Annotated in this window: 36 protein-coding genes and 1 other RNA gene; 28 read left to right on the plus strand and 9 right to left on the minus strand. The window is 45.5% G+C overall.

All coding sequences use genetic code 11. The features are described 5' to 3' along the window. The first annotated feature begins 233 nt into the window (after positions 1-233). From QUB10_RS25505 to QUB10_RS25515, 3 genes are all read left to right on the plus strand, one after another. Positions 234-452 carry a hypothetical protein gene (locus tag QUB10_RS25505; RefSeq protein ID WP_333206003.1) on the plus strand — a complete coding sequence of 73 codons (219 nt, stop codon included), beginning with the start codon at positions 234-236 and terminating at the stop codon, positions 450-452. A 971-nt stretch (positions 453-1423) separates the two neighbouring features. After that, on the plus strand, positions 1424-1711 hold the full coding sequence (locus QUB10_RS25510; RefSeq protein ID WP_333206004.1) for an RNA-binding protein: 288 nt from the start codon (positions 1424-1426) through the stop codon (positions 1709-1711). Positions 1712-1858: 147 nt separating this feature from the next. Further along, positions 1859-2665, plus strand: a complete 807-nt coding sequence (locus QUB10_RS25515; protein WP_333206005.1) for a DUF1838 domain-containing protein — start codon at positions 1859-1861, stop codon at positions 2663-2665. A gap of 389 nt (positions 2666-3054) precedes the next feature. Here the strand turns inward: QUB10_RS25515 and QUB10_RS25520 are convergent, their stop codons facing one another. From QUB10_RS25520 to QUB10_RS25530, 3 genes are all read right to left on the minus strand, one after another. Further along, complete coding sequence (locus tag QUB10_RS25520; RefSeq protein WP_333206006.1) at positions 3055-4089, minus strand: VOC family protein; 1035 nt, start codon at positions 4087-4089, stop codon at positions 3055-3057. Between the two features lie 325 nt (positions 4090-4414). Beyond that, on the minus strand, positions 4415-4861 hold the full coding sequence (locus tag QUB10_RS25525; protein ID WP_333206007.1) for a hypothetical protein: 447 nt from the start codon (positions 4859-4861) through the stop codon (positions 4415-4417). A 199-nt stretch (positions 4862-5060) separates the two neighbouring features. Then, a complete protein-coding gene (locus QUB10_RS25530; RefSeq protein WP_333206008.1) occupies positions 5061-7547 on the minus strand; it encodes a putative PEP-binding protein in 2487 nt (828 codons plus the stop codon). 72 nt (positions 7548-7619) lie between these two features. Here QUB10_RS25530 and QUB10_RS25535 point away from each other — a divergent pair, with 72 nt between their 5' ends. Beyond that, a complete protein-coding gene (locus QUB10_RS25535) occupies positions 7620-8324 on the plus strand; it encodes a ComF family protein (RefSeq protein ID WP_333206009.1) in 705 nt (234 codons plus the stop codon). A 264-nt stretch (positions 8325-8588) separates the two neighbouring features. On the opposite strand, the gene QUB10_RS25540 is transcribed toward QUB10_RS25535, so the two are convergent. Continuing rightward, entirely contained in the window at positions 8589-9143 is a 555-nt protein-coding gene (locus QUB10_RS25540; RefSeq protein WP_333206010.1) for a 2'-5' RNA ligase family protein, read from the minus strand. A 120-nt stretch (positions 9144-9263) separates the two neighbouring features. On the opposite strand from QUB10_RS25540, the gene QUB10_RS25545 reads away from it, so the two are divergent. The 15 genes from QUB10_RS25545 to QUB10_RS25615 all read left to right on the plus strand — a co-directional run bounded on the left by QUB10_RS25545 (position 9264) and on the right by QUB10_RS25615 (position 19140). Further along, complete coding sequence (locus QUB10_RS25545) at positions 9264-9530, plus strand: YciI family protein (protein ID WP_006632991.1); 267 nt, start codon at positions 9264-9266, stop codon at positions 9528-9530. 23 nt (positions 9531-9553) lie between these two features. Next, an RNA gene (gene ffs, locus QUB10_RS25550) (signal recognition particle sRNA small type) lies at positions 9554-9650 on the plus strand. 23 nt (positions 9651-9673) lie between these two features. Beyond that, positions 9674-10054, plus strand: coding sequence for a phasin-related domain-containing protein (locus QUB10_RS25555; protein WP_333040711.1), 381 nt, complete (start codon positions 9674-9676; stop codon positions 10052-10054). Positions 10055-10389: 335 nt separating this feature from the next. After that, entirely contained in the window at positions 10390-10833 is a 444-nt protein-coding gene (locus QUB10_RS25560; RefSeq protein WP_333206011.1) for a hypothetical protein, read from the plus strand. Between the two features lie 24 nt (positions 10834-10857). Continuing rightward, positions 10858-11427 (plus strand): Uma2 family endonuclease, encoded by a 570-nt coding sequence (locus QUB10_RS25565; protein ID WP_333152212.1) that lies wholly within the window; start codon positions 10858-10860, stop codon positions 11425-11427. 96 nt (positions 11428-11523) lie between these two features. After that, positions 11524-12870, plus strand: coding sequence for a DNA phosphorothioation system restriction enzyme (locus QUB10_RS25570; protein WP_333206031.1), 1347 nt, complete (start codon positions 11524-11526; stop codon positions 12868-12870). An 87-nt stretch (positions 12871-12957) separates the two neighbouring features. Next, positions 12958-13233, plus strand: coding sequence for a hypothetical protein (locus QUB10_RS25575; RefSeq protein ID WP_333206012.1), 276 nt, complete (start codon positions 12958-12960; stop codon positions 13231-13233). Beyond that, a complete protein-coding gene (locus tag QUB10_RS25580; protein WP_333206013.1) occupies positions 13230-15296 on the plus strand; it encodes an AAA family ATPase in 2067 nt (688 codons plus the stop codon). The genes QUB10_RS25575 and QUB10_RS25580 overlap by 4 nt, the downstream gene beginning before the upstream one ends. Next, positions 15286-15942, plus strand: a complete 657-nt coding sequence (locus QUB10_RS25585; RefSeq protein ID WP_333206014.1) for a Uma2 family endonuclease — start codon at positions 15286-15288, stop codon at positions 15940-15942. Before QUB10_RS25580 ends, QUB10_RS25585 begins: the two co-directional genes overlap by 11 nt. Positions 15943-15991: 49 nt before the next feature. Continuing rightward, positions 15992-16645, plus strand: coding sequence for a Uma2 family endonuclease (locus QUB10_RS25590; RefSeq protein WP_333206015.1), 654 nt, complete (start codon positions 15992-15994; stop codon positions 16643-16645). A gap of 12 nt (positions 16646-16657) precedes the next feature. Then, the gene (locus tag QUB10_RS25595) at positions 16658-16978 is read left to right on the plus strand and encodes a nucleoside triphosphate pyrophosphohydrolase (protein WP_333206016.1); all 321 of its coding nucleotides are present in this window, start codon (positions 16658-16660) and stop codon (positions 16976-16978) included. An 88-nt stretch (positions 16979-17066) separates the two neighbouring features. Next, positions 17067-17537: a DNA phosphorothioation-associated protein 4 gene (locus QUB10_RS25600; protein WP_333206017.1), complete on the plus strand. Its 471-nt coding sequence runs from the start codon at positions 17067-17069 to the stop codon at positions 17535-17537. 10 nt (positions 17538-17547) lie between these two features. Then, a complete protein-coding gene (locus tag QUB10_RS25605) occupies positions 17548-18594 on the plus strand; it encodes an endonuclease/exonuclease/phosphatase family protein (RefSeq protein ID WP_333206018.1) in 1047 nt (348 codons plus the stop codon). A 155-nt stretch (positions 18595-18749) separates the two neighbouring features. After that, entirely contained in the window at positions 18750-18938 is a 189-nt protein-coding gene (locus QUB10_RS25610; RefSeq protein WP_333206019.1) for a DUF6888 family protein, read from the plus strand. A 10-nt stretch (positions 18939-18948) separates the two neighbouring features. Beyond that, a complete protein-coding gene (locus QUB10_RS25615) occupies positions 18949-19140 on the plus strand; it encodes a DUF6887 family protein (RefSeq protein ID WP_333206020.1) in 192 nt (63 codons plus the stop codon). A 62-nt stretch (positions 19141-19202) separates the two neighbouring features. Here the strand turns inward: QUB10_RS25615 and QUB10_RS25620 are convergent, their stop codons facing one another. After that, complete coding sequence (locus QUB10_RS25620; RefSeq protein WP_333206021.1) at positions 19203-20795, minus strand: DGQHR domain-containing protein; 1593 nt, start codon at positions 20793-20795, stop codon at positions 19203-19205. A gap of 251 nt (positions 20796-21046) precedes the next feature. Between QUB10_RS25620 and dndB the strand changes: the two genes are divergently transcribed. The 4 genes from dndB to QUB10_RS25640 all read left to right on the plus strand — a co-directional run bounded on the left by dndB (position 21047) and on the right by QUB10_RS25640 (position 25728). Continuing rightward, entirely contained in the window at positions 21047-22159 is a 1113-nt protein-coding gene (dndB, locus tag QUB10_RS25625) for a DNA sulfur modification protein DndB (RefSeq protein WP_333206022.1), read from the plus strand. A 165-nt stretch (positions 22160-22324) separates the two neighbouring features. Continuing rightward, positions 22325-23293 carry an HNH endonuclease gene (locus QUB10_RS25630; protein WP_333152232.1) on the plus strand — a complete coding sequence of 323 codons (969 nt, stop codon included), beginning with the start codon at positions 22325-22327 and terminating at the stop codon, positions 23291-23293. A 22-nt stretch (positions 23294-23315) separates the two neighbouring features. Then, the gene (dndC, locus tag QUB10_RS25635) at positions 23316-25034 is read left to right on the plus strand and encodes a DNA phosphorothioation system sulfurtransferase DndC (protein WP_333152234.1); all 1719 of its coding nucleotides are present in this window, start codon (positions 23316-23318) and stop codon (positions 25032-25034) included. Between the two features lie 130 nt (positions 25035-25164). Beyond that, entirely contained in the window at positions 25165-25728 is a 564-nt protein-coding gene (locus tag QUB10_RS25640) for a GxxExxY protein (RefSeq protein WP_333152237.1), read from the plus strand. 86 nt (positions 25729-25814) lie between these two features. Here QUB10_RS25640 and QUB10_RS25645 read toward each other — a convergent pair whose 3' ends face one another. After that, positions 25815-26021: a hypothetical protein gene (locus tag QUB10_RS25645; protein ID WP_333206023.1), complete on the minus strand. Its 207-nt coding sequence runs from the start codon at positions 26019-26021 to the stop codon at positions 25815-25817. Here QUB10_RS25645 and dndD point away from each other — a divergent pair. Both dndD and dndE read left to right on the plus strand, forming a co-directional pair. Continuing rightward, positions 26016-28013, plus strand: coding sequence for a DNA sulfur modification protein DndD (dndD, locus tag QUB10_RS25650; protein WP_333206024.1), 1998 nt, complete (start codon positions 26016-26018; stop codon positions 28011-28013). The genes QUB10_RS25645 and dndD overlap by 6 nt on opposite strands. 266 nt (positions 28014-28279) lie before the next feature. Beyond that, positions 28280-28681, plus strand: coding sequence for a DNA sulfur modification protein DndE (gene dndE / locus QUB10_RS25655; protein ID WP_333206025.1), 402 nt, complete (start codon positions 28280-28282; stop codon positions 28679-28681). A gap of 180 nt (positions 28682-28861) precedes the next feature. Here the strand turns inward: dndE and thiD are convergent, their stop codons facing one another. Then, entirely contained in the window at positions 28862-29671 is an 810-nt protein-coding gene (thiD, locus tag QUB10_RS25660; RefSeq protein WP_333206026.1) for a bifunctional hydroxymethylpyrimidine kinase/phosphomethylpyrimidine kinase, read from the minus strand. Between the two features lie 214 nt (positions 29672-29885). Between thiD and QUB10_RS25665 the strand changes: the two genes are divergently transcribed. Next, on the plus strand, positions 29886-30665 hold the full coding sequence (locus tag QUB10_RS25665; RefSeq protein WP_333206027.1) for an MBL fold metallo-hydrolase: 780 nt from the start codon (positions 29886-29888) through the stop codon (positions 30663-30665). A 163-nt stretch (positions 30666-30828) separates the two neighbouring features. On the opposite strand, the gene ftsZ is transcribed toward QUB10_RS25665, so the two are convergent. After that, positions 30829-32103, minus strand: a complete 1275-nt coding sequence (ftsZ, locus tag QUB10_RS25670) for a cell division protein FtsZ (RefSeq protein WP_333056121.1) — start codon at positions 32101-32103, stop codon at positions 30829-30831. A 336-nt stretch (positions 32104-32439) separates the two neighbouring features. Then, positions 32440-33342, minus strand: a complete 903-nt coding sequence (locus QUB10_RS25675) for an FtsQ-type POTRA domain-containing protein (RefSeq protein ID WP_333206028.1) — start codon at positions 33340-33342, stop codon at positions 32440-32442. A 336-nt stretch (positions 33343-33678) separates the two neighbouring features. On the opposite strand from QUB10_RS25675, the gene QUB10_RS25680 reads away from it, so the two are divergent. Together QUB10_RS25680 and QUB10_RS25685 are read left to right on the plus strand one after the other, a co-directional pair. After that, positions 33679-35010, plus strand: a complete 1332-nt coding sequence (locus QUB10_RS25680; RefSeq protein WP_333206029.1) for a P-loop NTPase fold protein — start codon at positions 33679-33681, stop codon at positions 35008-35010. A gap of 683 nt (positions 35011-35693) precedes the next feature. Further along, a complete protein-coding gene (locus QUB10_RS25685) occupies positions 35694-41171 on the plus strand; it encodes a WD40 domain-containing protein (RefSeq protein WP_333206030.1) in 5478 nt (1825 codons plus the stop codon). Positions 41172-41303 lie beyond the last annotated feature (132 nt).

A 41303-nucleotide genomic window follows, 5' to 3' on the forward strand; every position in this document is an offset into this window, starting at 1 on the left:
TCCCGCCCGTCCAAAAAGGACGGGCGGGACGCCCATCCCACAAACTTGTGGAAGTTATTTAATTCTCATTCCTTAGCATTGTAAGTCATTAGCCGAAAAATTGCCCGTTAGCGAAGCCCTCGAAGAGGATCGCCCATCTTCAGCGCTGGAAGGTTTTTTGTAGGCCGCTGCCAGCATCGCAGTACAAACGATACAGTTAAGGTAGAACCCCTGCAGCACAAGGAGACTCTTGAATGTTCCTCGACGAACTCATCCCAATGGCGAAAGAATTGATCGAACAGCCGATCGCCTTCGCGGGCGGATTTTTATCTGGCCTGCTTCGACTCAACCTTCACGAAGATCCCGTTAAAAGCTGGATCGACGAGCAAGCTGGTTCAACTTCCTACACTACTCCCCCAGCCGAACCCACCAACGGTAAAAGCAGCGGGCCTCAGTCAATCTCGATCGACTAAGGAAAAGCAGTAACATCCTCCCAACGCCAAACTGATTACAGTTATGGCGTGGGTTTCCAAACTTCACAGTTTGGCTTTTCGCGTTTTTCCCTTACGGGATTTCCACATTTGGCTAGACTGAATTTCTCAGTCCCCGCTAGAAAGTCTGCACAGACACTTTCGATTCCCGTATAGCCTTTCTCAGATAGATGAAGTACAATAACAGCAGTGTGTAAACCAGTTCCCAATATCTTGCTGAGAAAGTTGACGGAATACAAACTCTATCGCCTTTCCTAATTATTCATAATTTGTTGTGTTGATAAAACTGAAAATATATTTAAGTTTTGACCATAATTTTTCAGTCTTATGATAAATCAGGCGAAGGGGGCGACAAGTATATTAGTTTCGCCCTTTTTCTTGATTACTTTATTTACTGATTTTGCCTCTTTTTATGACCATTTTCCATCATTACTAAAGCATTTTTTCATTGTTTCGGTAGGTTGCCGGAGCATAAAAAGTATCAAATCTAATTGTATCATTTTCCTTCTTAAATTAACTTATATTAGAACTTTATGAACCATATAGCAATCCTAAATAAATCGTAATTTTTTTACCCCTCCCCAACCCTCCCCGAACCCGCTGGGAGTCCGTAAGAAATTCACAAATGATGCGAGGATTGCTATACATTGTTAGTCGCTTTGTTTCCGAAGATGCTTGGTGATTCGTCGCCCACCCATCAGTGATCTGATTAAAATCAAGTATTGTTCAGGGGTGGGGTGCCTCGCCGCCCCAAAACTCATATCCTCACTTATCCGCAGGGCGAGCGAGGATATGAGTTTTGATTAAGCTAACTATTGCAGCCAGTACCAAGGGTGGGTCAGTGCGCCAAACCCTTTTAGTCAGAGTCGATCGCCCAGTTGTATGGTAGATAGCACTTGACAGTTAAATTAACAGGTTATTATGTATAGCACAACAAGTTCAGTTCGATCGACATGACTATCTACATTGGAAATCTGTCTTACCGCGCCACCGAAGAAGACCTGAAAGCAGTATTTGCAGAATACGGCACAGTCAAGCGAGTTGTCTTGCCTACCGACAGGGAAACCGGTCGGATGCGCGGTTTTGCATTTGTTGAGATGATGGAGGATGCCCAAGAAGACGCTGCAATTGCCGAATTAGACGGTGCAGAGTGGATGGGACGCCCCTTGCGAGTGAACAAAGCTAAACCGAAAGAAGAGGGAAATCGAGGCGCAGGTATCAAGAAAAACGACGGATATTAGTCCGCAATGCGGCGGTTGACATCCTCTCGGAACCCACCTGATGCACCAGTGCGCCAGTAGCGCCGAATTGCAAGCAGCAGTTGATTTTGGGGATGCAATGTCAACTCCGCTGCACAAAAACATCGATTATTTACAGGAGCCTGCGGTATGGTTTTATTACAAGAATTTGATGCCAAAGAATGGGTGAAAACGCGCAGTTCCCTAGACGGTGAAGCAACATTTCTCACATGGAACGGTTATATTTACTCTTTTGTTCCCAACGAACCGAAAAAGCGCTTGTTCAAAATACTTGGCATGAGTGCAAGCAGGTGTATTGCTGACGGCGAGGGCGGCTGGAAATTCACCTCGCGAGAACTAACTTACTATCTAGACCCCAACAGCGGAAAAATTCTCCACAAATGGGAGAACCCTTGGACAGGAGAAACCCTAACGGTTGCTCACGTTGCTAACAACCCCGTCCAAGGGAATTTTAAAGGAATTTTCCCGGCTAAAGTAGAGCCTGAAATTACGAGTTTTGTCTTTGACTTATTTCCCAACTATCCTAATCCTTTAGCTGAGGATGCCAGATTTGTTGATTACAGTCCAAATCCCATCTATCAAGCAGCGGAATTATTTAAGCTGACAGTGCCCACAGCAGAATTATTAAATCCCGAACTTGTCTCAGTTTCTCAAGTAATTCTGAGTTGGGATAGAATCGGGCCGTGGCTGGCATGGATGAAAATGGGAAATCGACCCGGTAACATGATTTACAGTGCCACGGGTTCCAAAGTCAATAGTTGGACAGAATTACCTCAATTGCTGCAAGATGAAATCAAAACTCGCATTCCTTTGTATAAAGATGCGCCGAAATCGCAATTAGATGTGGAAGATATGACTTCTTGGATTTATTTTCAACAGAACTTTGATGCTTATCTCGCGGGAGAAAGATTCCCTCTGCCAGCACCGGAAGCATAAGCTCATAATAGATGAATGCCCTCAATCAGTTCGCTATCGCATGGCGGCCCATGCGAAACCGGGTTGTTTACTGAATCTGCAGGCCCTAACGCGTCTTTTCGTCCATCTTTCCCCGGTTTCGAGCAGTCGGAGTGCGATCGCGAACTGTCAATGTAGGGTGCGCGCACCAGGACATTACCGCATCATATCAAATCCGGTAGCATCGGAATTAATATTACTTACAGCCAGGACACGGCACTGCCGGGCCCCTACAATTAATCTGGCGTAGGGAAGCGGCACGTGCAGTCTCCTCTATATCATAAGGAGTGTAACCGGAACTGATATCAGTCAAATTAATTTGTAGTGAAGAATGCAAGTCTTGTGATTTTTATTAAGACTTGCATTCTTCACTACAAACCTGATTCTATCAATGTCCAAAAATATCCGTCAGGTGCAATGAAGGAAAAACTTTGTTCCCCAAATTCATTAGCGACTATTTCTGTAATTTTTTGTGCATTGCTGGCTTTGACTCGCTCAAAATATTCTGCAATACTAGACACTCGATATGTGTACAGCGACATTCCCAAACATCCGGGATTGGCGCGATCAAATCGATCGCCTAGTGCGATCGAACTCGGGAACCTCACAATATATAGTCTACCCGATCGCGCGGCCCGAAAATCTGTTTTCGACGATCGGGGGTCATCAAAAGCTGTCACCACATATCCTTCCCCAGACTGAAGCTCAAAAATCTCCCTTCCGGCGAGGGAAGACTCAAAGGTTGTTTCTCCATCGTCGCGCGCCCGAATCAATCCCAGAACTTCTTCATAAAATAGCAGCGTTTCTTTGCTGTCATCTTGAATTACCATTCCCATGTGGGTAATTTGACTGGTTTTTAAAAAAGCATTTGAATTGATTTTCCCGTAATTAGGCACAGCATAATTGAATCTTTGAAAAAAAACTTGCCGACTCAAAGGCTGCAAAAGCATCATCTCACGCACTCCGACAGCCGCCTCGACAAAAGGACGCGGTTTTCGCTCTTTGTGGTAAATAATCGCCCAGTGCGGGGATGTATATTTGACCGACAAATTGGCAGATGCAGCCTCTTCGGCATGGTTGAGGATATTCAACAAATCAGCAGTTAAAGTAGTTGCCCAACGGTTGCCTTTCACCTTCATTGACGACATTTGCAAACCATCGTTTGTAGGTTTTTCCCAAATCATCAAGCGAATTAATCCGTGATCGGCATCTTGGTGATAAAGTCGAATCGATCGCACTTTTGAACTAACTCCATATAATTCGCGAGCCTCGGATGCCGATAATTCTCCGATTTGACCGATCCGATATCCAAATTGCTCCCAATATTGCAGTTGTGGAATCGCATCGGCTACGCCAATACACACTTCGTAAATGCCTGCGATGGAAAGGGGCTGCACTTGATTCATACTTTTTGAAACATAATTTACGCACTTTTACATCGGAGTGTTCGCTGTGAGAGATCTAAGCGAGATATATAGCGGTTCTCAAGCGTGGTGAGGTATGCCCACGGAGGCCACGGAGGCCACGGAGGCCATGAGTACCTCATATGAGAGCTCGAAAGGCTATATATAGGCAAAGCTTTGCAGGGTGTTCCAAGCCAGATATATAGGCAAAGCTTTGCAGGATGATCGCACTCCTAAAAAAACGCTTTTTACCAAACCGGGATGCTTCCGATACATCGCCGATCAAACCAAAATTTATCACGAGAAACCGGGTTGATGAGCGTTAATCTTAAAAAGAGTAAACTCGCCCTTTTTCATCAATATAAACTGATCGGTCTTGCCGAGTGCTGCCGTCTGATCTGGTGATGCGAATCGTCACAATGTTTGTCTGCGAGTCAACGTTATAGTCGTATTTCAAAGTTGCGGTTCCTCCTGTGGTATTAATCGGAATATTGGCAATGTCGCCGGTGCGATTGCTGATACGAACACTGATGTTTCTGCTGGCTCCGACTGGCAAAGATGACAAGCTGGCACCTGATTCACCGTATTCTAGGTTCAATCCCGTTTCATTTAACAGTCTGAGGGTAATGTTGCGAGTATTGTCAACCTGCGCTTGAGGTTGCCAGAATCCGGGTTTTTTGCCACCGTCAGTTGCAGGTTGAGATAATGCTGGGTGAGGAGGCATAAAGGCCAGGGCGGCAAGTATTGCTGCGGTTGCAATAATTTTTGATTTCACGGTTTGTACCTCCGGGTAAAGGGTTGGCGATATTTCTATCCTAGCTTTAAAATCAAATCTTTTGATAGCGGAAGGAAAAAGAAGGAAGAAGCAATATAAGAGCTCATGTTTGAGCAATTAATAACGTCCTCACCGTCGGGCGCGGTTGCTATATCTACTCAGAAACCGGATTTCTGGGGTCAAGTGCGTCCGGGAGTTGTTAATTGTTAATTATCGATCGAGCGGCTTCTAGCAGCAGGCGCTGTTCGGCGCGGACGATCGCCCTAGAAGTTTGTTCTGCAGCATCGACATTGACCGAAATAGACGAAATTCCCCACCGCACGAAGGATTCAACTGTATCGGGATACAATGCGGGAGCGTCGCCGCAGATTGAGCAAGGAATGCCGGCGGCCCGGGCCTGTCTGATTAATTGTTCGATCGCCCTCATCACTGCTCGATCGCGCCCGTTGAAAGCACCTGCTACCTGGTCGGAGTGCCGGTGAATTCCTAACAGCAATTGGGTTAAATCGTTGGTGCCGATGGAAATTCCTTGAACTCCTGCTTTTACGTAATCTGGTAATAAAAATAACACCGAAGGAACTTCCGCCATAATCCACAGTTGAAATTCAGTTGAGCGGTTTTTCCAAACTGTTTCTAAGCGCTGGCGGCAGTATATAAACTCGTCAACCGATCGCACGAAAGGCAAAATTAAATTAACATTGGTATAGCCTGACTCGCAGACTTTTTGAAGTACGCCGAGTTCCCAATCAAATAATTCTGGTTCAAAGGTATAACTGAAACTGCCGTGGGCGCCTGACTCGCGTAAATCGAGAGAGCGATAAAATATTGGCCGCGGCGAAACGGCAGCAGCAAATAAGCTCAGGCAATCCGCCATGCGATCGACAAATTCCGATTGGCGGCCGTCTTGTAGCCAAACTTTGGGGTTTTGACAGTCCAAAGCTTCTAATGCCATTAATTCCGATCGCAGCAATCCGATGCCGTCTATTGGCAGATTTTTGAGGCGGTCAATCGAACTTGTTTGGCTGACATTAACTAGCAGTTGAGTTGCCGTTGGTGGGCCCCAAACATATTGAGTAGACTCAGATTGTCGAGATTTAGGCGCCCAATTGGACGATCGATCAGAGGTAGAAGATTGGTGCTTGGCTATTGACATTTTGGCTGCTGTACTGTATATATCTGCCTTTTTTGCTGTGTCCAGAAGTCGGCGGCTGTCTGCTGTCTCGATCGCATCATGTTGGGCGAGGGCAAAAACTTCTCCGGTATCGCCGTCTACCAACACGGAATCGCCCGAGGCGATCGCCCGCGTGGCCCCGGCCACTCCCACAACGGCGGGAATCCCCAATTCTCTCGCTAAAATGGCGCCGTGGCCTGTCATACCTCCTTGTTCGGCAACCACCCCAGCAGCAACCTTCAGCCAAGGCAGCCAATTCGGATCGATTGTCCGGGCTACTAAAATGCCTCCGGCTAAGAATTCCCCGTTTTCTGGGTGGGAATTAGTCATAACTTGGGCAATTGCTTCGGCTTTTCCTGATGCTGCTGCCACACCTCTGAGTATGGCAGGAGTTCGGGCTGGGGCGATCGAGTTTGGCTGTGGGAGGGATCTCGGATTTTCCTCTACGGGCGCAGCTTTTTCCCCTTTCACAAGACGAACTTGAGTGAAATAAAACTGCAGTTCGCCGCTGTTTGCTGTCTGGTTTAGCGTCCACTCTAAAATTAAATCTGAGTCAAATTCGGCGATCGCTTTTTTACTCAATTCAATAATTTCTTGCAGTTGCCATTCCTCTAAAACGTATTCTGTTTGTGCTTCCTCTCCCAGCGCTAAAACTTGCACGCAACAGTCAGCAAAATCACGAATTATAAATGGAGAATCGGGAATGGGGAAAGCAGCAAACTTGCCCAGCAGCAGTTTTTTTTTCGGTTCACCATCGCCGACTTTGAGATTGTAGGCTAATGTTTTGTAACCGATCCGCTGGAATTTAACCGCGCTTGTTTCTGGCTGCACTTGATAGTAATCGGGGATGGTTTCTCCCCTAGCGAGGGACAATCCCAAACCGCTGGTGGCTTGGATTTCCCACTGTGCGCCCGCCTTTGTTTTCACCTCGCCCGCGGCGATCGCTTCTTGAAGTGGCTGCACCAAAACTGCGGGATTGATTTGCTGTACCCGCAGGCCGCACCGCTGCCAGTAAAATAGACTTCGGGCTCTGAACATTTCGGCCCAAGCTCGTTTGAGTCCGGCCCCAATGGCTTCGGGTTCTGCCCGTACTGCCTGAGATTCCAGAATGCCGACTGTTTTCGGGTTCCAGGAAGTTAGGGAAGGGCGAAAAATTAAGGCTGTGGAGTTTAAGTTTGACTGTGAGTTGAGTTGAGAAACCGCAGACTCTAGGGTGGAGAGCAGTGAATCTGGCAGTTTGCCGGCGAGGATTTGGTGGCGGATGCTGCGGGCGATCGATTGCAGTTGTCTGGGTTCATCGACATTCAAGTGCAGGGAAGAGTGTGGCCAGTCAGCAAACAGCGGTTCTAGGCACTCGATCGACTCTAAAAACTGCCAGAATGTTGTAGCCGGCACGACAAAACCCGGTACAACAGGATGATTTTTCTGGAGCAAACAGCTCAAGTAAAATGCTTTTTCTCCCACTGCATCTCTGTCTGAAGGTTGAATTTTGTCTAACCAGTAGAGGTTTTTCACGCTGCGAGCCTGTCGGTGGAAACTGATTGAAGTTGAAAGTTTTTCCCATTAATCACTTACGATAATTTTAGGATGAACAAGCGAAAATGGACGGGATTAGTCAAATCTTTTCTCAATCTATTTCTTAAGTCTAACTGTCCTCTTTGTCAGCGACCGGCCGCCGGAGAGTTTTGTCCGTACTGTCACAAGCAACTTCAGCGATGTCAGTTAAGCGATCCCGGTCGATTTTGGCATTCAGAGCAGCGTGTTTTTGTGTGGGGTGAGTATGGCGGGGCTCTCAAACGGGCGATCGCAGCTTTGAAATATGACGGCAATCCGCAATTAGCGAAACCTCTAGGCGGCTGGCTGGCGGAAGCTTGGCTGAGTTTTCCCGAATTAGCTATAGACAATTTAACGGTTGTACCGATTCCCCTGCATCAAGAAAAGCTCAAGCAGCGCGGTTTTAACCAGGCGGAACTTTTGGCTGAAAGTTTTTGTGAGCTGACTGGTTTGCCTTTGCAGCGGCACGGTTTGGAGCGGGTGAAAAATACTCAGGCTTTATTCGCTCTGACGCCACAGCAGCGACAAGCGGAAATGAAAAATGCTTTAGGTTTGGGGAAAGATTTTCGTCGTCGCCTCCCGCGCGATCGAGTGCTGTTAGTTGATGATATTTACACTAGCGGTACTACGGTTAAGTCGGCAATTAAAATTTTGGAACAATCGGGAATTTCGGTTTATGGAACTGTGGCACTTGCAACTCCGAATAAGAGCGATCGGTCAATCGATTTTAGATTTTAGATTTTAGATTTTAGATTTTAGAATTGAAGCATTGACCCCACGGATAAATTGGGGGGCAAGTTTATCGGATACAGGTTTCTTATTTCTCCACCACGGATGAATCCGGGGCTTGTATCCTTGATGCTTTCGGTAAGTTGTGACTGGCTTTAATTTTCAACAGGTTTCTAGTGAGGAAATGATATTTATCAGGATTGGCTAATAAAAAAAACTGGGAAAACTAACCGCGAAGACGCTAAGGACGCGAAGAAAGAGAAGGGAGAGAGTTTAGGCGGAAAGTGGGAATTGGTTGCTGATGTTCCATCGGCTGCCGTCGTGAAGCAGTAAAGTTAATGCCGAAGCGGTAAACTCAAAGTGGAGCGATCGCCCGGAGAATTCCAACCAAGCCGTTTGAAAATTCTCTTTAGTTAAATCGCGAAACGCTACTGTCATGTGCGGTACAAATGGGCGACTTTGAGAAACTCGATCGACTATTCCCAAATTTGCCTCCATATAACTCATCAAATATGAGTGAATTTCCAGCAATTCGGGCGATTTGACAACATCAGCGTAAATGACGCGGGGGGCGAAAGCAGCAAAACCGGATAGAGTAACGGGAATGGGCAGTCGGTTTGCAGAAAACTGGTTCAAACTTTCCTCTAATTTGGGAACATCCTCCGCTAACGAGTGAAAAGGAGGTTGCAGCGTGATGTGCGGCGGCGAATTCAAAGCACCGCGGCTGTTGTAGTGTTCCGCAAAATACAGTTGAATATCAGTAATCTGGTGTTCAATATCGGGAGGCGGCACTAGGGCAATGAAAAATCGCTGTTTTGACTGGTTCATCGGATAACATCGCAGTTAAGAAAGGATGGTGCAAAATTGAATATAGAGCATTTGCCCTAGATCCCATTGGTGATCGCCCATTCCCAATCTAAAATATAAAATCTCAAATCCCAAATAAAAATGCCTTGGTTTGTCAAAATTGAGCAAGGAATTGTCGAAAAGCCTGTCTTTGACCAATACGTGCCAGCTCACAGAGCTTATGTCCGAGAGTTGATTTCTAAAGGACACCGAGCGAAAACTGGCTACTGGGGGCGACGGGGCGGCGGTATGTTGCTGTTTGAGGCTGGTTCGATGGATGAGGCGAAGGCGATCGTCGCTGAAGACCCGCTGGTGAAGAACGGTTGCGTTATTTATGAAATTTATCACTGGTGTGTGGTTGAAGAATAAATAACTGTGTTATACTCATTTATGAACTGGACCCACGCGATTCCAACGCCCAAATCTTGTCAGGACCGGAAGGTAGCAGCAACACGGGATGCTTGTAATAGGCGTGGTCTCCGGTTCACCCAGTTTTATGAGGTGTAGCTCCTATGCCTGGTTTCGGAGATATTTTACAAAAAGCAGTTTACCTTGGTGTTGGGCTAGCTTCCTACGCTGGTGAAAAAGCTGGCAGCAAGTTAACTGAATTACGCACTGAAGCCCAAAAGCTGGCAGACGAATTAGTCAAGCGTGGCGAGATGTCAACGGAAGAAGCTCGCCGCTTTGTTGATGATATGGTGCAACAGGCTCAGCAGCAGCCCCCCGTAGCCTCGGCTGGGAACGAAAAACCGGCTGAACCTCGGCGGATTGAAATTATTTCTGAGGAAGAAGATGTCTCGGCAAAAGATGCTAAAGAGACAGGTGGCGTAGACAAGCTCCGCGAACAGGTGCAGAATTTACAAGAGGAATTGCGGCGGCTGAAGCGAGATTAAGCAGCAAAAAGCTCGCTCAGCAAAGCATAGAGTTCTTGCAAAAGTCAAATTCACCCCCCTTAGTCCCCCCTTATTAAGGGGGGAAACAAGAATAATCTTGCCTCCTCCCCTGATTCAAGGGGAGAGTTGGGGTGGGGTGCTTTGTATTTTTGCAAGAGTTCTCATGAAGGGAACTCAGGATAATACTCTTGAGTTCCCTTTTTGAATATCTCCCCTGTCTGATGTGGACGGATATCAGGCAATAGGTAATAGAATTGAGAGTAGGTGCAAGCACTTCGCATGAGGCTGGCTGCACTTGTCTGTAAAATATTTTGTAATAGCCAACTGTCAAATTCATGGAAGATTGGTCTAAAGATTTTTTTGGAGTGATGGAAAATGCTGTTTCTGAAGTAGAGCATTTTTTCAGCGAAATGGGCGAAGAGTTTGTCGAAATGCTGGACGTTTTGGCAAAAATGTCGGAAGAGTTTACAGAACAAGTACAAAATAATCTGATTAATGACATTGACGGTTATTTCAATGAATTTGACGGTTTATTTAATGAATTTATCGAACCGATAATTGAAATTTGCCGCGACTTCGACCCGCAATTGGATGAGATAGATTTGTCGATGGTGACTTATGTAGACCCTTCGCCGACGCAGCAGCCGGCTTGTCGCGGTTGTCGCAACTATCACGGTCAAGTTTACGGGGGAAATTTGTTGGTTTGTGCGATGCACCCTACTGGTGTGGAATCGGAGAGTTGTGCTGATTGGGAAACTGACAGCGATATGAATTTTTAAGATTTTTTGAGGGTTTAATGGCTTATGGTAACGTCAATTCAGTCTCCGTCAAAGATTTCTCTGGAAGAGTTTTTGTTGCTTCCAGAAACTAAGCCGGCTAGCGAGTATGTTGATGGTGAAATTTATCAAAAAGATATGCCCCAAGGAAAACACAGTACATTACAATCCGAGTTTCCATCTGTGATTAATCGAGTTGGAAAACCGCAGAAGTTAGCATTTGCTTTTGCTGAATTGCGCTGCTCTTTTGATGGACGTTCTATTGTTCCAGATATCGCAGTATTCGAGTGGCATCGTATTCCTCTGAATGCTAAGAGAGAAATTGAAAATAGGTTTGAAACTCCGCCCGATTGGATAATTGAGATTTTATCACCGGATCAAAGTTCAACTCGCGTGATTAATAAGATTCTGTTTTGCCTTAAAAATAAGACTAAATTGGGTTGGCTGATTGACCCGGAAGAACGATTAGTTATTGTTTTTAAACCGCAGCAGGAACCTGAGATTAAAGAGAATGAAGATATTTTACCAGTTCTGGATGTGCTGTCGGATTTGCAACTGTCGGCGGATGATTTGTTTGGGCTGTTAAGTTTTAATTAGAAATGAGTTACAGTTGAGTCAGGGTAATTTTGCATCTAACGACATTTAAAGGTGAATCGCTCAACGGCTAATAATTCGCAATTTGGGTTTCCGAAAATGCCGCCATCGCTGCAATTGCGACAGTATCAGCGAGTGGCGGTTGCTAATTGGTTTGCGAATCAGGGACGTGGTACGCTGAAGATGGCGACGGGTAGTGGCAAGACGATTACTGCGCTGGCGATCGCCACTGAATTATACAACAAAATTAACCTGCAAGTCCTGCTCGTAATTTGCCCTTACTGCCACCTGGTGAATCAGTGGGCGCGCGAATCGGAGAAATTTGGTTTAAAACCTATTTTGGCTTTTGATAGCGCCCGCAGTTGGCAAAATAAGCTGGCTGCGGGTTTGTATGAAGTGCGATCTGGCGAGCGAGCATTTCTCACAATCATCACTACTAATGCTACCTTAATGGGAGATAGTTTGCGATCGCAACTGCGCTATTTCCCAGAAAAAACCCTGATTATTGGGGACGAAGTTCACAACTTAGGCGCGCCCCGTTTAGGAGAAAGTTTGCCGCGCAATATTGGACTGCGACTCGCCCTTTCCGCCACCCCAGAAAGGCATTTCGACGAACAAGGAACCGAAGCTATTTTAGATTATTTCGGCCCTGTTTTGCAGCCGGAACTAACCTTGGCTGATGCTATCCGCCAAAAAGCATTAGTACATTATTTATACTATCCAATTTTAGTAGAATTAACAGAAGCGGAAACTCGCAAATATTCCTACTTAACTAAAAAAATTGGCTGGGCGCTTTGGGGCGATGAAAAAGTAGAAGAAAACGATGCTTTAACAACTTTATTAATGCAGCGAGCCCGGTTAATTGGAGCGGCCGCTAATAAATTAGTAGCTTTGCGAGAATTAATGATTCACCGTCTCGATACAGCCCATACTTTATTTTACTGCGGCGACGGTGCGATCGAAGGAGGTGCGCGCCGAAATAACAACCGCCAGCTAACAGAAACCGCGAAGTTATTGGGTTCAGAATTAGGCTACCGAGTTAACACTTATACTGCGGCAACTCCTTTAGCAGAAAGAGAACGATTGCGCCAGCAATTTGAGAGTGGAGAATTGCAAGGTTTGGTAGCGATTCGGTGTTTGGATGAAGGCGTTGATATTCCTGCAATTCGAAATGCTGTAATTTTAGCAAGCAGCAGCAATCCGCGCCAGTTTATTCAGCGCCGGGGACGCATTTTGCGGCCGCATCCGGGGAAGGAAAGGGCAACTTTATTTGACATGATAGTTTTGCCTCCAGATTTGGGCAGAGAAACCTTAGAAGTCGAGCGCAATTTGCTACGAAAAGAGTTGAAGCGCTTCTTGGAATTTGCCGATTTAGCTGACAATGCTGGGGAAGCTAGAGTGAAATTGTTGCAAATTCAGAGGCGTTACGGGCTATTAGACATTTGACATTTATTAAGCTTCGGTTTATGTTTGAGAATAGAGAATTATTCGATCGTAGTTTGAGTTGCTAGTTTTTAATATTTGCAAAAAAATATGACGGAAAATCTGAATGAAAATCTGATTATGGCATTTAGATATGAAGATAGTGCGATCGCAGCCTTACCGACAAGCATTTTAGCAGAAAAGCGTTCTTCTTATCAAACTCATCAGGAATTCAGCGACGTACAGGAACCTATTACTAGCGCGCCGCCGGAAGTCCGACAAATTATTGAGCGGGTATTGGAAATTGAAAAAGATAAACTGTACATGAGAGCTCCCCGCCACATTAACGATGACATTTTAAAAATTATTAAGGAAGCAATTGTATGAAGTTAATCTCAATTACTCTGTGCAACTTTCGTCAATTTTACGGCAAAAGCCCCGAAATTAAACTAGCTTGGGGTCGGCAAAATATTACAGTAATTCACGGTAATAACGGCGCTGGAAAAACGGCATTAATGAATGCTTTTACGTGGGTACTTTACGGACAATTTAGCGCGGCTTTTGCGGCGGAAGAACAATTAGTAAACAAGCGCGCTCTGGCTGAGGCGGAAATGGGAAAAGCCGTAGGTTGTTGGGCGGAAATTGTGTTTGAACACGACAGCACGCGCTACCAAGCAAGACGCATTTGTCGTGCTTATAAAAGTGAAAATACTGTAGAACATGGCAAGGCTGAATTGTTTCTGAATGTAGCAAAAGATAACGGTCTGTGGCTGAAGCCGGATCAGCATCCTGATGATATTATCGGGCGGATTTTGCCGGAAAGTTTACATAAATATTTCTTTTTTGATGGGGAGCGAATCGAGCAAATTGTCCGCCATGACAAGAAGGCAGAAATTGCGGAAGCTACTAAGGAGTTGCTGGGGGTGGAAGTGTTGAATAGATCGCTCCGGCATTTAATAGAAGCAAAAAAATCTCTAGAGACAGATTTAAATATAATTGGGAATGCTGAAACGAAGAAACTTTTAAAAGACAAGCAAAAAATTGAGCAAGAAGCTGATCAACTTTCGAGCAGACAAGTAGAAATCGAGCAGGAATTGGCAAACCAAGCGGAGTTAAAAAAAGCAGTTAATGGTAATTTGTTGGAACTTAGCGGTGCTGCGGATTTACAAAAGTTGCGAGACGAATTGGAAATGCAGAAAAGTTTATTGAAGCAACAAATTGTACAGGCTACAGATGCTCTCAAACGCTCAATCTCTATGCGGGGTTATGGGGTATTTCTGTCAGAGGCTGCGGCTGAATTTAAAGTAATTGTTGAAGGTTTGCGGGAAGGCGGCTCGTTGCTTTCGGGGATTCAGCGACCGTTTTTGGAAGAGTTATTAGCGCAGCAGCGGTGTATCTGCGGTGCGGAATTAGTGGAGGGTTCTGAGTCTCGCCAACAGGTTAGCGGTTGGATGGATAAGGCGGGTGTTGGGGATGTGGAAGAAACAACTATTCGGATTAGCGATCGGGTAAATGAAATTGATAAACAAGTGGCTGATTTTTGGGAGGAAATTGACCGGCAGCAAGGCAATATCAGCCGCGACAGAACCGAACTTTCTCGGGTGGAAAATCAGTTAGACGATATTCACAACAAGCTGCGAAATTTTCCTGACGAGGATGTCAGCCGCTTGCAAAAGCGCTTGGATGAAATTGAGGCAAAAATTGGCGATTTGCACCGGGAAACAGGCTCTAACCAGCAGCAGATTGAGAGTTTGAATGTGCAGGTGTCGGCTTTGGACAAGCAAATCGATAAGCAGCAACTGAATGAGCAAAGGCAAGTATTAGCCCAGCGCCGGATTGCTGCGACTCAGGATGCGATCGATCGCCTAACTGAAGTGCGAGCTCGCTTAGAAAAACAGTTTTGTTCTCAGTTGGAAAAGCGGGTGCAAGATATTTTTAGTCAAATTTCTTTTACTCCTTACATCCCCAAGTTGAGCGATAAATACGAACTGACGCTAGTAGAAAATACGTCGGGACAAGAATCTTTGGTTGCCGCTTCTACAGGAGAAAATCAAATTCTCAGTTTATCGTTTATCGGCGGAATTATTGAGGGCGTGCGGGAGTGGAGTCAAAAGAATACTTTGATAGGCCCGGATAGCAGTACGTTTCCAATTGTGATGGATTCTCCCTTTGGGAGTTTGGACGAGATTTATCGCAAGCAAATTGCAAATAAACTGCCGAAGTTAGCGAATCAATTGGTAGTTTTGGTAACAAAAACTCAGTGGCGCGGAGAAGTTGCTCAAGAAATGGAAAGTTGCACCGGCAGAGAATACGTGCTGGTTTACAATTCTCCGAAAGCTGATTGTGAAGAAGATGCGATCGAACTGGGCGGGACGCGCTATCCTTTAGTTAGGCGCAGTCCAAATGAATTTGAATATACGGAAATTGTAGAGGTGGAGTATGACTTCTAATTCGGCAATTACGCAGGTTTTGGAAACGGATATTTGGGTGAAGGCGACGTGGGAAGAGTTTCTGCATTTTGCTGAGGATTCAGCATGGGAAAATGGCAAGTTTTATTACTATCAAGAACACATGAGGGTAGAAATGTCACCAGTAGGGCCATTGCACGGGCGTCAAAATTCAATTATGGCCTGTGTAGTTATTCTTTTTGCAACATTGAGAAATATCCGAGTAGTTCAGTTTACTAACACCAGTTTTCGGAAAGCAGGTATCGGCGAGTTTCAACCTGATTTAGCTTACTACATTGGTTCAGATTTAAGAGTGCCTCCTGATGATAGCAATTCTGCTGTTGATTTAAATCAATACGATCCGCCTAATTTGATAGTGGAAATTGGGGCGTCTTCTTTTAATGATGATTTAGGCGGCAAGCGGTTGCTTTACGAAGACGCAGGAATAAGTGAATATTGGGTTGAACGTGCAAACACGCGGGAGGTTTTTGCGTTTGCAATTAATGGCGGAGGTAGCGGGAGAATTCAAGAGTCGCGGGTTTTACCGGGGCTGGAAATCCGGTTAGTTGAGGAAGCTTTGAATCGGAGTCAAACGCAAGATGATGGGGAAATTAATCGCTGGTTGATTCAAACTTTTAGTCAAGGTTGAAGGGAGTTTGACGTGGAATTTGAATATACAGAAATTGTAGAGGTGGATTATGGCTTCTAATTCGGCAATTACGCAAGCTTTGGAAACGGATATTTGGGTGAAGGCGACGTGGGAAGAGTTTCTAAATTTTGCTGAGGATTCAGCATGGGAAAAGGGCAAGTTTTATTACTATCAAGAACACATGAGGGTAGAAATGTCACCAGTAGGGCCATTGCACAGTCGTCATAATTCAGTAGTTTCGAGAGTTGTCAATTTTTACACTGCTTTTAGAAATATCCGAATAGTGGAGTTAATTAATGCCAGTTTTCGCAAAACAGGTATTCGGGAATTTCAACCTGATTTGTCTTATTATATAGGTGCAGATTTTGAATTACCTCCTCGCACGAATACGCCAATTAATTTGAATGGGTTTGCACCTCCAGCTTTAGTGGTGGAAATAGGAGCATCTTCTAGTGCCGATGATTTGGGAGTAAAGCGTTTAATTTACGAACATTCAGAAGTTCAAGAATATTGGGCAGCAAATGCAAATACGAATGCAGTATTTGCATTTGCTATTACTGCGGGAGGGAGTGGAACAATTCAAAATTCACTGGTTTTACCGGGGCTGGAAATAGCGTTAGTTGAGGAAGCTTTGAATCGGAGTCAAACGCAAGATGATGGGGAGATTAATCGCTGGTTGATTCAAACTTTTAGTCAAGGTTGAAGGGAGTTTGACGTGGAAAAAGAGTATCATAAGTTGGTGCGCGATCGCATTCCTGAAATTATTCGCCAAAGCGGGAATGAATGCGAGTTTGTAATTTTGTCGGAGGCAGAATACCGTCAAGCTTTGCTGCAGAAATTGATTGAAGAAGCGGGGGAAGCGGCTTCCGCCCACGAGCAAGATTTGGTGGCGGAATTGGCGGATTTGTATGAGGTGATAGATGCGGTGATGGCGAGTTTTGGCATTTCGGGCGATCGACTTTTAGCCGAACAAATCAAGCGGCGGGAAGCAAGAGGAGGTTTTGCCCAAAAAATTTTGTTGTTGCGGACATTGTGAAAATTATCTGCGTTAATCTGTGTTTATCTGCCTCAAATCTGCGGTTACTCTATCAAATTACTCACTTAAAAATTACATATTAATCCCAATGGCTGCTAACAAAATTAGAATTGCTAAAGATAAAGCCGAGTTAGTCAAATCATTAACTTTATTGGATAACCACACTGGCCCTTTCCAGACTTACGCCGATGTCATCGCCTTCGCCGCATCCTTGGGAAAACAGCGGAAAAAACGATCGCCTTTGGGGGAAAGTTCTAAACGAGAACCAGGGGCGATCGATGTTGATATTTTTGTATCCAGGGGTTACGATATGGCGATTAAGTTAATTGCGATCGCCGAAACCAAAAATCCTCAAATTCTCTCCCATCTCGACGAAAAATTGGAAGCAGAACGCTTGCAAATTTTTGAAGAATATGCTAATGGTGGACTGGAAATATTGCGCGAAGAGTTGCGGGGTGCGGCCGATTATACCGATCGCCTTTTGTTGGTTTTGATTTCTGAAAGAGACAACCAACATCGGTCAAATGAAGAATTCGATTTAAGCAAGTTTTTATTTTAATAGGTTCCCAATGAAGCACATCCCAAAAGATATAATCAAGAAATGCTTAAAGGAATCTGCCAAATTTCTTGCTTACAGTTACTCAGCATTTATTATCTGTTATTTCATTCTCAAACTAATTTTTTGGGATCGACTGTGGATTATTGCCTTAATTAGCACTTTTATTCCCTTAATTTTATTCCCAATTTTCCTGCTTCCCATCATCGGGTTGTCAATTATTAAAAAAAGATGGTTCACTATTATTTCTGCGATCGCCTGCATTCTTCTAATAAGTTGGCTGCACGTCAAATACTTTTCTCCCGCACCCATCAACATCACAAATTCGCAGCCCAGCATCAAAATTTTCTCCCATAACCTCAGTTGGCATAAAACTCAGTCACCTACTTTATTTAAGCTGATTGACGAGCAAAAACCTGATATTATATTTTTACAAGAAATCGTTAGGAAACATACCGAAAGAGCTTTCACCTGGTTAAAAGCAGACTACCCCTATCAAATTGGCACTCCCCCCGTAGGAATTCTCAGTAAATATCCGATTGTATCCAGCGAAATACTGCACTTAGCCGGCCATCCAGAAACGCAGCAACGGGCAATTATTAAATTTAACGGACAAGAAGTAGTGATTTACAATATGCAAGCTACCGGGCCGTGGTTTAAGAGATATAGAATCGGGCGTTTGCTCAAAATTCCAGTTTACATATATGGCAACCGATCGCCTGAAATTAAAGACTTAGTGCAGCGAGTTGAGCGAGAAACTCTGCCAGTAATTGTCGCGGGCGATTTTAATATGACAGACGGAACTCAAGACTATGACAGGGTGCAGAAAGTCATGCAAGATTCTTTCCGAAAATCAGGATTTGGGTTTGGTTTTACCTGGCCTCACGGTTGGGAACTTAAATTCTTGGTAAAAAGGTCGAACTGGAGATTAAATTATCCCGTTTGCCGGATTGATTATATTTGGTATTCAAAGCATTGGGGTGCTAAATCTAGTTCGGTTTTGGAGGCAACTGAGTCTGACCATTTGCCTGTAGGAGCAGAACTTATTTTGTTAAAATAAAGCGGTATAATGTATGTAAATTGAGATGTAAAATTTGGTGCGATCTCGATCGGTAGTAGTGTTCGATAGACAAAAATCACTAAAAGCGATGATACAAATATGCAGTTTTCCTTGAGTTATGTGTTAAGATAAATATTAGGTTGAGTGATTGACAAATGCCTACTGCTGCCCAGCTAAAGAGTTTATATCGCATCAGTTATCAACTGACATACACGATGCTTCAGCCTATACATCTGATTTGTGTTGACGATCGCACTCGTAACGTATACATATTGGCTGGGTACGATGAAGAGCTTGAGTTCCAGATTTTACCCTATGGGGAGTTTGCTGATGAGCCAAGTTAACTACAACGCAATGTCGAATACTGAATTGAAACAGTATTTTCTTAGACATCGTGGAGATCGAGCCGCTTTTCAGGCATATTTAGATAGAATCAATCAGCATCCGCTGAGAATTATTGCAAGTCCCGGCGATCCAGATTTTGATGAGAAAGTTCAAGCCGCAATTCGCCACAAATTAGAAGCGGCAAGAAATCGCAGCAATTGAATGAAGCTAGGGATACGGCAGTGCCGTATCCTGTATTTCATCATACTTGATCCAAGAAAAACTTAGCTAAGCACTGGCGGCAATCCTACCTCTTGCGGCTGCACAAATCGGCCATTAAAACTAATAGCTTTATCCTCAAAAGTCCTCGCTTCCGCCACCGCTTGCCGCAAATGAGCTCTATCCATATCGTCCTGAATTCCCCCTACCAAATATACAATTAATTTCGTCGCTAAATCCTTTCCAGAAACTAGCATTCGCTTTTTGTTCGGATCGTACAAAATCCCGTACCAGGCAGACTCAGGATTATCCATGTGGCTAAATCCTTCATCCACATCGTACCTGCGGAGTTTGTCGAAAATAGATTTCAGGGAAAGTTTCTTTCTAAATACTAGAATTCCCAAAGCATTAGCTAAAGCAACTTGACCGACTGGACGGAACAAAATATTTCCCTCGCCCCCTGGCTTTTCAAAACTAAATCGGCGCAATTCTGCCGTTTCTTCGCCGCTTTCAATTCTTTGATAGCTGGGTAAAGTTGCTAAATGATCGAACAATTTTTTAAACTCTTCAATTCCCTCTTTTAGTTCTTCATCTTCGGGACGCATGGGAATTAAACCTTTTCGTTCCGGCTTCCAATGAGGGAATTTGTATTCTAAATACCGTTCGGACATATCTTGCAGCGCTTGCAATGTAGTTAACACAGTTGATTTTGCTGCGACTGTGGCGCTGTCCCAATTGACGCGGGGGTTTCTGTCATCTTGTTCTTTTAATAAGGGATGGGTGACGGCAATTTTGCGGGCGCAAATCGCAAATCCGTTGTCCTCGTTCAATAATGCTAGCTGTCCCTGACTCAGCGTTACCGCCATTAGGTTAACGTGCACAAAGATCGATCGCACGCGCCGTTGTGCTTGCTGTCGCGTTTCCCCCGCTACCGCCGCCGGAATAAACTCTATTCCGATTTTTTCATGAGCTAATTTATACACTGTTTCGGGGTCGATTTGATACTCTTCTGCTAAATCTTCCAGAGTAATTGCAGCGCCGACAGGTTTTTTATTTTTGTTGTATCTTTGCAGGATTCCGGTTTTAATTAAACTCATTAAACCTTGAACTCCCATCAGCCGATGCTGGCCGTCTAAGGCAAAAATTGAGACTTTTTGAGAGACATTCAAAAGCCCTAAGTTCTCGTTTTTATCAAAGGATGTAAATTCAGTCGCGGATTTGGTTGCTACGCCATTTTTATCCCATTCCTCGGCTAAAGGATTATCTACCCACGGGGGACTGACTACTACTAAAACTGCGGGGAATTTGTGCGATTTTCTGGCGGCTAAGTATTGAGTTAGGGTGGCTTGGCGCGACCAATCTAAGGGACGCTGGATAATTTCGTCAATGGTTTCGTCGTCGCGGACGATGTTGTTGGTTTGGAGGTCGAATTTTTGGCGGAAAAGCGGCATTTGCGAGGCGAAACGGACGCGAGAGTCTAACCATTCTAGGGTGACAGAACCGATGTATGCTTCGCTGTTTCCCATCTGGGTTTTTTGTACGAAAATGCGATCGTCCTTTCCTAAATAATTATCTAATAAAAGTGCGATTTCCTGTCTGTCGCTATTTTCTTTTTCTAAAATTTTTATAGCGAGGTCATCCGCTGGGTTGGTTGTCATCGGCGGTTTTTATATAAGTATGCTATTTTTTCAAAAAATATCATATATTAAACTTTATGTCAACAGGTGTTTTTAAAAAAACATTGTGAAATACTTAAGTTATGCCCTAATCGCCCACCGAAATATCATAAAATTGGCAAAAAGTCAATAGCTATTAATGCCCAATGCCCCATGCCCCATGCCCCATGCCCCATGCCCCATGCCCCATGCCCCATGCCCCATGCCCCATTCCCAATGCCCCATTCTAAAATATGTCTACTCCTTCTTTTGAATACATTTTGCCGGTAATTCGGGGAATTCAAGCGGGCCGCGAATATTACGTGTCGATGTGTCCGGTGCGTTTTTTGCCGAAATTGTTTCCCTTTGAATCTGAAGATTTGCCGCCGTCTATGCGGGCGAAACGCGCGCTTAACAAAGCTAGGATTCCCGAAATTGCTGATTATTTTGTTAAGAATCCTACAAATTATACTTGTGGGGCAATTGCTGCTTCGATTGATGCGGATATTACTTTTGAAGCAGTGGGAAATGAGGCCGAAGAACGGAAAATCGGTCGCTTGCGAGTGCCGATGGATGCTAAGTTTACTATTAATGACGGACAGCATCGGCGCGCGGCTTTTGAGATGGCTTTGAGGGAAAATCCGCAGTTGGGATATGAGACGGTGGCCCTGATTTTGTTTCTGGATATTGGGTTGGAAAAATCTCAGCAGATGTTTGCTGATTTGAACGGTTTTCAAGTTCCTTTGGAGGCGTCGCTAAGTCTACTTTACAACCACCGGGACGATGGCGCTTTTGTGGTCAAGGCTGTTGTTAAGCAGGTTGAGGTTTTCCGGTGTTTGACGGAGATGGAGAGGGGGAGTTTGAACGGGCGATCGCACAAATTGTTTACGCTGAGTGCGATCGATCGTGCTATCATGGCTTTGCTGTCTAATATTCACGGCAGCGAACAGGCAAAACCCTCTGGTTCTCGCACCAAAAAAGAACAGAAAGAGGAAGAACTTGCTCAAAAAATACAACTGGCGGTTAGTTATTGGAATGCGGTTTGCAGTTTTATTCCAGATTGGCAATTAGTTCTGCACAAGCAAGTTGCAGCGGGGGAAATGCGCCGGGATTGCGTACACTGTCACAGTGTTGTGCTTGAGAGTTTGGGGGAAGTTGGGGCCGCTTTGCTGTCGGTTTTTCCTGAGAGTTGGGAGGAACGTTTGAGCCTTTTGCAGCAGGTTGATTGGTCGATTTATAATCCTGATTGGGAGGGTGGGATTTTGTTGAAAGGCGGGATTTCTAAGTCGAGGGCGAGTGTTAGTTGGATGACTGATTATTTGAAGGTGAGGTTGGGTTTGGAAACCGCAGATGCACGCAGACAGTGATATAATTATCTCCTGTTTAGGCTAGAAAATTACTTTTTAGTCTGCTGACACTGCTTAAATTATCTAGTTTCTGCGTTATGGTTGTGCTTTGCGGTGCTTAACTTTTTGTTGAAAAAAGTGTTAAATTTTAGGTCGGATTGTATTTAATCATAGCGGGAGGAGAAAATGACTACAGGAGAAGAGTCCGTAAATAAGAATTTAGCATACTATCGACAACGTTTTGCCGCTCTTAATGTCAGTAATACACGCCAACGTGGTCAAGCTCATCATAAGCCAATATTACTATTATCAATCATCGATCTAATTGCTCAAGGAATAATTAGGGATAATCGAATTTATGTTTCAGACGACTTAATTAAAACCTTTAATAAATATTGGGATATCTTAGGTTCTGAATCTCACAATCGTGGTTTGCACTATCCATTTTGGCATTTGGAAGGCGATGGTTTCTGGCATAAAACATTAAAGTCGGGATTTAATGGTTCAAAGCCTAAGACCACTAACAAGCTAAGAGAAGCTGTAGAATACGGTAGTTGGGATAATGAATTATTCGCTTTACTTCAAGACCAAAATTCTAGAGCGGAATTAATAGATACACTGATTGCGACATGGTTTTCATTAAATAGGGAGGATATTGGAGATATTTTGCAAGTTAATCAAGACTTTGAAAAAGTTACTCAGACAGAAAGAGAACTATCAGACTCAGCAGTAATTACTGACGCAGAACCGAAATTTTATTTAACCAAATCTGCTGTTAGAAATGCTTTTTTCAGGAAAGCAGTAGTACATACATATGATTACAAGTGTGCATTTTGTCGATTGAAAGTCATCAGGAATCTCACTCAAACTATTGTAGATGGCTCACATATTAAGCCGTTTTCAAAGTTTTATGATAATCAAATTAATAATGGGATATCATTGTGTAAAAATCATCATTGGGCTTTTGACCAGGGTTGGTTTGCTATAGATGATAATTACAGAATTATGGTCGCTGATGACTTAGAAGAGGAATCCCCCAATGCCAGATGTATGAAAGATTTTCATAGTGAAACTATTCTCCTGCCAACTTCAGACCAAGATTTACCAAGACTTGAATCGCTAGAATGGCATCGGCTGAATGTATTTAGAGCTTAATGAAGTAACTGAGGTTGAAGACATGACAGAAACAATGCAAATACCACTCTTTCCACCCCGTAGTGTTAGTGAGTTAGTGACAGAAATAGAAAAATTAAGTAAAGAAATTAAAGAGTTATATTGTTTAGATGATATACCTTGGGTTTTAGGATATTCCGGCGGAAAAGACAGCACTACAGTAGTCCAGCTTATCTGGTATGCAATAGCAGAATTGCCACCTGAAAAAAGAACGAAAAAAATCTATGTAATCACAACAGATACACTTGTAGAAAATCCGATAGTTTCTACTTGGGTACGTCAGTCATTAAAACAGATGAAGTCTGCTGCTATAGAGCAACAGCTACCAATAGAACCTTATATGCTTTATCCAGATGTAAAAGATACTTTCTGGGTAAACTTGATGGGAAAAGGCTACCCAGCACCGAGACATGGATTTCGCTGGTGTACTGAACGCCTGAAAATCCTTCCTTCTAATCGGTTTGTTCGTGATATGGTGAGAATCAATGGAGAAGTAATTCTTATATTGGGTACTCGCAAAGCTGAAAGTATTAAGCGCGCGGTTTCAATGGAGAAACATGAAATAGGTCGCATGAGTGACCGTCTAAATAATAATTCTAGTTCCATTAAATCTCTGCTTTATCAGAGTCCTAGTCTGCCTAATTCCCTAATTTATAGTCCGATAGAAGATTGGCGAACTGATGAAGTCTGGATTTATCTAAATCAGTGGGCTAATCCTTGGGAAAATAGCAACAAAGATTTATTTACCATGTATCGAGGTGCAACAGCCGACAATGAATGTCCTTTAGTTGTCGATACTTCTACCCCTAGCTGCGGCAGTTCTCGCTTTGGCTGCTGGGTTTGCACAATGGTAAGCCAAGATAAATCTATGGAGGCAATGATTCAAAACGATGAGGAAAAAGAATGGATGCAGCCTCTTCTCGATATTCGCAACGAATTAGATATAAAAGACGATCGCCCAAAAAGAGACTTCCGACGCATCTACGGTAGAGTAGAACTGTTTGAACGCAACATGGGCGACGACACAACCTCCGTCGAACCCATCCCAGGGCCCTACACCAAATTCTGGCGAGAACACTGGCTGAGACGAGTCTTGGAAGCACAAACCCACATCCGCAAAACCGCACCCCTAGAAATGCGCGATATCACCTTAATTACCCCAGAAGAACTTAGCGAAATCCGCCGAATTTGGCTGGAAGAAAAGCATGAATTTGACGACTCTTTGCCCCGGATTTACGAAGAAGTCACGGGCGAACCTTTTGAAGATTCCCGTCCCGCCGCCGAAAGAAAACTCCTCGGTAGCGATGAATGGACTGCGATCGAAGAGATTTGCAGCGAGGACAAAATGCACCTCGAATTGATGGCAAAACTCCTCGATACAGAACGCCAATACTACACGAAGCCCCGCCGTACAGGCATTTACGCCGATTTGGACAAATGCTTTGAAACCAGTTCGCGATCGAAGGAAGAAGCGATTGGCAACGCCCACTATCAACGCAATTTAAAAAAAGCGGTGGAAGATATTAAAGCAAATCCGACGGAAAACATTCAGCAATTCAAAGATGCGATCGCCCAAACCAACAGTTCCGCCAAAAACGATACCGTTGATATTGCCAAACTTAAAGAAGAACTCGAAAGTAACAGCAATCAAAGCAGGCAGCTATCTTGGGCGGATATTAAATTTTCACCGCCAAATTCACGAGAGGAAAAACCTAGCGATTAGCACGCGCTAGCCTGCGGTTAAACCCAAACTTGTTGACAGCCACCCCGCCGAGCGATCGCATATAATGGTTTTTCAACTAACCGCAGCATTAACAAACCACCATCGTTTAAATTACACAATTTTTACGACCATGCTTGACCCTAATATTCCCCATCAGGATCTTACATACAGCATCATCGGCTGTGCAATGAGAGTACACCGGAGGACACAAAAAGGTTTAAGAGAAAAACATTACCAAAGAGCATTTGATGCAGAAATGCTGAAATCCAGTATTACAACAGAAATGGAATATCCCAGACAAATTTATGACGGTCAAGTTTGGATGGGAATTCTCTATCTAGATCATTGGGTAAATGAATGTATTGTAGTAGAAGATAAAGCCGTAAATTATCCAATGACCGATAAAGACCAAGCTCAAATCATAGCTTACTTAGCATCGACAGGAGCGAAAGTAGGTTTATTTATCAACTTTGGTCGCAGTAAATTAGAATATCACCGCATTCTCCCACCAAAATCCGTACAAGGTTGGCAACAACACATTCAACCATACTTGTGGCGGCCGAAAACAAATGGCAGAGGTTGGACAAGAGGAAGTGCAGGAACCTATGAAGAAACAGATGACGAACTCCCATTACCTCCCAACATTCAGTCCCAAAACGAAGAGGAAGATTCAACCGGTGTAATTGATTGGTAGCAAGGGAGGAGGGCGGTTAGCAGCGGATTTTGTAACGGATGTAACGGATGTAACGGATGATTAGTGGGAGATCACCAAATCTGCCACTAACCGCCGCCCACCAACCACCCATCCGCTAAATCCGCGACCAAATCTGCCACTAACCGCCGCCCCACCAACCACCCATCCGCTAAATCCGCGACCAAATCTGCCACTAACCGCCGCCCCACCAACCACCCATCCGCTAAATCCGCTACAAAATCCGCTGCTAACCGCCGCCCCACCAACCAACAACATCTACATTTATAATGCAATTCCTCGAACTCGTCCTCAAAAACTTCGGCCCATATTCCGGCACCCAAACCATCAATCTCCGCCCCGAAAAAGACGGAAATCCCTGCCCAGTCATTTTATTTGGCGGCATGAATGGCGGCGGCAAAACCACCCTCATGGACGCCATTCGCCTCGCCCTCTACGGCGGTCGCGCCCAATGTTCCACCAGAGGCAATTTAAGCTACAGCGACTTTCTCAATCAATGCGTCAACCGCCACACTCCCCCATTAGAAGATACCCGCGTCGAACTAACATTTGAACAAGTCCAAGATGACAAATTAGCTCAATTCAAAATAGTTAGATACTGGAAAAAATTAGATATCAAAGACAACTTAAGTATTCTCATCTACAGCGAGATTGTCAGCGATTGGTGGTCGGACAAAGCAATTACTAACACCTGGGACGAATACATCGAAACCCTTTTGCCAGTCGGAATATCCAACCTATTTTTGTTTGACGGCGAACAAGTAAAAGAACTCGCCGAACTCGAAACACCGCCAGATTTTGTCGTCGGGGCAATTAAATCTCTTTTAGGTTTAGAATTAGCAGAACGCCTCGCCGTCGATTTAGAAATATTAGCCGGCCGCAAGCGGAAAGAAATTGCTGGCAAAAAAGACTTGGCTGCTTTAGAGAAAATCGAAGAAACGTTTAAGAAAATTACTGACGAAATAGACTCAGCTAAGCAAGAACAAGCCAGCTTTAAAAACGAGTTAGATAAAGCTCAAAAAAATCAGCAACAAGCATCAGAAAAGTTTATTTATGAAGGAGGAAAAATAGCCGCCGATCGCAGTCAACTAGACAGACAGCTAAACGACTACAGGAATCAGGCAGACAAAACCCGTCAAGCCATGATGGAATTGGCGTCAAATACGCTACCACTAGCCCTAATTTCGCCCTTGCTAAGTGAAGCAAAAATTCAAGCAGAAACAGAAGTCAGCCAGCAGCAAGCAAAGATTGCCCAAAATGTTATCAAACAAAGAAGCGATCGCCTTCTTAACTATATCGCGGAAATCTCATTAAATCCCCAACAGCTAGATAAAATTCAAGACTTCATCCGCCAAGAAAACCAAGAACTAGAACAGCAAGCCGGAACAGACGCCCCGCCCTGGATGAACGCCGACAACAACAGCATCCAGCAACTAGAAAACCTCCTTAGCTACCAAATCAAAGCCCAGCAAACTCTAGCCCGCGATCAAATAGAAGAAATCAAAAACATCGAATCAGAAATTGACTTCACAGACAGAGAACTCGCAGCCGCAGCTTCCCCCGAAGCCTACGAAAAACTAGAAGAAGAGGTCAGGAAAGCCCAAAAAGCAGTCGCTATCGCAGCCGCCGCCTTGGAATCAGCCAACCGCCGCGTCGATGAATTAGAGAGAGAATTAGCCAAAAACCAAAAAGAACTAGAAAACTACAGCAGCGAATACATCACCATCAGAAACAGCCAACACGTCATCGCTTCGATCGCCAAAGCCCAAGCTACCCTGAAACTCTTTAAAGAAAAACTCACCCTCAAAAAACTCAACAAACTCGAAATAGAAATTACCGACTGTTTCCGCTACCTGTTGCACAAAACCGACCTCGTGCACAGAGTTGCGATCGACACTCAAACATTTAGCCTCTCCATTTACGATCCAGAAGGCAAACCGGTACCCAAACACCGACTTTCAGCCGGGGAAAAACAATTGCTGGCGATCGCCTTTTTGTGGGGATTGGCTAGAGTATCCGGGAGACAATTGCCAGTGGCGATCGACACTCCCTTGGGCCGCCTCGACTCCTCCCACAGAAACAACCTAGTCGAACGCTATTTCCCCTCTGCCAGCCACCAAGTCATCCTGCTTTCTACCGACACGGAAATTAGAAAAGTAGAATACGAAAAACTCCAAGAATTAGAGGCGATCGCCCACAGCTACCTCCTCAAATACGACTCCGCCAAACACCAAACCACCGTCGAAAAAGGTTACTTCTGGGAATAAAAATTCGCGCTAAAAAATAGCCGCAACCCCCTTGACTTTGCTGGGGAGTTGCGGTACTATATATATCATAATGGGATGGTTGCGAAAATTTTATTTTTGCCACCATCCCATTATTAAGGATAAATCCTACTAAAATAAGAATACCAAAAAAAACCGATTTAATCAAGTCGCGCCGTGTAAAAAAATGTTAATTATTTCGGGTAATCTAGAGGCTTTGCTTCCCCAACATTAACACTGTTTACAATATACCAAAAAATCTCAAACTCATGGAACCACCAGTCGATCGCATCCGCCTATCCCAAACAGGCAAAGACCAACTATCAAAACTGAAACGATCGACAAAAATCGATCAGTGGAATATTCTATGCAGGTGGGGTTTTTGCCGATCGCTCGCCGAACCCAGCATCCCATCCCCAGTACCAATTCCCAGCGACAGCAACGTCGAGTTAAGCTGGGATGTTTTCGGCGGCGACATGGCCGATATCCTGATAATGGCCCTCAAGCAGCGCTGTTATCAAGACAATTTAGGCACAGAAAAAGAAACTCTAGCGAAACAATTTCGCCTGCACTTGCACCGAGGGATTGGTTATTTGGCGGGCGATCCGAATATTAAGAAAATTGAAGACTTGGTGGCGATCGCTCTTTCGCCTGAAAAATTAAGAAATTAACTGATTGTTGACTGTTGGCGGTTCACTCATGTTATTGGTTATATCAATTGCGGTTGGATCGGAATGATTTAACCGCAGAGTACGCAGAGAACACAGAGGAAGAGAAGAGAGAGAGGAATAATTTCGATGAATCGTGGATTTGATATTATTAGCAGACTCAAACAAGTAACAAATAACTTATTACTTCAGTAACAGGGGGAAAAAATGACCTACTGGGCCTTGACCTTCCCCAATATCCAAAGCATATTTGAGAGCAGTAGTCACATAATCCTTAGCCAATGTCACCGCCGTCAATAAATCTTTACCTAATGCTAAATTAGCGGCGATCGCAGCACTCAAAGTACAACCAGTCCCGTGAGTATTGGGAGTATCAACATTCTCAGTCTTCAAAACATCCAACCGCGTACCATCAAACCAAACATCAATTCCCCGCAAATCTCCCGCCATCCCGCCGCCTTTCACCAAAACAGCTTTCGCACCCAAACGGTAAATCTGCTGCGCCGCCGATCGCATATCGTCTAGAGAAACAATCTGCAAACCGCTCAAAATAGTCGCCTCAAACCGATTCGGAGTCACGACAGCAGCCATTGGAATCAAAACATCGCGCAAAAATGCGATCGCCCCGTCATCAATCAATCGATCGCCCGATCGTGAAACCATCACCGGATCGACAACCAAATTCCCTATTCCCAAAGCTTTTACCTGTGAAGCCACCGCCGCCATAATTTCCCGATTCAGCAGCATCCCAGTTTTCACAGCGTGCACCTCAATATCCCCAACCACCGCCTCAATTTGAGCCGCCACAGCCTCCGCAGACAAAGCATCAACTCGCATCACCCCCAAAGTATTTTGAGCCGTCACGCAAGTCAAAGCACTCGTACCGTGCACACAGTGAAACGCAAAAGTCCGCAAATCCGCCTGAATTCCGGCCCCACCGCCACTATCGGAACCCGCCACAGTCAAAGCCACAGGAATCCTAGATTTAATCATCTTCTTTCAACCCCAGATAAACACAAAAATTCCCCAGACACATCCCAATCATATCTGTGGCACGGGCATCCCGCCTGTGCTTCCCCGTGGCACGGGCATCCCGCCTGTGCTTCCCCGTGGCACGGGCGTCCCGCCTGTGCTTCCGAAGGGGTTAAAATTCCCAAACAAAATTAGCTATGATTAAACCAAATGTAAAGAATTATTGCAAACAACAGTGAAACTCACCCGAATCGACCTCAACTCTTGGATCTTCCACATCGCCGGCCAAACAATCCTCGTCGATCCCTGGCTAGTCGATCCCCTCGTATTTTACGGTCAACCCTGGCTGTTCACCGCCTACCACAACACCCCCGGATTCTTCACTCCCAGCAGCTTACCGCCGATCGACCTCATCCTAATTTCCCAAGGATTAGACGACCACTGTCACAGACCAACACTCGAAAAGCTCGATCGCACAATTCCCGCGATCGCCTCACCCACCGCCGCCAAAGTCCTCAGCAGTTTAGGCTACACCCATATCACATCTTTAGCAAATTGGCAAGAGTTAAATTTTAAAGAAAAGTTACAAATTACCGCCGTACCCGGAGCCGAAATCGGGCCCGGACAGGAAGAAAACGGCTACTTGCTCAAAGATTTAAGCAGCGGCGAGACACTTTATTACGAACCGCACTTACCACCCTTAGAAAAAGTCAAACAGAAAATAGACACAGTAGACGTAGCCATCGCCCCAGTCATCGGTCAAATCTTCCCATTCCTCGGACAAGTAATTATCGGCCCTGCAGAAGCCCTCAGCCTCGCCCAAACACTGAAACCTCGGTTTTTTCTGCCTACAGCGGCGGGAGACATCCGAGCCACAGGCATTTTACCAATGTTAGTGCGATCGATCGGCAGCATCCCCGAATTTCGCGATTTACTAGCAAAATCGGGACTCTCCACCCAACTCCTCGAACCCGAACCAGGCCAAACCCTGGAAATTTTAGATTTTAGATTTTAGATTTTAGATTTTTTAGATTTTAGATTTTAGATGCTCGATATTTTCGATTTTTTAGATGGGAGATGGGAGATTCAATGCCAAATCCCCAATCTAAAATCCCAAAATCGCCAAATCCCAAATCGCCAAATCGCCAAATCCCCAATCTAAAATCTAAAATCTAAAATCATCTTGGCGGGCGACGGTTACGCAAAAACTCAGGAATATCCAATCCCAAATCCTGCGGCGGTTTCGCTTTCGGATCGGGCGTCTGTTGAGCAGGAGTCACCGGCACAGTTGCAGCCCGCCAAGGAGCATTAACATTTTGTGTCCGCCCCGGAGGCGGAGGCGACGCAACTTCTCCAGAAAAACCCGTAGCGATCACAGTAATCTTAATTTCGCCCTGAAGCCGCTCGTCAATCACCGCTCCAAAAATAATATTGGCATTCGGATCGACAACCTCGTAAATCGTCTCAGCCGCCGCATTCACCTCGTGCAGCGTCATGTCAGTACCGCCAGTGATGTTAAACACCACACCTCTAGCGCCCTCAATCGACGAAGCTTCCAGCAGAGGCGAAGAAATAGCCTGCATCGCAGCCTCCCTAGCCCGCGACTTGCCAGAACCCACACCGATGCCCATCAAAGCCGAACCCGCATCAGCCATTACTGCCCGCACGTCAGCAAAGTCCACATTCACTAAACCGGGAATAGTAATAATGTCAGAAATACCCTGAACCCCTTGGCGCAGGATATCGTCAGCAACTCGAAAAGCCTCTTGTACCGGCATTTGTTCCGAAATCACAGACAGCAGCTTGTCGTTAGGAATTACGATCAGCGTATCCACCCGGGTTTGCAAAGCCGCAATCCCTTCCTCAGCTTGGCTGGTGCGCCGCCGTCCCTCAAACGTAAAAGGCCGCGTTACTATGCCCACAGTCAAGGCGCCCATTTCCTTAGCCACCTCAGCCACGATCGGAGCCGCGCCCGTGCCCGTACCACCGCCCATGCCGGCCGTGATAAATACCAAATCCGCGTGATTCAGAGCATTAGCAACCTCGTCGCGAGATTCCTCCGCAGCCTTTTGACCGATCGCCGGATTGCCCCCGGCCCCCAAACCGCGCGTCAACTTCTGTCCGACTTGCAAGCGTTTCGGAGCATTTGAGAGAACCAGAGCTTGGGAATCTGTATTCACACACCAAAACTCGACACCAGAAACCTCGCTAGCAATCATCCGGTTAACGGCGTTGCCCCCACCGCCGCCGACGCCAATTACTTTGATTTTGGCAGCACTGCTGGGCATTATGTCTTTGGGATTGACCATAGGATCGATATCAATACTATCTACATTTACATAACCAGACTTGCGTCTAAAGGGATTGGCGGAATCTGCAGCCACCGGAAAATTTTTTACTTCTTCCGAAGGGGGACTGTCTTGGTCAGACCCCTGTCTATTATTAAGCTTCATTAGAGTCGGGGATGGTAGATTAGAGCTTGTTAACTAAACGCCAATTCACAATCAACTATAGGCTAAGTTGCGCGAAAAACTAACACAGATCGATGCTTAATGTTAGCAATCTCGGATTTGGCCGACCTCGCTAGCCTAGACCTCGCTTGACGCCATCAAGGTACTTGACCGGATTAAGGCAATTGTAAGCAAGGCAGAAGGAAAAAAAAATGGATACTAGGCCCAGACGCGGGGCGCTATCCAAAAACTGTGCTGATTTCAAGCTCTGCCTATCGATCCTTATGGGCAAAAATTCTGCCTATCGATCGATACCTTCTACCTTCTGTTGACAGAGGATCAATTCTGGGCGCGAGTGGGTGCGGGAGTGGAACTCTCCAAACTGGGGGGGAGTTCTGGCAAATGGACGATCGGCGAAGCAGGATTTTTCAAGTCAATGTAGGCTATTTTGCTTGAATCTAGCTGTTTTGGCAATTGTCGCATTCGGTCTAAAACCTTAAGTTGCTCCGCAGTCTTGGAACTGTACGGCCCTAAGTGTACGGTACCGATCTCTGTTTTCAAGATCAAGTTTTTCGGGTTTTGCCAATTAATCTCAAACACTTTCACCGTCAAGCCGCTGAGTCCTTGGTAAAACTGCGGCCAAGAGGCGCGATACTCTTCCAAAGGCCCGATGACTTTTAAAGTGGGCAAAGAACGCTGAGGCGGAGGTCCCGGAATGCTGCCGGGCCCGATCGAACTCTTGGGCGATCGTACAGCAGTATAACTATCCGACGGCATCCAACCTCCGCGAGCGTCCAGCCACCCCACTTTTTCCTTCTCACTGTTCGATCTCAACACCGCCGTCGGCTGCGCCACCGCCACCGGCAGGCGTTCTGCCACTTCTATAGTCAAACTCGGCGGAAACAAGTTACGAGTCACCTTCGCTTTAGCTATAGGCCCCGTTGACTCCAGCTTTTTGGCCAGGGCCTGCGGTTGAATCCCCCACAATGACTGGGGGTAAGACAGCGGCACCAAAGACCGCACCGCCTTATCCGACAGCCACTGATTGCCCTCCACCTTCACTTGTTCCGATCGGGCAATCAACCAAGCCGGCTGAGCAATCCACCACAGCAAACCTCCGGCGATCGCGCTCGCTGCCAGCATTTGCCACACAACAGCCGCCAATCGAGCGCGACGGAGCTGCCGCAACTTTTGGCGTCTGCGCCCTAACTCTGTTTGAGAAACCGCTCCAAAACTAGCCATCTACCTCTTGACAATATAGTAATTAAGCATTAGCACAAATTCAAAACTGTTTAATCTCTCTCTTGAACCCTGTTTTCCCCTACCATTTAACCAGATCCCCGCAAATTTACCCAGACTCCGGCGAATATCAGTAATATCACGGATACCGCTAAGTAATAAAAAATTATTAATTAAAAACTCCCAATTCCAGCGCCGGGAAAACCCCTTACCAGATAAAGGTTCTTTGGGTATTTAGGGCATTACCCCACAGTGCAAAAGGTTACAAATCAAACTAAACTCAAGTAAAGAAAGTTTAGACTTTCGATTAACTTTTTTAACTTTTATTCGGCTTCAATTGTGATCGCACTCGAATTAGACAGATTCTATAAAGCCTGCAACCCCAGCAAGACCCTTGTTGCGGGAGACCCAGGGGATTATCAATACTACATTGATTTTGGTTCCGTGCGTGGCGGCAAAATCATTGAATCTTTACAGCGAACCATTACCCGCATTTCCCCCAACGAGCCAACCTGTCAGCTATTTACAGGACATATCGGGTGTGGCAAATCTACGGAATTGTTTCGACTAAAAGCTGAGTTAGAGCAAGAGGGTTTTTGCGTCGTCTACTTTGAGTCTTCCCAAGACTTAGACATGGGGGATGTAGATATCAGCGATATTTTGCTGAGCATTGCGCGCCAAGTCAGCGAAACTATGGAATCGGCTAAAATCAAACTCAGACCGAGCTATTTTACAAATCTGTTTGCAGAAGTGGCAGAATTTTTGCAGACTCCCATAGATTTGTCAGCGGAAGCCGAGTTATCTGTAGGCATTGCTAGAGTGACTGCTAAAACTAAAGACTCTCCCAAACTGCGATCGCAACTCAGGCAATATCTCGAACCCCGCACCAACAGCATCTTGCAGTCGATCAACGAAGAACTCCTCAACAAAGCTAACGCCGAACTCAAGCAGCAAGGCAAAAAAGGGCTCGCAGTCATCGTTGACAACCTCGATCGCCTCGACGCCTCCCTCAAACCCAGCGGACGCACCCAGCCAGAATATCTGTTTTTAGACCGAGGCGAACAGTTGAAAAAACTTAATTGCCATGTTGTCTACACGATTCCCCTGACTTTGATTTTTTCCAACGACTTCGGCCGCCTCGCCAGTCGATTTGGAGTCAAGCCCAAGGTGATGCCGATGGTACCAGTACAAGTGCGATCGGGCGAAGACCACCTCGAAGGAATGGCACTGCTGCGGCAGTTAGTATTAGCTAGAGCTTTCCCCGCAGTTGCTCCCCATCAACGCATTGATTTGATTTCCCAGGTGTTTGACTCTCCCGAAACTTTAGATCGGCTTTGTCGGATTAGTGGCGGTCACGTTCGCAATCTACTGATGCTTTTGTATAGCTGTTTGCAGCACGAAGACCCTCCCTTCTCTCGCGAATGCCTCGAAAGCGTCATTCAAGAATATCGCGATGACCTTTTGGGAGCCATCAATGACCTGGAATGGGAATTGCTGTTTCAAGTCGTCAACCGACAAAGTGTAACCGGCGAAGAAGAGTCTCAAATCTTGTTGCGAAGTATGTTTGTCTTTGAATACCGCGATCAAGAAGGTCGTTGGTTTGGGATTAATCCAGCCCTAGCAGAAACCAGAAAATATAAGGAGTGGCTGCAGCGCAGTGAGCCAAAATAGTTGAGATTTTTGAGATGGCTTGGCGACTCTAAGAACCCTTAACCACGAGAGACTTAGAAAGTATTTAACTGAAAATTCATCGCTCACAACTCCGAAATTTTACCATCCAATACAGAAATCAGTCAGCGGTTTTTGCCCCTGGCTGATTTCTGTTGAAGGCTGGGTATAGGCGGTGAATTTTGTTGTCGTGTAAAACTTGGCCGCCACTAAGGACTTTGCCCACTCTCAACTCTCATATCTGCACTGTCAGACCCCCTATGTCTGTTTTTACCTGTTGCTCTTAATTTCAGATAATCCCATCCCGGAGAACATTTTATTTTGCTGTTGTTCTAAATGCCTGCTACAGATATATCTGAGTTGTTTACTAATAGCTAGTCGTCGGTATGAGCATAAACTTAGGGGTTGGCTATTTATCATCTGTAGTCCTTTATATATAGCTGAATAAAAAAATCTAAGATAACCTTAAATTTTTATTGGGAAGTCTAGCATTCTCTGAGATTGAGAGGTATGATATCTTTACATTGACTCTAATAACTATGTAAGTATTGATAGGACAAGTACGGAAAACTACGTATTTATACAGAGATAAGGCGTCAGACAGAGACGGCGATGTCTAAGTAGATACGCTTTCAGTCACGATTGGCGAGCGTTAGGTAATAGATTTATGCAAAAGAGGTGCACGCATGACCGATCTAATTAAGGTACAAGAAACTGCCAACTACAACGAGCGCTCGCTCAAAACTCTGGTCAGGTCCATCACAATGTCTCAACACCAATTCTCGCTAATTTTGGTGCGCTGCAACTACGAGCAGTTGCGGCAACAAATAGCGCAGCGGCTGCGAGAAGTGTCCCCAGTTCCAATTCAAGATATCGTCCTGCCACCTTCAGTTAAAACCCTCTACACGACCCTGCAGGCAAGCACTTTTCACGAGGGGTACTCGCCTGTCGGTGCCGCCTCGGCTTTGATGGTATTCGGTTTAGAAACAGTAGTAGCGATCGACGAACTGATGGCTTCTACCAATCAAGTGCGAGACGAATTTCGCAAAAATTTTTCCTGCCCAGTGATTTTGTGGGTAACAGATGACATCGTAACCAAAATGATTCGTCTGGCCCCGGATTTCAAAAGTTGGGCCGCCGCCACAATTAAATTTGAAATGGGCGTTGACGAATTAATTAATTTCCTCGCTAGGCGGGCCGATACTATATTTAAAATAGGCGAACTCAATCAAGAACTCGCCAGTAGCAACGTCAGCACCATCGCTAATTGTGAGACCTGCGAAACCCAGTGCGAAAAACGCGGCCTGGAGCGCGAAATCAGCCCTGGAGAACGCTTTCTAACTTTTAACTCAGGGCCCCAAAACCGAGGACAATCAGATGTCCACTCGTATTCGCCCTTGAGTCCTGGCAATACCTTCGATTTGGCGATCGGCTCTTTGCCACGCCGAGAACTAGAATTAGCTTTAAGAGATTTACAAAATCGCGGTCAAGAATTAGAACCCGCCCTCAAAGCCAGCCTGCAATTCGTTCTCGGTCGAGATTACTATGTCAGCGACCAAACCGAAACCGCCTTAATTCACTACCAAGAAAGTTTAGTATTTTGGCAGCATCAAACTGGCAATTGGGAACTCGCAAACTGGGAAAATTCCGAAAACCGAGAAACCCTCTCCTGCTCATTGTCGAATCCTGTCCCCAAAGTTTTATTTTTAGAGAGAGAAGGCATAGTGCTGTTTCACATAGCCCTGTGTCACCGCTTGCAAGCAGCCAGAAACCCCGTAGCCAACCGCCAGCACTGGGAACAAGCTTGGATTAGCCTGGAACAATCTAGAAACGCTTTCTCCCTGGCCTCACGCCCGGAATTGGTAGCTGAGGTGACAGCACACCTCGGAGAAGTGCTGCAGCGCCTGAAAGCTTGGGGAGAGTTGCAAGCATTAGCTGAAAATTCTTTGCAGTTGCACTTCACTTACGGTACTCCCAGCCAACTAGCTCAAGATTACGGCTTTTTGGCTGAAGTTGCCCTGCAAGAGTCGAGGTGGAGTCAAGCCCGCCAGCTAGCAGAGTTGGCTTTGGCAATTTTGGATCAAACGCCTCATGATTTGAGATTGCTGATTGAAGATTTGAGATTGGGGTTTGAGGGAAATTATCCAGAATTTCTGGGCCCTAACGAGTTAAGTAACGAACCCAAATCTAAAATCCAACATCCTAAATCCGACAGGAGTTCGTATCTTTTACTTTTAGCCCGAAGTTTGCGGCAGCTAGGCCAGTGGGAAGCGGCGGTTCATTCTTTGGAGTTGGCTCAATCTCAAAGCGAGCCGAAGTACGACCCCCGACTTTACATCGATATTTTGACGGAATTGCAAGCGGTTTATTTCGAGCAGGGAGAGTATCTTAAAGCATTTCGGATTAAAAAAACCCAGCGTTCGATCGAATATCAATACGGATTTAGAGCTTTTATTGGAGCCAGCCAATTGCAGCAGCAGCGCCAAGCAGTCAATCCTTCAGGCCCCTCAGCTCAAAACCAAGCTGCCATCGCAGCCTCCATGACAGCTTACTCCCGCCAAACAGATATCAATAGCTTGCTAGAAAGAATTAGCAGGGACGACCATAAATTAACTATTATTCACGGGCCCAGCGGAGTCGGGAAAAGTTCTCTAGTCAATGCCGGCTTAGTACCAGCTTTGAAAAATATTACTCCGGGCGCGCGCGATACATTGCCCGTAGTAGTCAAAGTTTACACCGACTGGCTGGTGGAGTTAGAAAATGCTTTGAACAGCGCACTGTACGACAAACAAGCCGAAGAGGAAAGTAAATTCATCTCCACAGGACTACAGGAAATCCACAAAAGAAGTTGCTCGGTTATTCCGGCTCGCAGCTCGGAAGTCTCTTCTTTTATTATAGAGCAGTTGCGCGAAAATGCCACAAATAATTTGTTGACTGTGCTGATTTTCGATCAATTTGAAGAGTTTTTCTTTGTTTCGACTTCAGTGGCACAAAGACAACTTTTTTATAATTTTTTGCGTTTGTTTTTGAACTTGCCTTATGTCAAGATAATTCTGTGCTTGCGCGAAGATTATTTGCACTACTTACTAGATTGCGATCGCTTCCCAAATCTTGACGCTATTAACAATAATATTCTCGACAAAAGTATCCGCTACCAACTGCGGAGTTTTTCTATCAAAGACGCGCGGGCTGTCATCGGACACTTAACAGAACGGGCGGAATTTTATTTAGAGCCGGCACTGATCGATGCCTTCGTAGAAGATTTAGCAGACGAACTGCAAGAAGTCCGACCAATCGAATTGCAGGTAGTAGGAGCGCAACTGCAAGAAGAAGGTATTACCAGTCTAGCACAATACCAGCAATTGGGGGACAATCCCAAAGCGGAATTAGTGAAACGCTCGCTCGAAAGAGTCATCTCTGACTGCGGGCCCGTTAACGAAGACGCAGCTTGGAAAATCTTGTTTTCCCTGACAGATGAAAGAGGCGTTAGACTGATAAAAACCAAACACGAACTCTCGTTAGTTACAGGCTCGCAGCCAGCCGATGCCCGCGAAACCGAATTATCGGCGATCGGCAAAAACAGAATTTCCCTACCGCGACAGTTCGCTGCATACCCTGAAAACCGACAAAAGAAAACCGACAACCTCGACTTAATTTTAGACATTTTAGTTGGTCACGGTTTGCTATTTCTGCTACGGGAAGCGCCCGAAGACCGCTATCAATTGGTACACGACTATTTAGTGCGACCAATCCGCCAAAGATTCGGCTTAGAAGCCCGACTGCATAAAGCAGAAGCAGATAAAAAAATGAGTCAAGCACAGCTCTACCGAGCCAATACTTTTCTCAAACAACTGCTGGGATTAGCAGTGATCGGCGTCATGCTGCTCACCAGTTCCACCATCGCCGCCGTAAATTTTTGGTGGCGGGCTGTGGGTCAAAAACAGCTAGCTGTCGCTCAAACTCAGCGAGCCGAAATCAGTACCCTGACAGCCGCTTCTGAAGCACTTTATTTCTCAAACAACAAATTTGACGCCATGATGGAAAGTTTGAGAGCTGGTAAAAAGTGGAAACAGATCGAACACTCCCAACAAATGTCTACTCTCAAAGACACCGAAATTCTGATTTCTGCCGCCCTCCAGCAGGCAGTTTATGGAGTCAAAGAACGCAACCGCTTGGAAGGACATGGCGATGTAGTTTGGGGTCTTAGCTTCAGCCCAGACGGCGAAACAATAGCTTCTTCCAGTGTAGATAAAACCGTCAAACTTTGGCGGCGCGACGGGAGTTTGCTGGCAACTTTCAAAGGCCACACTAACAGCGTCTCCTCTGTCGCGTTCAGTCCCGAAAACAAAACCATAGCCTCGGCAAGTTTAGATAAAACTGTCAAAATTTGGCAAACAGACGGCAGTTTGCTGGCCACTTTCAACGGGCATACTAATAGCGTTACCAGCGTTGCTTTTAGCCCTGATGGTCAAACGATCGCCAGTGGCTCTACAGACAAAACTATCAAACTTTGGAAAACCGATGGCACGCTGCTGCGAACGATCGAACAATTTGCTCCCGTAAATTGGCTAAGCTTCAGCCGCGACGGCAAAATAATCGCTGTGGCGAGCGATGACGGTACTGTGAAACTGTGGAGTTCCGACGGTAAGTTAATCGCTAATTTGTGGCACAGCGAAAACAGACAACCCTCGAAAATTTACACCGTCAGTTTCTCCCCCGATGGTGAAACGATCGCCAGTGCGGGTGAAGATAAAACGGTGAAAATCTGGAGCCTAGCTGCACTCAAACACCCAGCAACAGAAAATTCAACACAAGCAAAAAAAGGTGAACTGCTAACAACTTTGCGGGGACACAGCAAGTGGGTATTTGGTGTCAGTTTCTCCCCCGACGGTCAAACACTTGCTTCGGGAAGTGCAGACGGGACTGTCAAACTCTGGAGTCTGGCTGGTGTTGGCGACAAACGCCCAACCGATGCTAGCAACATTAAACCAGAGAGTCGCTTACTGAGAACTTTTGAGGGACACGCCGATCGAGTTACTCAGGTGAGTTTTAGCCCCGAAGGCAAAACCTTGGCTTCGGCAAGTTTTGACAAAACTATCAGGCTGTGGCGACTCGATGACGTGCCGCTCAAAACCCTCGACGGACACCAAAACCGGGTGCAAGGCGTGAGTTTTAGCCCCGACGGCCAAAGGCTGGCTTCTGCTTCTACGGACAACACTATCAAACTCTGGAGCCGCACGGGGGTTTTGCTGGAAACCTTGGAAGGACACACTCAGAGAGTCGCCAGCGTCAGTTTCAGCCCCGACGGCCAGCTACTTGCTTCTGGGAGTTACGACAAAACGGTGAAAGTCTGGAGTTTGACAGAAGATGGCATGAATAATATTCTCCCTTGTCCTTCGGCTCCGCTATTCCCGTGTTCGCCTTCTGTGCTGTTCACTCTCGACGGCCACGCCGACAGCGTGATGAGCGTGAGTTTTAGCCCCGACGGCGAGGTTCTGGCTTCCGCGAGCAAGGATAAGACTGTGAAACTCTGGACTAGAAACGGCAGGTTGATTAAGACTTTGACGGGACACACAGGCTGGGTGACTGGGGTGACTTTCAGTCCCGACGGCTCGATGCTGGCTTCTGCAAGCGATGATGGTACTCTCAAACTCTGGAATCGGGACGGTCGTTTGCTGAGAACTTTTGAAGGAGCTCACAACAGTTTTGTGTTGGGGGTTGCTTTTAGCCCTGATGGCAAAATGCTGGCTTCGGCTGGTTACGACAATTCGGTGAAGTTGTGGAAGGTAGATGGGACTTTGGTGGCGACGCTACTGAAGGGTTCTAGCGACAGCGTGACTAGCGTTGCTTTTAGCCCGGATGGTTTGTTGGTTGCTTCGGGTAGTTACGATCATAAGGTGAAACTGTGGAGTCGCAGCGGGACTTTGCTGAAAACTTTGACGGGTCACAAGGATAGCGTGATGAGTGTGAGTTTTAGCCCGGATGGGAAGGTTCTGGCTTCTGCGGGCCGGGATAATCGGGTGATTTTGTGGAATTTGGATCTTGACGATTTGCTGGTGAGGGGCTGTGACTGGGTGGGAGATTATCTCAGAACTAATCCTAATGTGAGCGATCGCGATCGGCGTCTCTGCGACGGGGTGGTGGCAAAACCAAATCAATTTTAGATTTTAGATTTTCGATTTTTGATTGGGGGATTCAGTCGATTTTAGATTTTAGATTTTAGATTTTCGATTGGGGGATTCAGTGCATTTTAGATTTTACTCACCCCCTTGATGAGCTCGATCACTAATTTCTCC

The organism is Microcoleus sp. B5-D4, assembly GCF_036705145.1.
In the GTDB taxonomy this organism is placed as follows: domain Bacteria; phylum Cyanobacteriota; class Cyanobacteriia; order Cyanobacteriales; family Microcoleaceae; genus Microcoleus.

Excerpts from the sequence above, each read along its gene's own strand:
- QUB10_RS25600 (WP_333206017.1), top strand. The coding sequence starts at position 17,067 with ATGGCTGCTAACAAAATTAGAATTGCTAAAGATAAAGCCGAGTTAGTC.
- QUB10_RS25520 (WP_333206006.1), bottom strand. The coding sequence starts at position 4,089 with ATGAATCAAGTGCAGCCCCTTTCCATCGCAGGCATTTACGAAGTGTGT.
- QUB10_RS25540 (WP_333206010.1), bottom strand. The coding sequence starts at position 9,143 with ATGAACCAGTCAAAACAGCGATTTTTCATTGCCCTAGTGCCGCCTCCC.
- QUB10_RS25605 (WP_333206018.1), top strand. The coding sequence starts at position 17,548 with ATGAAGCACATCCCAAAAGATATAATCAAGAAATGCTTAAAGGAATCT.
- QUB10_RS25545 (WP_006632991.1), top strand. The coding sequence starts at position 9,264 with ATGCCTTGGTTTGTCAAAATTGAGCAAGGAATTGTCGAAAAGCCTGTC.
- dndC (WP_333152234.1), top strand. The coding sequence starts at position 23,316 with ATGACAGAAACAATGCAAATACCACTCTTTCCACCCCGTAGTGTTAGT.
- QUB10_RS25585 (WP_333206014.1), top strand. The coding sequence starts at position 15,286 with ATGACTTCTAATTCGGCAATTACGCAGGTTTTGGAAACGGATATTTGG.
- QUB10_RS25685 (WP_333206030.1), top strand. The coding sequence starts at position 35,694 with ATGACCGATCTAATTAAGGTACAAGAAACTGCCAACTACAACGAGCGC.
- QUB10_RS25630 (WP_333152232.1), top strand. The coding sequence starts at position 22,325 with ATGACTACAGGAGAAGAGTCCGTAAATAAGAATTTAGCATACTATCGA.
- QUB10_RS25610 (WP_333206019.1), top strand. The coding sequence starts at position 18,750 with ATGCCTACTGCTGCCCAGCTAAAGAGTTTATATCGCATCAGTTATCAA.
- dndB (WP_333206022.1), top strand. The coding sequence starts at position 21,047 with ATGTCTACTCCTTCTTTTGAATACATTTTGCCGGTAATTCGGGGAATT.
- dndE (WP_333206025.1), top strand. The coding sequence starts at position 28,280 with ATGGAACCACCAGTCGATCGCATCCGCCTATCCCAAACAGGCAAAGAC.
- QUB10_RS25640 (WP_333152237.1), top strand. The coding sequence starts at position 25,165 with ATGCTTGACCCTAATATTCCCCATCAGGATCTTACATACAGCATCATC.
- QUB10_RS25560 (WP_333206011.1), top strand. The coding sequence starts at position 10,390 with ATGGAAGATTGGTCTAAAGATTTTTTTGGAGTGATGGAAAATGCTGTT.
- QUB10_RS25555 (WP_333040711.1), top strand. The coding sequence starts at position 9,674 with ATGCCTGGTTTCGGAGATATTTTACAAAAAGCAGTTTACCTTGGTGTT.
- QUB10_RS25510 (WP_333206004.1), top strand. The coding sequence starts at position 1,424 with ATGACTATCTACATTGGAAATCTGTCTTACCGCGCCACCGAAGAAGAC.
- thiD (WP_333206026.1), bottom strand. The coding sequence starts at position 29,671 with ATGATTAAATCTAGGATTCCTGTGGCTTTGACTGTGGCGGGTTCCGAT.
- ftsZ (WP_333056121.1), bottom strand. The coding sequence starts at position 32,103 with ATGAAGCTTAATAATAGACAGGGGTCTGACCAAGACAGTCCCCCTTCG.
- QUB10_RS25535 (WP_333206009.1), top strand. The coding sequence starts at position 7,620 with ATGAACAAGCGAAAATGGACGGGATTAGTCAAATCTTTTCTCAATCTA.
- QUB10_RS25580 (WP_333206013.1), top strand. The coding sequence starts at position 13,230 with ATGAAGTTAATCTCAATTACTCTGTGCAACTTTCGTCAATTTTACGGC.
- QUB10_RS25620 (WP_333206021.1), bottom strand. The coding sequence starts at position 20,795 with ATGACAACCAACCCAGCGGATGACCTCGCTATAAAAATTTTAGAAAAA.
- QUB10_RS25675 (WP_333206028.1), bottom strand. The coding sequence starts at position 33,342 with ATGGCTAGTTTTGGAGCGGTTTCTCAAACAGAGTTAGGGCGCAGACGC.
- dndD (WP_333206024.1), top strand. The coding sequence starts at position 26,016 with ATGCAATTCCTCGAACTCGTCCTCAAAAACTTCGGCCCATATTCCGGC.
- QUB10_RS25575 (WP_333206012.1), top strand. The coding sequence starts at position 12,958 with ATGACGGAAAATCTGAATGAAAATCTGATTATGGCATTTAGATATGAA.
- QUB10_RS25570 (WP_333206031.1), top strand. The coding sequence starts at position 11,524 with ATGCCGCCATCGCTGCAATTGCGACAGTATCAGCGAGTGGCGGTTGCT.
- QUB10_RS25590 (WP_333206015.1), top strand. The coding sequence starts at position 15,992 with ATGGCTTCTAATTCGGCAATTACGCAAGCTTTGGAAACGGATATTTGG.
- QUB10_RS25565 (WP_333152212.1), top strand. The coding sequence starts at position 10,858 with ATGGTAACGTCAATTCAGTCTCCGTCAAAGATTTCTCTGGAAGAGTTT.
- QUB10_RS25615 (WP_333206020.1), top strand. The coding sequence starts at position 18,949 with ATGTCGAATACTGAATTGAAACAGTATTTTCTTAGACATCGTGGAGAT.
- QUB10_RS25515 (WP_333206005.1), top strand. The coding sequence starts at position 1,859 with ATGGTTTTATTACAAGAATTTGATGCCAAAGAATGGGTGAAAACGCGC.
- QUB10_RS25505 (WP_333206003.1), top strand. The coding sequence starts at position 234 with ATGTTCCTCGACGAACTCATCCCAATGGCGAAAGAATTGATCGAACAG.